Source organism: Ruegeria sp. SATB027, assembly GCF_059613825.1.
This window is the reverse complement of the sequence record NZ_JBXWTH010000041.1, coordinates 1-53948: the sequence shown is the minus strand read 5'-3', so window position 1 is coordinate 53948 and position 53948 is coordinate 1. Positions and strand designations below refer to the sequence as shown.

The following is a 53948-nucleotide window of genomic DNA, read 5'->3' as shown; positions in this document are numbered from 1 at the left end:
TCACAGAGCCCGTAGGATAAGTCCGTCCGGGGAAAGGGGAACTGCGCTCAAAATCCGATTTGTGCAACAGAGCCGTTCTGCACCAAAAGAGGAAGACATCTTGATAGTGGAAAGGTGTTTAATTCAACTGCAGATAGAATGGGAAAACTTTGTCAGGAACTTCATTCTGGATAGTGCCACCGGGAAGTACCATGACACCAGTGGTCCGATAGTTAGTAATCTGTCGAATGCACCAAAGTCTCGAGAACAAGCCGGTCACCTCTTAGTTAGCCTGTACCCAAGACGACAGTTTGAGCCCGACTGGTACCTCCCAGCCCAAGCGATTGATGCAGCTCAGCGGCTTAGAGTTTCAAATGCCCCGAATATCGCCTTGCAATTGGGGGTTACGCCATGGAATTTAGAGGATTTGAGACTTCTGCGAAACTTCCTTTCCCACAAGTCAAAGAGATCGGCTTTGAGTTTGAAGAATTGTAGTAGCTGGCTTGTTACCAGTCGAAGAATCTCGAGTCTTGATTTCGCTTTTCAAAGCAGTCGCGCCGGCAATGCTAATTTTGAGATGTGGGTAATGTCTATGAAGTATATTTCAAGACAATTGGCGGCTTGAACTTTGGCCGATGAGTTTTGACGACGCCCAAACCTCACTCTGAAAAATTCTCTATCCCCACCTAACTAGGCTGGCAGTTCTAGCCACTAGATATACTCGAAAAAGCTCCACTCAACCTTGCGTTACCCTTTTTAACGTGCATTGGCGCCCGGGTGTGCAACAGGTTATTAATATTGGGAAAAACAACTAATTTATAAGGCTAAATTGCACGTTAAAATTCAAAGTTGCAGCTTTCACCGTGCAAGATTGGCACAAAACTGACACAAACGTAGCGCCTTTCATCGTAACTACCTGTTATATATAAATAAAATAGGATGGCCAATTCCCCTGCTAAGGGAGTAGGCCCGGAAGGGTCTCGAGGGTTCGAATCCCTTCGTCTCCGCCACTTGCCCTCGCGAAAGCGTTCTCCCGATCCGGCTGCGGCCGGATTTTTCCGTTGTTTTCGAGGGTTATGCAGGTGGGGCTGAGCACCAGCCTCTGCCTCGGGCGCGCCGGAAGCGGTCTCTCAGGGCCGATATTCTCCGGACCTGTTGACTGCACCGTTTTGGTGTTCGGGTTGTAAGTTCCTGATATGGATACTCTTTTACCAAAGGGCACTAGGCACTTCGACTTGGGTCTCTATCGCCATTTACGCGACCCGGTTCGAAATCCGCCTGTTGTGGCGATGTCACAAAAATGGCAGAATTTCACGCGGTGGCTAAGTCGCTCAAGGTCCGCAAACGAGGGAGGACAACAGCGTCCGACCTGCCGTTTTGTTCAGTTTCTCCAGCCGCCGCCTGCATTCAGACTTGGGGACAACATACTGCACTCTGGGAAACTCTAACCATAAGCTGGACCAAAGCAAATTTAGGATGCCAACGGCATGTCTTGAGGCGGTCAACTTCTTGGTTAATGTAGGATGCGACGCTTGACCTTCCCAATCTCGAGGCCGACGATATTCTCGTAGAAATGCAGGAATCTGCGTACGGTTTCTTGCCTCCGGTGTGCAATAAGAACGGCGCGCCGAACTCCGACGCTTATTGGGAGATAGGACGAATTGGATGAACTAGTCGAATTCAACAATTCATTGGTTAAGGAAGTCGCCGCAGAAGCATCAGCAAGTGGTATTTCGCAGGCTGACGCATTTTTTGAACGGATGGCTGCCCTCCTGGAAGCAGAAGGTGAAATTGCGACCGCTGACCGGGTTACGTTTCTCGCCAGCAGTCAGGGCAAGACCGTAAGGCTCGACGGGATTGGCGGAGATCCGCGTGAGTCCGAGGGTATACTTAGCGTCATCGTCAGCGATTTTCATGATGGAGACGCGGCGGTTAAGATCAATGCAAGCGATGCCAAGAAGGCCTTCGGCCACCTAATCAACTTTGTCGCTGCCGCGCGTCGGGCTGCCTTCCGGGCGGACCTGATCGAGGGGAGTGCTGAAGCAGGTGCCGCCTCAACTATTACATCGGCGTGGTCATCCATAACGAAGATCAAACTCATTCTCATGACCAACGCGACCTATAGTGCCAGGACAGACGCGGTTCTTGCGGGCAAGATTGATGGCATTCCAGTCACCTACAACATCTGGGATCTTACACGCTTCCATCGTTATGAGACGTCGGGACACGCTCGGGAAAAGATCATCGTCAATTTCAGGGAAGATTTCGGCGCAAGCATTCCGGCACTGGCTGCGTCGAGCAGCGGCGAACACCTCGACAGTTATCTTGTTGTGATCAGCGGTCATCAATTGGCTGAAATCTATGAAAAATGGGGGGCGCGGCTTTTGGAGTCGAACGTTCGGAGCTTCCTTCAGGCGCGCGGCGCGGTGAACCGGGGTATTCGGGACACCATCAAGGATGAACCGGCAATGTTCTTTAGCTATAACAACGGGCTGTCGGCAACGGCCGACAGTGTCGAGGTAGAGAAGACATCGGACGGTCTCAGGATCGTGTCCGCGACAAACCTGCAGGTCGTAAATGGTGGTCAAACCACAGCTTCTCTCCACGCAGCTCGGAAAATCTCGCCCGAAACGCTCGAACAAGTTCATGTGCAGATGAAGTTGACAGTTGTTCCGTCGGATGCTTCTGAAGAGGTTGTCCCGTTCATCTCAAAATACGCCAATAGTCAGAACAAGGTCAGTGCCGCGGATTTCTTCTCGAACCACCCTTTCCATATGAGGATGGAAGAATACTCGAGACGAGTTTTGGCTCCGGCCGCCGAAGGTACAAACCGCGAGACAAAATGGTTCTACGAGCGCGCAAGGGGCCAGTACCTTGTCGAACGCGCCAAGAAATCCCAAGCTGAACGTCGGCGTTTTGATCTCGAAAACCCGAAACCGCAATACTTCGTCAAAACCGACCTTGCGAAGGTCGAGATGAGTTTCCGCATGCGGCCTGATACGGTCAGCAAGGGCGCGCAGAAAAACTTCGGCGAGTTTGCTCAGATGATCGGGGCGGAATGGAACCGGAGTGACAAGAAGTTCGATGAGACATGGTATCGGCGCCTGGTCTCAAAGCTGATAATCTTCCGGTATCTCGAAAAGACAATTCCGAAACAGCCGTGGTATCCCGGCGGATATCGCGCGAACATTGTTACTTATTCTATCTCCAAATTGGTCTCGGACGCAGATGAAAGGGATCATGTTATTGATCTTGATGCCGTATGGCGGCGCCAATCGGTATCTCGGGATCTAGGTGACGCATTATTGATCGCGGCCGAAGCGGCAGTGGAAGTAATCACCCACCCCGAAGCGGGCGTGAACAATATAACGGAATGGGGAAAGAAACAGGCGTGTTGGGCGACCTTGCAGCGGGCTGAAATCGACTATGGGCCTGAGTTTATGAATTGCCTCGTTGAGCCAGAGCAGGCGCGCGCCGTTCAGAGAGATGGCCGTCGCGAAGAAGCTGTAATTTCTGGCATCGAGGCCCAGACTTCGGTGATTGAGGCCGGAGGTGAATTCTGGACCCGGCTCAGGGAATGGGGCGGAGGCAAGAGGATATTCAGTCCAAAGGAGGATGGCATTCTGAAGGCTTGCGGCCTGTTCCCGTCCAAGCTGCCGTCGGAAAAACAATCGGTCATCGCACTCGACCTTCTGGAGCGGGCTCGAGAGGAAGGCTACGTGGATGAGGATGAATCTCCGAGGATCCGGATATCCTCCTTGTCACGACAGCATTAGGGGCGGCCAATCAACCTTAATGGACCCGCCGCCAGCCCGTCAAACGGATGCGGATGCCTTGATCAGTGTCAACCTCTTCAGCGTCTTTCGGTCTGATCCCGATCGCATATTGGTTGCCGACGCCAGCACGTGAGATTTCGAACTCGTCACCTTCCCGAGCGCCGACGTCGCGAAACCAGCTTGTCATGTGAGTAATCCGGTATTCATTCCTTGTGCCGCCCGGATCGTGAAGGCGGTTATTGTAGTAGACGAAACGGAATTTCAACCTGTGTCCAGTGTCATCGACGCACTCGATCCATGCGTCAGGATTCTTCACATCCGGGTCAAGAGATGGCAGCATCGCAAGAAGTTCGCTCTCGCCTTTGGGGATCAAGACACCGCCTTGGTGTCCACCTGTTGTGCCGACATCATTGGCACTCAGTCGCTTTCGGTATTTCTCAATGTTCATGACTTCACCGGCATTAATTCAAGGGCACGTTTGAGATCATCGGCGTCACGGGTCGAGACTGGCACGGTTTCGTTCGCAAGGTCGTTTTTCCAAGCGGATCGATCAATCATTACTTCCTCCACAGTGTCCAAATAGAAAAGCCGATAGACAGTGACCGGTTCGGTCTGCCCTCTTCGGTGCGCTCGTGCACTTGCTTGGGCTTCAAGCGCAGGATTCCATACTGGGGTGAAATGGATCACAACAGTTGCCGCGGTAATGTTCAAACCCGCACCCGCCGCTTTCGGGTTGAGGACCAAGCAGGCCGGCCCTTCATGGGCGGCGAATACATCAATGATGGTTTGCCTGTCCTCCTGAGGGGTTGAGCCGTTAATAGCTCCCCAATGCGTATCAGGCATGTGGGAACACGCTTGCTTGAGCAGGTCACCGATCCGATTGAAAAGAGCGAAAACAATAACCTTTCGCCCATTGGCAAAGGCCTCTCGCAGAAGGGTGACTACTCGCTCCATCTTGGGTGTTACAAGCGGCATGTCTGCGGCTGTGACAATGGCCGCATCTTCTTCGTTCTCCCCCGCGTTGCGCAACCACGGATGAGCACAAACGAGTTGCAATTGGAGGGTGGCAACGAGGGCGCCCGCGACAGGGTATTTTTCCATAGTGGCGTCACGTACCTCGCGATAGTGGTCGATCAGCCGGTCGTCGAGTTCGAGCGGGACATCCACGTCAATCCTTTCTGGCAGATCGCTCGCCACATCCGCCACCCGGCGTTTCAGGATGATTGGATCGGTGAGACGCTTCAACTGTTGGCCTGAGTCGAGACTATCAGGGAAACTGCCCTCGAACTCCGAGAGACTGCCCAACAGTCCGGGAATGGCGAAGTCCGTCAAGGACCAAAGGTCGACCAAGCTATTCTCGACGGGTGTCCCGGTCATAGGAATGGCCCGTTTTCGGGGGATGGTTGCGATTGCCTGGCGGCGGTTCGAGTGCGGGTTCTTGATTGCCTGTGCCTCATCACAAATCACCCAAGACCATTCGAGGCTCGAAAAAATGGCGATATCATTTACCATGGTATCATAGGTTGTGATCAGCACTTGGGACGTTTGCAGCCCTGAAACCACCCCAGTCCTGTGCGCGCCTCTATGAACCGCTACCCCCAAGGTCGGTGCGAACCGAGCGATCTCGCGGACCCAGTTAGCAATGAGGCTGGTAGGGCAGACAATCAGTGCCGGTGCCCGAGAGTTGGGCGGATCGATCATGAGCAGCGCGATGATTTGGAGCGTCTTGCCGAGGCCCATCTCGTCGGCGAGTATTAGTCCGCCGGTTCGGGAGACCGTGTCCCACATCCATTGGACGCCTCTCGCCTGGTAGGGAAAAAGCTCCGCTTCCAAGCCTGCGATACGGATCGTATCGCTTTTCAGTTCCGCAGCTTCCTTGCCCGGCTTCATGATAGTTTCCGATGGCGTGGCAGCGATGCCATCACCATCGGATCTCATGAGACGGATTGCTGTGCTGAATGGAATATCGGTTGGGTCAGCATCGCCAATTTTTTGCAGGAGCACCTGCACTGCATCACGCGGGAGCGGCCGAAATATCGTGCCGTCAACCACCCAGCAATGACGGTTGGTTGGAGCCAAGAACTCATGCCGCTCTCCTCGTACCATCCTGATGCCACCCAGACGCGCGACGATGCGGTTCTCCTCACGCTCGAGGCGGGCGATTGGTTCGAGAAGTCTCTCTGAGATAGAATGGCCGGCAGGCGGAGCTTCTTTCAGCTCGGCGAACGACTCGGGAAGTTTCGTGTAGTCAACCACCGTGTTCCTCCAACATGCGCCTGATGTCTTCGACTTCCCAAGGTACAGGTCGGCGGGTATGGGCCGCCCGATGACAAGATGGACATAGAGGCAGGAGATCGGTTGCCGGGTCGTAGGGTCTGGGGTTGGCGATACTGGCCAATGGCTCCAGATGGTGCACTTCAATGATACCGCCAGCATTGTCGCCGTAGCGTCGACGTGGTTCGAGACCACAAGCTGCGCAAGTCTCACCGTGCAAGCGGATGCAGAGGAGCCGGTTGCGAGGGTTGCGCTCACGGCGATTGACGAGAGAAGGCTTTATCGCGCCTTCGAACGCCGGCTCATCGCAGATCGCGTCATCTTCGACCACGTCGTACCCGATGAGTTCGGCCATCGCCGCCATCATGGGCACGATCACTTCGCGGCAGGTATGGGAAACTGCTTCATCCGAGTCGGGTCGAACGTCGTGCCGTATCGTTGCAGCCATACGGAAGGAACCATCGTTGACGGTCCAATCATCGAGCGCCTGGGCCGCGATGGAAAGACCCGCGGCTTGGTCAATGGATGCGACAAGTGCCATGGCCAGCTGCCGATCCTCGGCCGATGCCTGACGAATCTGGCGAATAACGGCGCCGGAGAAATTTCCGAATGCCAGATTGACGCGATGTGCTTTGAGTCCGTGGGGTCTAATTTCCGCAACGGGACCGTGCTGCTGGTCAAGGTCATCGAACCATATTTTCATGCCAGACCGCAGCCCGCCATTGTCTATGGCGACCGCAATGACAGCACCCGTGCCTTCCTCCAGTTCACGAACGATGAGTTCCTGCTTCGCTGCCAGCATCAGTCGTCATCATCTTCTGCCAGTTCGCCTGGTTCAGGATCCGGTAGGTTCCGTAGAAGTTTACGGAGGTTGTTTGATATCTCGGTGCGGATATCTTCGAAAATGGGTTCTAGTTCGTCATTTGTATTGTTCTGTTCGGCCGCTGCGAATGCCCACAGCAAAAGGTCCATTCCTTCTACCGCATATCCGTTTGCGGCGGCACGCTGATAAATTTTCTGGTAAAAGTCGTGGTGTTTATTCAAAAGAACGGAGGGCACATGCCCGTCGTTTCCGGTGCTCCGGAAAGCTGGCTGCCAGAGTTCCCCGCTATTGATCGACTCAACTGCTTCAACATGCACGTAATCGGGGCTGACATTGTTCTGGATCGGTGACTTGATCCGGATCTTCGGTCCCATGTTGTTGGATATCTCGGCAGACTGGCCTTCTGGATCCACCGACGTCACCTGTGCCTTCGCGGCATTCGTCGTCGCCGCGATGTTCTTATTGGAACTACCGTGATCCACCTTGTTTTTCGCATTGGCCTGCGCTCGGCTCTGCCGCCGATAGCGGTTCCCTGCCTCGCGGTATATCGGCTGGAGAAGCGTTCGGAGCCCGTCCTCGAGATCAGGGTGGAAAAGAATGCGGGATTTCTTCACATCGATTCTGAAAGCGTCGTCCAGCTCATGCCCGAAATCGAACTCGATCCTCAAAAGGGAAGTGTGAGGTTCGGGCGCGCCGAAGACATCCATCCAGCCGCCATCTTGGATTAACCGCCCCTCGCGGAATACGTAGAAGCCTTGAGCCCGGTTCGAGATGCGCGCGTATTCACGTTCCTCATCCTTCGTCATGTCGCGACGGTGTGGAAGGATCCAAGCGCGGATCGTGGCACGTTCTTCCGATCCATCCGGCATCTCAACCAATAGCGTCTGCTTTTTTTCTGGAAGAACCTGTTCGGACCTTTTCGGGTAGAAAGGATTCCACGGTACGACCGGACTGCTGTTAATGAAAATTTCTATATCCCGCTCGCGCTTATCGGATTTGTCGGTAAAGCGGTGATAGACTAGAGAGAGGTGTTTGCTGAGGGTGTCAGCCAGCCGCTTGATTGCAGCCTGTTCCTTGGTCCCCCCAGCTTCGTATTCCTTGGACAGGATCCGGTCACACTTTTCCCAGATTACGAGGGTTCCCGTTTCTCCGCAGAGCTCTTCGAACATTTCTTCTTCGTCGGTCGATACCGGCTCGCGCAGCATTTCCCACCTGCCGCGCTCCTTCACATGGTCGAGATCCCACGCAAGTTTTGCCAGGGGCTGCTCCGTGGCAGCCCGCGAAACGATGGTGAATTTCAGGCAGACTGAACTTGAAGCCGTCTTGAGCCCGAGCCCGAATTTCCCCAGGCTTTCAGGGTTTTCGCGTACAGGCGCGCCATAACGCATAGCGCGATGGATGGTTTCTTCATCCATCCCGATACCGTTGTCGCCAAAATAGACCAGTTTTCTACCGTCTTCGTGAAGGACAATCTCGACATTGATATGGTCGGCTTTCGCAGCAATCGAATTGTCAATAATGTCGGCAGCGGCGGTCTTTACATTGTAACCAGTGTCGCGCAGCCCGAATATCAGGCGCGGGGCATCCGGTTCATTTATCAGATCATCCATCCCGCTCTTCCTCTCTCTAGCGTCGTTCCGGCAATCCGGATTTATCAATCAAACAATTTCTCGCCTATTTGGTATCTCGCCAGAAATCTCTTGTCCGCGCAACCATCCGGCGATCTCGCTTAAGAGATCTTCCAGGGAAAAGCGCTTTGTCGCACATTCCCAAACTGTCAGTACTCGCCACCCTGATGCGATGAGCGCCTGTGCAGTCTTCTGATCGCGTTCGACGTTTTTTGCCAACTTCTCCCGCCAGAATTCAGTCCGAGTTTTTGGCAACCTGAAATAGGAACAACCTTTGTGGGCGTGCCAGAAGCAACCGTTAACGAAAATTGCTGCCCGGTATTTCGGCAACACGAGATCGGGCTTGCCTACAAGATGGCCGCTGTGGAGACGGAACCTGAACCCGAGACTATGCAATCCCTTGCGGACAATCATCTCGGGTTTTGTATCTTTTGGTCCAATCCCAGACATCATTTCCGATCGGGACATCGGTGATCGTTTCTCAGGCACTCTGGTTTCTCCGCGGCCTCAGTGCGACAGTATTCTCAATCCACGGGGCCATGGCTTCGGCGATCGCTATCGCGACCGGCGCCGCAACCGCATTGCCGAATTGACGGTAAGCCTGTGCGTCGGAAACCGGGATGATCCATGGACGGTTGGAGCCGGGACGGTCGAAACCCATGAGGCGGGCGCATTCGCGTGGCGTCAGTCGCCGAGGGTTCTTTCCTGGTTGCGCGATCAGAATTTCTGACCCGTCCTTGTAATACCTTGCGCTGAGTGTCCGGGCGACGCTCTCGGGAGTGCATAGGCCGAAGCCGAAACCGTTACCGGCTGCTTTATGTTTCGCGGCGTAATTCTGGAGGTAGGCCCAAAGCTTGTCAGACAGTGTGTACTTGTCGGCAACCCGCGCTAGCTGACCTTCTGTATAGGGAGGCTCGGCGATCTCGGACCCGTCCTCGGGATGAAGGATGTCCGAAAGCCGCGGGTTCGGTCCTGAAGGGATTACCACATCGTCGAGGCAGAAACGCGTGGGAACATCGCGCCGGAAACCCGAGATGAAGATGCGCTCACGGTGTTGTGGCACCCAAGAGCGTGCGTCGATCACCTTGTGATCGACATCGTAACCGAGTTCGTCAAGCGCATGCAGGATGACCCTCATGGTGTTGCCCTTGTCGTGGGACAGGAGGTTCTTGACGTTTTCGAGGAGGAAGGCGCGCGGGCGATGGTGGGCGATGATTCTCACCACATCAAAAAACAGCGTGCCTTGGGTCTCATCCAGAAAGCCGTGTGCACGGCCCAGTGAGTTCTTCTTGCTCACCCCAGCGATGCTGAAAGGCTGACATGGGAAGCCAGCAAGCAGGACATCGTGAGCTGGGATATTTGCTTCCCGAATCTCCGTGATGTCGCCAGTGAGTGGATGGTGGTCGCCGAAATTCGCGGAGTAGGTTTCTTGCGAGAAGCGGTTCCACTCGCTGGTGAACACACAGGTTCCACCAGCCGCTTCAAAACCAACGCGTAAACCTCCGATACCGGCGAAAAGATCGATGAAGCTGAAACTTCTTGGTGTTTTATGCATGTGTGAACCCCTTATTATGGCACCATATCTAGCTTTCGATCTAGATGGAATAACAAGAATCGCGGAATAAATCATGAACATCTGAGGTGAGCCAAGAGTCCGGTGCGCCACCGATAGGTTAGAAGGTCGGGCTGTCATGGCAACTGCCTTGCGGAAGACGGTGAACGGGCGGGTTGTGTTGGAGTCGTGCTGAAATGCAGCTGCACTTGCGCTTGAAATAAATCAGCGCGGCACGAACTCAACCGTGGCCGTCAGATTGGGCTGCTAGCCCAAGTGTTCCGACTGTTGTTGCCAGTCCACTGGAAATGGCTCGAGCAGCCGACTCAACGCCAATTCGGGCACCTGCGCCCCATCCAGAATCGCCTCGACGACGTCCGGAGCCAGCAGCGTCAGGCGCAGAACTCGGGTCATGTAGGATGGCGCGATCCCCTCGCGCTCGGCCAGTTCAGCGATGGTTGTGAACTCGCCCGACTCGAGCAGCTGCTTCCATCGGAACGCGCGGGCCAGAGCCTTCACCAGCGTATTGTCCGTTCGACGCGGTTGCTTGACGCCCTCTGGCAGCTGCATCTCCTTTCGCCCACCGCGCTTCACGACGCGGAATGGCACGTGCAGCGTCACTGTGTCGGGGATCGGCGTCCTGCTGATCATGCCGCCGCCTCGATGCCGCCTGCAAGCATCTCGCGCGCAAGGCCATTGAGGCCGTCGACGCGCAGCCGGACGTCGAGGCCTTCCGTCCCGATGTCCACGCGCTCGACCAGCAGCGCCGCGATGCGGGCCTGCTCGGCGGGGAAGATTTCCTCCCACAGCGGGTCGAACTGCTGCAAGGCGGCGCGGGCGTCGGCTTCGGTGATGTCGTCGGCATTGGCGCGTGCCGCCTTCCATGTCCCGGCCACGATCTCGGGCTGACGGAACACAGCGCGGAGCTGGTCGATGACTGCCGCTTCTATTTCGCCAGCGGGGACCCGTCCGACTGGACACGATCCGGCACCGTGCTTCAAAATCGTCTGGCTGACATAGTACCGATAGAGCTTGCCGCCTTTGCGCGTGTGCGTCGGCGAAAACGCAGCACCATCCGGGCCGTAGAGCAACCCTTTGAGAAGCGCAGGGGTGTCGGCGCGGGTGCGGGCAGCGCGCTTGCGGGGGCTTTCGGTCAGGATGGCGTGCACGCGGTCCCATGTCTCGCGGTCGATGATCGCGTCATGTTCGCCGGGATAGCTGTCGCCCTTGTGGACCGCCTCGCCGATATAGGCGCGGTTATTCAGCATTCGGTACAGGTATTTCTTGTCGATCCGGTTGCCGCGCGGGGTGCGGATGCCGCGTTTAGCGACTTCTCGGGCCAGTTCCGTTCCCGACCCGATCTCGAGAAACCGGGCGAAGATCCAGCGGACATTCTCGGTATGTGCGTCGTCGACGACCAGTTTTCGGTTCTCGACGCGGTAGCCGTAGGGCGGTACTCCGCCCATCCACATCCCCTTCTTCCGACTGGCGGCGACCTTGTCGCGGATGCGCTCGGCGGTCACCTCGCGTTCGAACTGGGCGAAGCTGAGCAGGATGTTCAGCGTCAGCCGCCCCATCGACGTGGTCGTGTTGAACGACTGCGTCACCGAGACGAAGGTCACACCGTTCCGGTCGAACACCTCGACCAACTTGGCGAAGTCGGCCAGCGAGCGGCTGAGACGGTCGATCTTGTAGACCACCACCACATCGACCAGCCCGTCCTCGATATCCTCCAGCAGGCGCTTCAATCCAGGGCGTTCCAGCGTGCCGCCCGAGATGCCGCCGTCGTCATACTGATCGCGGACCAGCACCCAGCCCTCGGAGCGCTGGCTGGCGATGTATGCCTCGCAGGCTTCGCGTTGGGCATGAAGGCTGTTGAACTCCTGCTCCAGCCCTTCTTCGGAGGATTTCCGGGTGTAGGCGGCGCAGCGCAGCTTGCGGACAATCGGTTTGGTCATGCGCGCCTCCGGTGGTTTTTCAGGCCGAAAAACACCCAGCCGTTCCAACGTGTGCCGGTGATGGCGCGGGCAATGGCCGACAGCGATTTGTAGGGCCGCCCTTGCCAGTCGAAACCGTCGGCGGTGACCGTGACAATGTGTTCGACACCCTGCCATTCGCGGATCAACCGCGTGCCCACGATCGGCAATTGGTCGGCGCGGACGCGGCTCTTCTTGCGATCGCCGCCATCAAGTTGCTCGCCGAGAGTTTCCAGCCGTTTCACGGTTTCCGGCTTCAAGCCGCCATAGGCCAGTTCCTGGATGCGGTACGCCAGTCGGCTCTCAAGGTAGCGGCGGTTGAACGGCGGCGGTTCGCTGTCGAACAGATCGCGCCACTGAGCCTTCAGGTCAGGCGTCGAGGTCGTTTTGAGTGCGGCTAGGCGGGCGGGAATGGGATCTTGTTTGGTCATGCATTTCTCCGTTGAGTTGGAGTTGCATGACGCCATTCGTCGGCCGGATAGTGTAGGCTACTTTCTCCAATTTCGTCAGATACTTCCGCCCGATCACGCATCCGCAATCGAACCAACCCGAGAGCCAGCAGGCCGCATAGCTCGGCGCGGCGCTCGATGGGCGTCATCTGGTCGGGCGGAAACGGGTTAGGTCGCTTCATGTTTCGGGCTGCCGTGATTGGTGGTGTCGTTACCAATCAAAAGCCACCGCGAAGGCCTGGGCGGGACATGCGCTCTCGCTAAGCGCTGATGAGAAAGCGAACAGGTAGCGAACATCTGCTCTTGTGGACCTGACTTTCGTCAACGATTATCGGAGGTTGAATCAAGTTGAGAGACAACATGCATTGAGGTGAGTTCATGGCGCGAAAAGCAAATCCGATTGGCCCGAATATCCTTGCGTTGATTGAGGACGCGCGGATCGACCTTGCACGAGCGGTGCTTGCTATTCGGGAAGGCGAGAACGAGCCAGAGTTCAATTTGCCCGAGGATACTCCAAATCCTTCAGATGAAGAGTCGGTCAGCGAATTTCGGCAGGAAATCATTGGAATTTTGTCAGATTTTGATCTGGACGAATTGCGGCCAGCCGAGCAGCGCTGTCGCAGGATCCGTGCACTTGCAGACAGCAAGGGCATTTCATCCCTCAGTACAATTGTCGACAAGCAGTTCACGGAAGAGCAGGCGCAGGAAATCGAGTCACAGCCCGATCCGCTCTGCAGGAGCATCTGGGCGTTTCTCAACACACGCCAGACTTTCGAGGATGCAGAGAGTTTTCATTTCGCACGCCAATTCCGCGACCACGGGAAGATGTACGACGCGTTCGAGGTCGAATTGGAAAAGGCGATCAACCTTGACGCAAACGCAATCGATGAAACCGCGCTGGCGTCGAAGATCACGGAGGTCCTCGAACTCAAGACAATCTGTACGGTGAAGGCGCTCGACCTGCCTTCTACGGAAGCGCATCCGACATCGATCATGTTGATTGTCCGTCACGGCGGCCCATTGTCGAGCGTTCACGACCATCGCGACGACGGGCGGCGAGGAACGATCTATTTCCGACCGCCAAACGAAGCGACCTTGATCTACACCCCGTCAAAAAGGCAGATCGAAATTTGCGCCGACAGTCCGGTCGTTCGGCAGAAGGTGGGCGATGCCTTCGCCGAGGTTACGCTGGAACACGACATTTCTCAAAAGCCGCTGACCTGGAAGCGCTACAACCTCAGCCGTTTCCGCACATCTCTGGCACTTTCAATCCCGAAGATCGAAGGTGTGGAAATCCAGGTGGCGCGGGTGCTGGAAGTGGAAATCCGTCTGGGCCATTGGAGCCGGAAACTGGCTCTCAAGGTCGCCATTGATGATGACATTCAGGAAATCGCGACGAGATATCTCGGTCGGGGCAACATTTTCCGGCGGGCGGCCAGCTTCAGCCGCATTGGCATTGCAGTGAAGTACAATCGTGCAGGCGACGCCAAGGAACGCTCCCTCAATATCACCGTGTCAGGTGCCAAGAGCTGCAATCTGCAGAGCAACAAGGACCCCGACGAACGCAGCCTCGGATTTGCGTTGCTGCACGAATGGGGGATCCTGAGCGCCTTCCGTCAAATCGACAACGGCGATTTGCGTGCCATGTTCACGCAACTGGTAGACCTCTACGATCTCGAGGAAGACGAGGTCACAGGAGGATACTTGCGTGAGATCGGGCTCGATCCTGATCGGCTGATTGAAGGCGGGCTGCTCGAGCGGCGCGATCGCCAGGATGTGGTGCTGATCGACGAGGACGACATCAACGGTGAGGTCGAGATCAAGCCCTCATCGACGCCAGGAATGGTCTCGGCGACAGGTCCGTTCGGAGAAGACGCGGGCGAACATCCTGCGGCCGATCTGGAACGCTATCAACTCAATCGCGAATGGCTTCAAGAAACTGTGCTGAAGCTCATCCGTCCACTGCTGACAAGCAAGGGAGCGCAGGTCCTCGATCAAGATCTGGTCCTGATGGGTGACATGGGGACGGATGGAGATCGAAAACCGGTCTATTTCGCGCGGCGATTGGGTGATCCCTTGGTCATCAACAAGCTGGATCAGCTCCTGAGGGCCCGGAATGCGTCCGGGATCGGGATCGTCCTGACATCCAGTACCGATACGCTCACCTGCCTCGGGCCGAATGTCGTCATTCCGGTGCTCACGCATCTGTCTGATGAGGGCAAAGATCTGGTGCTGTCGCGCGATGCGCTTGCGCAAACCTTCAGCTCCGGGCGGAATATAGCCACCGGGGGCAGTTCAGTCGCGGTGCTCAAGTCCGGTACCCAATCCGCTTCATTGTGCATTCCTGGAAAAGCACCGCTTGCCATTCTTGGTGCAAATCAGATCCGGATCTTCGAAAAGCTGGTAGCGGCGCATCTTGCCGGCAGTCCAGATGTCAAAACCGCTGACCTCATCGAGGATACTGGCGTCAAGAGCCCACAGCAGGCGTTCAAGAAACCGATGTGGGAGAGCATTCTTGACGTCTATATCGCCAAGGGTTCGACCCGTGGATATTGGCGACTTGTCGTCTGAGCTGGCCGATCTCGGCGGGCCGGTCTGACGACGGTCTAAAATATTGCGGGCGACGGTCTAAAAAACCGCTGTCTATTGGAAAGGCTCACTCATCAGAGGAGCACTTCCATGCCGACTCCCGATACTTCCCGCCAACCAGCCCAGATGAGCTGGACCGGTGGCACAAAATCAAAACCCAACCCTTTGAGCCCGGAATGGCGCTGTACGCGCTGTGACAAGCTGCTCGGCGTCTGCCGGGACGGCCGCATGCACCTGCGTTTCGCGCGGGGCCACGAGTATTTCGTGGGCTTTCCGGTTCAGGCCACGTGCCGCGGCTGCGGCACGCTGAACCAGGCGCAATTACCCGCGCGCTGAGGCGGGCATCTCACCCAATTCCCTGAAATCGCAGAGACGCACGACGTCCTGACCTGGCCACAAAAAGGCGCTGGACGCCTGGCCGCAAGGCAGGCGTCCAATGTCTATCGCGTGGCACGAGATCCGTGATCACCTCATGTTTTCTTCATCAACTCTCGGTTTTCAACGCAACTTCGATGCAATTCGGCGCAACAGCGAATCGCTCGGGGGCTTCGGTGATCCGGCCGCATTGCTGGACACGTTGCACGTCGGTGGCCGTGCGCCGGACGAGAGAAACCGGTTGTTGGTCGCACTGGTCGGGGTTGCGCAGTCTGGAGGCGAGACCGCCGATTGTGCCCTGACGCTGATGCTGCTGGCGCTCTGGCCAGGGCTGGATGCCGTTCGGCGCAGATCGATCTGGCGCAGGATCGGCACCGGTGACGAGGTTGCATCCGAAATCCTTGCACGAGCTTCCGAGGCCATTCGTTGTCTGGATCTACAGCGCGTCAATTGGATCGCGGCAACCATCCTGCGGAACATAGAGCGCGACCTGATCAGAACGCGTCAACGCGAAGACAGGCACCAGAGCCTCCGCAGTGATGCCGATCCCGACGAAATCCCCACCGACGGTGAAGTGCTGTCGGCTGACGCCAGTCCCGGACTGCTCCACGGCGATCTCGTCCGCATCGTCGGCACGGATGCTGATCTGGTGATCCGTGTGGCCATCGACGGTTTCTCCCAGGCCGAGGTCGCATCCGAGATGGGGCTGTCCGAGGCGGCGACGCGCAAACGCTATCAGCGAGCGACCCGGCGTTTGCGCGACGTCCTGCAAGAATTTCGCTGATCGGATGTCCCGATCCCTGCGGCGCGGTGGCTTTTCCCATTCAGACGCCACCGCGCGCCCCACTCAAACCGAAAGTCGACCAGCATGATCCGCAAAGCCGACCTCCTGTCCGCAGACCTCAAGCGCATCCCCGGCCTCTACCGCCGCTGGGAGCTGCCGGAAATCCTGAAGAACCAGCGTGCATACCGCATCGAAAATGCCGGTGCCCACCAGGATGGGACGCCTCTCGTGGCGGTCTACGCCGACGCCGACACGGGTCAGCCGGACGAGCAGCACAACGCCTCAAACCAAGACACCGAAGCGGTCTCGGTCCCCGCTGGGACGATGTCGCGGCGGCCTGAGTAGAGGCGAAAGGAGGAGATCATGTTCATGGGAACCACACCCTTTATTACGGTTCGCGCCAGCCGACCGCTTTCCGAGATCGAGTTCTGCGCCTGGGTGGCGCAAGCCGTTCCCGGCGACCGGCTGGAATACCATCGCGGCTTTCTGGTGCTCGACATCTTCCCTGTGTTTTCAGGGCTGTCGGATGCGGCGCGGGCCGAATTGAGCAGGCTTGGATCGCGGGCCTTCTGGGCCGCTGAACTTGGTCTCGTGCATCTCGTGCAGGAGCGCGTTGGGCCCGACCAGTTCGCCTACATCGCCGTGGCCCGGCCCAAACCGAAAGCCGCTGCCGTCTCACTGTCCGAGCTGCTGCTCGCCGAACAGGAAGCCGCGTGATGCCCGCATTTCAATCCCTTTTCATCGATCACGGAGACCCTTTCATGCCATTCCCCGAGAACACCCCCACGCCTGACGATCTGCCATCTCTCAGCGCCGCCGAGGTTGCGGCGCTGCCGGTCGAGTTGCTGGCGATCCTCCAGCGCGAAATCGACGAGCGTCTGAAGCGCGATAAAGCCGCCAAGACCCGCTTCGATGCCGGACTGGCCGTCCGCTATGCTACCCGGGCCGCCGAGGAACGCCAAGCCGCAGGCAAAGACACCGGCACCGTCCGGTTCGACGACGGCGATTTCACCGTGGTCACTGATCTGCCGAAGCGGGTGGATTGGGATCAGGACCGACTGGCCGACATGGTCGCAAGGATCCGCGATGCAGGCGACGACCCCGCCGAATATGTCGATCTCTCCTTCAAGGTGCCCGAGCGTAAATACGCCGCCTGGCCCGAAGCAATCCGGCAGGGCTTCGAGCCCGCACGCACCGTCCGGCCCGGCACGCTGAAGGTCGAGATCCTCGCGCAGGGGGCTGACCAGTGAGCCTCCCCATCATAAGCGCCGACCAGCGGTTGGCCGAGCCGCGCGGCATCAAGGGCTGCATCTTCGGGAAATCCGGCATTGGGAAAACGTCGCTGCTCTGGACCCTCGATCCCGACCGCACCTTGTTCATGGATCTCGAAGCGGGCGATCTGGCTATCGAGGGTTGGTCCGGTGACAGCATCCGGCCGCGCACATGGACGGAATGCCGGGATTTCGCGGTGTTCATCGGTGGGCCCAACCCGGCTTTGCGGGATGAGCAGCCCTATAGCCCGGCCCATTACAAGGCGGTCTGCGAACGCTTCGGCGATCCGGCAGAACTCGAATGCTACGACACCATCTTCGTCGACTCGATCACGGTAGCGGGTCGGCTGTGCTTCGGGTGGTGCAAGGGCCAGCCCGAAGCGCTGTCTGAAAAGACCGGCAAGCCGGATGTGCGTGGCGCCTACGGGCTGCATGGCCGCGAAATGATCGGCTGGCTCACCCATCTGCAGCACACACGGGCGAAGAACGTCTGGTTCGTTGGGATTCTCGACGAGAAGCTCGACGACTTCAATCGCAAGATATTCCAGCCGCAGATCGATGGCTCCAAGACCGGCCTGGAGCTGCCGGGGATCGTCGATGAGGTGATCACCATGGCTGAGCTGAAGGCCGACGGCGGCGATCCGTATCGCGCCTTCGTCTGCCAGACGATCAACCCCTGGGGCTTTCCGGCCAAGGACCGCTCCGGCCGCCTGGCCCAAGTCGAAGAACCCCACCTCGGCCGCCTGATGGCAAAGATCCGGACGCCCGCGATACCGACACCCGACCGGCTGACCTACGCGCCACCACCCGCCGATCCGGCGACCGATGAACAATCCCAACCACAATCTTGATCAGAAAAGGAGGTTCCCCATGGGTTCCTGGAACGATTTCAACGACGCGCAGAGCAACACCAACCTGATCCCGAAGGGCACGTTGGCCAAGGTGCGCCTGACCATCCGTCCCGGCGGGTTCGACGATGCCTCACAAGGCTGGACCGGCAGCTATGCCACGCGCGGCTCGACAGGTGCTATCTATCTCAACGGCGAGTTTACCGTGACCGAGGGCCAATATGCTCGCCGCAAGATCTTCACGCTGATCGGGCTCTACAGCCCCAAGGGGCCGGACTGGACCAACATGGGCCGCAGCCTGCTGCGCGGGATTCTGAACTCGGCGCGCGGGATTTCCGACAAGGACATGTCGGCCGAGGCGCAGGCGGCGCGGCGGATCAGTGGGTTTGCCGATCTCGACGGGATCGAGTTCGTCGCCCGCATCGATATCGGCACCGATGCCAGCGGCGACGACAAAAACGAGATCCGCAGCGCGGTGACGCCCGATCACCGTGACTATGCGCAAATCATGGGCACCACACCCATGCAGTTCAGCGGCCATGCCCCGCAGCAGGGTGCGCCCGCATCCCCTTCATCCAATCCGCCAGCAGCCAACCCCGGTGCCCCCGGGCGGCCGAGCTGGGCGCAGTAAGGGGGATCGGTCATGCGCCTGCGTCCCCGCCAAAAAACCTTTGTCGAGCGCAGTGTTGCTGCGCTCGGCCAACACGGCAATACGCTCGGCGTGGCCCCCACCGGCGCGGGCAAGACCATCATGCTCTCAGCGGTCACCGGCGAGATGATCGGCGACGGCGCAAAGGCCTGCGTGTTGGCGCATCGAGACGAGCTGACCGAGCAGAACCGCGCCAAGTTCCACCGCGTCGTGCCTGAGGCGTCCACCTCGGTGGTCGACGCCACCGCAAAATCCTGGGGCGGCGACGTCACCTTTGCGATGGTGCCGACCCTGGCACGGGCCTCAAACCTAGCCGACATGCCGCGCCTCGATCTGCTCGTGATCGACGAGGCACATCACGCGGTGGCGGACAGCTACCGGCGCATCATCAACCGTGTGCGCGACGCCAATCCCGACGCCCGCGTTTTCGGGGTGACGGCAACACCGACCCGGGGCGACAAGAAAGGACTGCGCGAGGTCTTCGACAATGTCGCCGATCAGGTGCGTCTGGGCGAGCTGATCGCTTCGGGCCACCTCGTGCCGCCGCGCACCTTTGTCATCGATGTGGGCGTGCAGGAGGAATTGAGATCCGTCCGCAAGACCAACGCGGATTTCGACATGACCGAGGTGGCGGACATCATGGACCGCGCGCCGGTCACCGACGAGGTGATCCGCCACTGGCGCGAGAAGGCTGGTGACCGGCAGACCGTCGTCTTCTGTTCCACCGTCGCCCATGCCGAACACGTCACTGAGGCATTTCGCGCCGCGGGGATCACGGCCGCGCTGATCCACGGCGATCTGGTGGCCGACACCCGCAAGTCCATCCTGACCGACTATGCGGCAGGCGAGATCCGCGTGATCGTCAATGTCGCCGTGCTCACGGAAGGCTGGGATCACCCGCCCACCTCCTGCGTCGTGCTGCTGCGGCCTAGTTCCTACAAATCCACCATGATCCAGATGGTCGGTCGCGGGTTGCGCACGGTCGATCCCGAAGAACACCCCGGCATCGTCAAGACCGACTGCGTGGTGCTGGATTTTGGGACATCGAGCCTGATCCACGGCACGCTGGAACAGGATGTCGATCTGGACGGCAAGATCGGCACCGGTGAGGCCCCCACAAAATCCTGCCCGGCCTGTGCGGCGGAAATCCCGCTCGCCGCCACGGAATGCCAGCTCTGCGGCGAGGTGTTGCTGCAGGACGAAGGCGAGACCGGCGCGGACTCAGTGCCGCTCTCGGGCTTTGTCATGACCGAGATCGACCTGCTGAAGCGGTCGAGTTTCGCATGGGTCGATCTCTTCGGGACGGACGACGCGCTGATGGCCACGGGCTTCACCGCTTGGGGCGGAATCTTCTGGATGGACGGCGTCTGGTACGCCATCGGCGGGGCCAAGGGCGAGCGGCCACGCTTGTTGGGCGTCGGCGAACGCACCGTCTGCCTCGCCCAGGCCGATGACTGGCTCAACACCCACGAGAGTGATGAAAGCGCTTTCAAGACAAGGGGATGGCTGCGCCAGCCACCCACCGACAAGCAGCTGAAATACCTGCCGCCCGAGTGTCGCCACGACTTCGGCCTGACGCGCTATCGCGCCTCGGCGCTGATGACCTTCGGCTTCAACAAGCTCGCCATCCATGCAGCCGTAAATGGGGTGGCTGGTCCCGAACGGAGGGCGGCATGACCCATGAAATCTTCAGTCCGCATCACGACCGAGGAGCGGCGTCGTCTCTGGCATCCGCGTGGAACGCTCTGTGCTGTCTGCCGGCAACCCACGCGTGGTTTTGGCTGGCGCGATCCGGTCCGGTCGAGACGGCCCCGGCCATCGGTCTGGTTCTGCTCGATGCTCTGCCAAGGCTTGTGGACGCGTTTGGCACGGGAGCGTTTTGCCATGGTTGACCTGACAGAAGAAGAACGCGCCGCCGTCACCGTCACCATGAAACGCATCGCCATGCTGATGGACGAGATCGGCTGGCAGACCGCATTTGCCGATCTAACCGAGGCTCAGGTGCGCGCCCTGATCGAAGAGGCCGTCGAGGGCTTCCGCGAGGCCATGTCCGACATCGCCCGGGCCCAGACGCCGGAGGTGCCGTTCTGATGCTGGACTTCAACCCACGCCCCTCCATGGCCGAGCGGATCAACGCGCTGGTCGACGCCGCTCTCATTGCCGAGCGCGAGGCCACACCGCGCCGGACCTATCTCGGCGCCTCCCGGCTGGGACATGCCTGTGAACGCGCGCTGCAGTTCGAGTTTGCCGGTGCGCCAAAGGATGAGGGGGCTGATTTCGGCGGCCAGACGCTGCGGATCTTCGCAATTGGTCATCAACTCGAGGATCTGGCGATCCGCTGGCTGCGCGCGGCCGGGATCGATCTGGTCACCCAAAAACGCGATGGCGGCCAGTTCGGCTTTTCTGTCGCCGGTGGGCGCATCCGGGGCCATGTCGACGGGATCATTGCTGACGCTCCGGCCGCGCTCGGCATGCGCGTGCCCGCGCTGTGGGAATGCAAGACGATGAACGCGAAAAACTGGCGCGCCTGCGTCAAGGACGGGGTCACGGTTTCCAAGCCCGTCTATGCCGCCCACATCGCGATCTATCAAGCCTATATGGAGCCCTCGGTGCCGGGGATTTCGGCCGCACCTGCGCTGTTCACGGCGATCAACAAGGACACGGCCGAGCTGCATCATGAGCTCGTTCCCTTCGATGCCGATCTCGCGCAGCGCATGTCTGACCGCGCCGTGCGGATCCTGCAGGCCACCGACGCGGGCGATTTGCTGCCCCGCATCGCCGCCAATCGGGATTTCTTCGAGTGCAGGTTCTGCGCCCATTCCGAGCGGTGTTGGGGGCTGGCCAGATGACCGACGAGCCCACCGATCCCGACGAGGACACATCTATGCGCGACGACACGACGACCGATACGCCCGCGGAAAACATCGTCCATTTCAATCCGTGGCGCGACTTCAACGATGCTGCTCCGCAGATTGACGTTTTCGGCGATGAGCCGGACCCTGAGCAGATCGCCCAGTTCATGCAGGTCGTCTTCGGCTATTGTGACGGGCTGATCCCGGTCCGCAGTTTCATTGACAAGGGCCAGGGCATTGATGGCCGCCCGCACAATATCTGGCTTGAGGCGGATCAGGCCGCCCCAGAGAAGATGGCGACCTTCGCCACATGGGCGTCACGCGAGGGGGCGGCCGTCTACGTGATCCCCGGCACCGTGGCCGCGCCCGGGCAGGCCAAGGCCGCCGAGATCCTGCGGATGCAGACCGTCGTGGTTGATCTCGACACCGGAGATATCGCTGCCAAACGCGCGCATCTGGAGCGCCACCTCGGCGCGCCCAGCATGGTGGTGGAAAGCGGTGGCGTGACGCCCGAGGGCCAGCGGAAAGCGCATGTCTGGTGGACACTGACTGAGCCCGCCGAGGGAGATGACATTGCCCGGGTCTGCCGTCTGCGCGGCGACATTGCCGCCAAGGTCGGTGGCGACATGCATTTCCGCTCGGCGCACCAGCCGATCCGGGTGGCAGGCTCGGTCTATTACAAGAACAGCCTCAAAACGCAGGTGCGCATCGTCGAGTTGAATGGCGACCGCGAACGCGATCTGGCCGAGTTTATAGAGGCCGTGACCGACATGTCGCCCGCGCCGGGTGTATCCCTGCAGCCCGAGTTTACGCATCCCGACAAACCGGCGATGGACGATGTGCTGGTGACCCCTGTGCGCGAGGGCGCGCAGGATGATTGGTCCCGCTTCGAGGGTGCGTCCGCCGCGATCGGGCATTTCATCCGCATGGTCCACGAGGGCCGGATGACCAAGGATGAGGGCTGGGAAGGCATCTGCGGCTACAACGCCGCGATGCTTCGGCCCCAGTGGCCCGTTGAACGGCTCAAGCGCGAGTCCGAGCGACTCTGGGAACGGCATGTCGAGAAATACGGGCCGCCGCTGATCCGGCTGAATTCCGGCGCACCAGGACCGGTTGAAATGCCCGCATTCACGTTGGGCGCGCTGCTGGACGACCAGAGCCCCATGCCAGAAGACATCATCGCGCCGCGCGTGCTGACACCAGGCGGGCTGCTGGTGCTGGGCGGCGCACCCAAGGTCGGCAAGAGTGATCTGCTAATTTCGTGGCTCGTGCACATGGCCGCTGGTGTGCCGTTCCTCGGCTTCATCCCGCCGCGGCCGCTGCGGATCTTCTACCTGCAGGCCGAAATCCAGTATCACTACCTGCGGGAACGCCTGAAGCAGATTGCGCTGCCGCCGGAGGTGTTGGCCGCCGCGCGCGATACCTTTGTCGCCACGCCAAAGCTCAAGATGCTGCTCGACAACGAAGGCAGCGTGCGGGTCGCACGCGCCGTGCAAACCGCGTTCCCGGAGGCACCGCCTGACATCCTCTGCGTCGACCCGATCCGGAACCTGTTCGACGGCGGGCCCGATGGCGGCGGCGAGAACGACAACACCGCCATGATGTTCTTCCTGAAGGAACGGGTGGAGGTGCTGCGCGACCATATCGACCCCGACTGCGGGGTGATCCTGATCCACCACACCAAGAAGCTCAGCAAACAGCAGGTCAAGGACGATCCTTTTCTCGCGCTCTCCGGTGCCAGCGCGCTGCGAGGGTTCTACACCTCCGGCCTGATCCTGCACCGTCCAGACGAGGAGGCCCCGGAACGCAAGCTGGAGATCGAGCTTCGGAACGGACCCGCGCTGGCCGCCAAGCTGATCGACAAAGTCGCCGGTCAATGGGTCGAGATCAACCCGATGAACGAGCGGCTGGTGCGCAAAGAGGTCGGGGCCAAACATGACGCCGAGCGCAACCGCAAGCGCGATGTGATCCTCGACCTGCTTTTCGAGGAGGCCACCAGCGGGCAACTCTACACGACCATGCAGTTCGCCGAGACTTTCGAGAACCAGAGCGGGCTTGGCAGCAAATACACGATCCGCGAACGGTTGAGCGTGTTGGCCACCAAAGGCCATGTAAAATTCCTGCGCGATGGCAGCGCCTTTGGCTATCCGAAAGTCAGATCCCGCTTCGGATATCTCTGCGTCGATGGGATGCGGTTTCGCCCGGAGGAGCGCGTCGATCCGGAGACCGGCGAGGTCTTCGAAAACGCCGATCCCGTCCTTCCCAGCCACTACAAATGCCCCAATTCCGGGGTCTGCATGGACGTCGAAAACCCGGCCGTTTGGGTCTATCCGGAGACGGCTGCGGACGACGATTTGGGCTCACTAACTCCTAAGAGTGAGGCCTAACTCCTATGTCCTCCCTAACTCCTGTATCAATGAAATCAATGGCTTACTCCACAAGAGGAGTTAGTGGGCTAACTCCTCCCCAACTCCTCCGAACTCCTAGTTTCTCGTTCTTTATCAGCACGTTACCCACAAAAGAGGAGTTAGTGTGGAAAGCCCCCATACTACGTATGGGGGGCCAACGAGCAGGTTTGGCCCTATCCCATACGTCGTGGGGTATCCGCGCACGGGCCGATCTGCCCCGCACCTTTCACCTTTCGAGCAGCAATGGAGATGACAATGTCGAACAGGCAAATTGAAACCGTGTGTCAACACCAGACGATAGCTTTGTCGGCGACCATCCTGGCCCTGGATCTTGGGACCACAACGGGCTGGGCGCTACGGTCCGCGGACGGCATTATCACCAGCGGGACGGCTTCGTTCAAACCCGGGCGCTATGACGGTGGTGGGATGCGATACCTGCGCTTCACCAATTGGTTGGGCGAGTTGCAGCGGTTGTCTGGTCCCATTGCCGCTATCTGGTTCGAGGAAGTTCGCCGCCACGCCGGGACCGATGCGGCGCATGTCTATGGGGGGCTGATGGCCACGCTGACCGCATGGGCCGAGATGCGCGGCGTGCCTTACCAAGGCGTGCCCGTCGGAACCATCAAGCGCCACGCCACTGGCAAGGGCAACGCCAACAAGGCGGCCATGATCGCAGCCGCTGAGGCGCGTGGCTTCAGCCCGGCCGATGACAACGAGGCCGACGCCATCGCGATCCTGCACTGGGCGATCGAGACCGAAGGAGGCATGGCATGAACCGCATGAGCTTCGCCCCTCGCGGCTTCGGGGGCACTCGCCGCAGCCCCGATCAAGTCAAAAAGGACGGCTGGAAGGAACAGGGCGTTCTGGCAGTCTCCGTGGATGACAATCGCCTCACCTGGCCAGAGCGCGAGTTGGTCCGCCAGCTGGGCGAACGCCTTTATGGCAAGCGGGAACCGGAGGTAGGCCATGACTGAGTGGACCACAGCGCGCGTGGAGGACCGGCTGGAGAGCGCGGCCGATGTCTTCCGTACCTTGCCCGGCGTCATGCCGCAGGGCTTCTTCAATGCTTGGCCCGAGTATTTTCACAGCTTCGCGGACAAGGTCGGTCAGGAACCGCAAATGCGCAGGCCCCGGCCGGGACCGCGCCAGATCTCCGAGGCCGAGGGGGCATTGCTCTGGCTGCGCTGGCTGGAACGAGACGATGCCCGGATCGTCTGGTTGCGGGCCGAGCGCACGCCGTGGAAGCCGATCTGCTGGGAGATGGGGCTGAGCCGGACGGCCGCGACCAAGCGCTGGCAATTCGGCCTCGCGGTGATCACCTGGCGGCTGCATGGGCGCGTGCCTCCGGCCCGGCGCTCGAAGCAATTCGTCATTGAAAACGCCAATCACCTGTCAAGAAAAATCGTCCTGTGAGGAAATTTTCCGGTGTACATCGCAGGGCCTTACACATTCCGAGAATGACGCTAGAAATTGGATATACTCGGGAGAGGCGCGTGCGGGACGACCTGCGGCGCTGGCTCCCGGGGTCCACCAAGGGGCCCAGCTGGGGTCCAAGCCGCTAACCCACTGACTTTACGGGTCCTTCCTGGCCCCAAATGTATACGGGCGGGCGAAGCGCGCAATATCGCCAGCGACAGGGCCGGTTTTTTGGGAAGCCACCCCAGCGGGCATCCACCCGCGACCTGCTGAAAACCACAACAAAACAAACTCTTGGAACCGGACACGTCCGGTGGCCGCTGGACCCTTTGCGGAGTCCAGGCTGGCTGCTGGTGTCCGGAGTCCAGGGAATCCACCCCAATGAGGCGAACCGCTGGTCCATGCGTCGAACAAGGCCGCTGCGGCCGGTCATCTCGTAAAAGCGAAGACGCGGGCGATGCGTGTTCGCACCTGTCCAACCTGCGGAAAGCAGGAAGACGTCAGAGCCGACAATCCAGCGCCGCGATGTCGTGGATGCGCTGGCCGGTCAGCTTTGGACCAAGGACGCAAGCAGCGCACCGCCACTCGGAACCATGAAACCTGCCGCCATTGCGGTAGACGATTTGGAACCCCGCCAAGCAGCCAACAGAAATACTGCAGCCGCAAATGCCTGAGTGCCGCCAAGTCGACCATGCGGACTTGCGCGACCTGCCACACTGAGTTTCGGGTGCCTCGGTCAGTTCTGTCTGATCGCACCAATTCCAGTGCGCGCTTCTGTTCGCGGCCTTGCTATGAACGGCATCTGTGTCGGACGCCGCGTATCCGTGGGCGCGGCTCGCGCTGGAAGACAATCCGCCGGGATTCCCTTGGTCGAACCCCGTTCTGCGCCATGTGCGGCACCGGACAGCACCTCCAGGTGCACCACATCATTCCGTTCCGCCTAACGCGGGACAATTCGCAAACCAATCTGATCCCGCTTTGCCGCGCCTGCCACAAGCGGGTGGAGGCGGTGTTCCACGATGTCGAGGCGGTCGACCCGCCGTTGCCCGTCACCAAGCTCGTCCTGTTCTGCAGCATTCATGCGCGCCGGACGGTGACCCTGCACCTGCTCAAGAGATCCACTCATGTCGGTCAACGCACTGCAGCTTGAACAATGGCCCATCGGCCGCCTCGTCGAATACGAGCGCAACCCGCGCAAGAACGACGACGTGGTCGACCGGATGGCACAGGCCATCATGGAGTTCGGTTTCCGCATTCCGATCGTCGCGCGCAGCGACGGGCTGGTGGTCGACGGGCATCTGCGGCTGAAGGCGGCGCGTGTGCTCGGCCTCGACACCGTGCCCGTGGTCCTCGCGGACGAGTTGTCGGAGACGCAGATCAAAGCGTTTCGCCTGCTGGCAAACCAGTCGGCAAACTGGGCGGAGTGGGATGAACTGCTGCTGTCGGCCGAACTGAACGACCTGCTGGCCGAAGACTACGACCTGTCGCTCATCGGTTTCGATGACGCGGAACTGGAGGCACTGTTGGCCGGTGAAGTCGACCCCGAGACCGTCTCCCGAGAGGGCGAGGACGATGTTCCGGAGGCCCCCGAAAATCCGACCAGTCGCCCCGGCGATCTCTGGGTGCTGGGCAAGCATCGGCTGCTCTGCGGGGACGCGACGGTGGCAACAGACGTCGAGCGTCTGCTCGGCGATGTGACACCGCTGCTGATGGTGACCGATCCACCCTACGGCGTCGAATACGATCCCGGCTGGCGCAACAAAGCTGGCGCCGCCGCGACCAAGCGGACCGGCAAGGTGCTGAATGACGACCGCGCTGACTGGCGCGAGGCCTGGGCGCTGTTTCCGGGCGATGTGGCCTATGTCTGGCACGGCGCACTGCATGCGACGACGGTCGCGGACAGCCTCGAAGCCTCCGGCTTCAACATCCGGTCCCAGATCATCTGGGCAAAGGATCGTCTGGTGCTGAGCCGCGGCGACTATCACTGGCAGCACGAGCCCTGCCTCTATGCCGTGAAGAAGACCGGCAAAGGCCACTGGGCCGGTGACCGCAAGCAGACGACTCTCTGGCAGATCGCCAACAAGGATCAGGACGCGGACACCGTGCACGGCACGCAGAAACCGGTCGAATGCATGCGCCGGCCCATCCTGAACAATTCCAGTCCGGGCCAAGCGATCTACGAGCCGTTCATGGGATCTGGCACCACGCTGATCGCGGCCGAAACCACGGGGCGCGTTTGCCTAGGGATCGAGCTGAACCCGGCCTATGTCGATGTCGCCGTGCAGCGCTGGCAGGCATTCACCGGTCACCAGGCCGTGCTGGACGGGACCGGCGAGAGCTTCGCCGATCTGACGGCCAAACCACGCTGAGGCGATGCATGACTTGGCTTTACATCCCTCCGGACGCGCTTCCGGAGCCGGAAACCTGTTCGGCCTCTCGCTCTGCTCCGGCGCAGGCGGGCTCGACCTCGGCCTCACCATCGCCATGCCCGGATATCGAACTGTGGGCCATGTCGAACGGGAAACCTACGCCGCGGCCATTCTCGTGGCACGGATGGAAGAGGCGACCCTGGATCCGGCGCCTGTCTGGGACGACGTTGCCAGCTTCGACGGCCGACCGTGGCGCGGCGCGGTGGACATCATCACTGCGGGATATCCGTGCCAGCCGTTCTCTGTCGCGGGCAAACGCCGGGGCGCGGACGACCCACGCCACCTCTGGCCGCATGTCGCGCGGATTATTGGCGAGGTTGAGCCGCCCTTCGTCTTCCTCGAGAATGTCGCCCATCATCTCCGCCTCGGATTCCCCGAAGTCGCCAGCGGACTGGTCGGCATGGGCTACAAGCTTGCGGCAGGCCTCTTTATGGCGGCGGAAGTCGGTGCGCCGCACAAGCGCGAGCGGCTGTTCATCCTCGCGCTCCGCGAGCACGACCAACTGGCCGACCCCGCGCGCCTGCTCCGGGACCCGCTCGAGCGGTGGAAACCGGACGGAGATGCTCCGGCTCTGGCCAACGCCACGGGCGAGCGCGAACGAGAACAGGCAGACGAAACCAACACCGTCGCAGGAAGCAGGCAAGCATGGGATGAACCTGGCAACGAGCGCCGCGATGTGGCCAACGCCCCAGACCGACAGTTTCCGCAGCCGCGGCGGTGCCCGAAAGCACGAGAAGGGGCTGGACGGGATGGCCCGGGACTGGCCGACGCCGATGGCGACGGACGGGAACAAGCCGAGCGCGGGCAATCGCAAGTCCGCCGACCTGACCAGCGCCAGCCAGATGTGGATGACGCCGACGGCGCGGGATCACAAGGACGGGGCCACGACACTGGCGAACACGCCTGTGAACGGCCTGCTTGGCCGCCAGGTCCTGGTGACGCCGATGGCTGGGAGCGATACCTCCGAGCCGCGCCGGACGCTGAACCCAGCATTCGTCGAGGCTCTGATGGGCTGGCCCACCGGGTGGACCGGCTTCGGCTCTGCGGCAACGGCGTGGTCCCCTTGGTTGCGGCGCATGCGCTGCGAACTCTCGCGGCTGAACTGCTGGCCGATGGATGAAGGCGAGCCAGCATGAAGCAATCGCGCCTCATGTCGTTCGTCGAGGCCGTCGCCAACGTGGTCATCGGCTACGGCGTCGCGGTCGTTACGCAGATCCTGATCTTCCCGATCTTCGGGCTACACACGACGCTGGCGCAGAACATGAAAATGGGCGCGGTGTTTACTGTGGTGAGCATCGCCCGATCATTTGCCCTGCGGCGTGTGTTCGAGGTTATTCGCGTCCGAATGTTAAACTGAAAAGTCGCTATTTAGGCGCTTGATCCATAACATTTCGAGAATTTTCCAGATGGGCTATAATTGGGGTTCCGACCGAGCATTCTCCGTTGTTTGCGAGGTAGCTTTCAAAAGGAAACCAGCATGCAGATCGAAGTCAGTACGGACAACAGCATCGACGGGAGTGAAGGCCTGACCAACCTGATCAAGGGTTTGGTTCAGCACGATTTGGCCAACCTTGATGATCATATCACTAGGATTGAGGTTCACCTCAGCGACGCGCGCACCGGCCCGACGGGCCAGGAGAACAAGCATTGCATGATCGAAGCACGACTCAAAGGGCGCCAGCCCGTCGTTACGAAGGATTCGGCTGCGACAGTCGAGAAGGCAGCGAAAGGGGCAGCGGGCAAATTAAAGAACATGCTGGAGAGTACTCTGGGAAAATTGTCGGATAGCCGGTGAATTTCCTCGCAGTAGTTTCCTCAACCGCAATCTGTTGCCGCCTTGAAAAAACGTCAAACGGAATCAAATGGAAGGGCATCAATCATGGCTGATGAAGACGATCTTTGGGCCTTGGAGGAACGGTTCTGGACCGAAGGTGCTGACAGTGCGCGACATATGACGGCAAAAGACGCGGTCTTTGTTTTCCCATATCCTGCCGGAATTCTACAGGGCGACTCGCTTTGGCGGGAGAGCAGCGTCGCGCAACGATGGCGATCCGTGGTAATGACAGAGCGTTATTTCAAGCGAGAGAAAGACGTCGCCGTTCTGGCATATCGCGTCTCCGCAGAGCGCGGCGACATACCGATCTACGAGGCCCTGTGCACATCGTCCTATCTGCAGGATGACGGTAAGTGGCTGCGAATAGCACACCAGCAAACTCCCGTTTCCTGACGTGTCGACGTCGGCTCGTGGCCTTTCGCGACGGCTTTGGGATGCAGAACCAAGTCCTAATAAGGGCAAAAAGAATTCGTGAGATTTAAGGCGGTGCCGACTGAGAAACCGCCGTCCCAAAGGGACGACGGCACAGCTTCGATGTCGCAGGCTTTTCAGGCGGCGGGGAGTTTGTAGACACGCCCCCGATCCTCAACCTTTTCTGAGGTGACCTCTAGTCCGAGCTTCTTTTTCAGCGCTCCGGCCATCGCGCCTCGCACCGTATGCGACTGCCAGTTCGTCGCGGCCATGATCTCCTCGATGGTCGCGCCGTCCGCCGCGCGCAGCATGGCAATCAGGGTGGCCTGCTTGGTGCCCTCGCGCGGTGTCCGCACCTTGGGCGCGGGGACTGTTTTGGTTGCGGTGTTCGCGTCCTCGCGCTCGATGCCGATGGCGGCGAGGCCTGCGTCGGTGGCGATCAGTGTGACGCCGTGGCCGTCGCCGGTCTCGCGCCAGACGGGTTCGCCCTTGCGCATGTCGGCTTCGACCTCTTCGAGGAAGCCCTTGGCAAGCATTGCGCTGACCACCTTTGAAGCTGCCCCGCCGCGCAGGCTCACGGGCAACGGCAGCGCAATGCGGTCCTCGATCTGGGCCGCGCGGGACAGGATGATTGTCTGGGTGTCGGAAAGCTTGGTCATGGGGTCGTCTCCGTGTTCGGACCGCGACCGTCGCGGTCTTCTACGACCCCAAGCCGCGCAGGGCGCGCAGCCGGAGTTCGGGAGGAGGTCCGAGGTCAGATCAGCCCGAGATCCCGCAGGAGCACTGCGGCGTCCGTAAGCCGGTCGGTGGCGACGTCGATTGCGATTGTCATGCTGTCGGCGGTGAGGCGCGCGGGAACGTTTGCTTCCTCGCGGAGTGATGCTGCGATCTCGTCAAGGACCGCCGGTATACGGCTCGTATCCCAAGGCTCGTTGAGGCCCCGAATGGCGATGCGGATAGTGCTGGTTTCCATGGCGTTTGTTCCGTTCATTCCGCGTGCTCGCCCTCGCTGAAGGCGCTGTCAGTGATGCGCTTCAGGAGGCTTGCGTAATGCTCAAGGGTGCCGACATGGCCCCAGTTGATCTCGTCGGGATGGGCGTTGAAATGCTCGTCGCTGAGGCTTGCCAAGCGGGCGAGCATCTCGTCGATTTCGGCCTTCTTGCCGATGAAGGCGTTCAATGCGGCCTCCTTGTTCCGCGCAGCCTTCTCGGCGCGCAGTTGGTGGCGGGGTGTGGTGATCGGGTTCAGGCGGGTCATCGCGGTCGCTCCGTGGTGAGTTGCATCGTTTTCGTAGGATCACGTTCGCTCTGGTGCGGAGGCTTATCAACTACATAAGCACATGATTTTGAGTGATAATCGGAGCGCGTCATGGAGGGTCTGAGCGAGCGCCAGTATGCCGCCCGCGTCGGCCTTTCACGCGGCGCGATCCAGAAGGCCAAGGCCACCGGACGCGTGGTTTTACATGGCGATGGCAGCATCGACGCAGAGGCCAGCGATGCCCTGCGCGCGCAAGCCACCGATCCGTCGAAAACCCGTAAAGCTCCACAACCAAAACTGAAGCCCGTCCCGGAGGCGGCGGTCTCCGCCGTGGGAGAAACCCTACGCGAACAGGGAATGCCTGCCCCGCAGGTGGGCAGCAGCACCACGTTCCTGCAGGCCAAGACGGCCAACGAAGTGCTGAAGGCGCAGGAACGCCGCCTCCGGCTCCAGAAGCTCAAGGGCGAGTTGATCGACCGGGTCCGCGCGTTGTCGCTGGTCTTTCGGCTGGCACGGCAGGAGCGCGATGTCTGGGGCAACTGGCCCGCGCGGGCTGCGGCGCTGATGGCGGCCGATCTGTCGGCCTCATGCAGCGAAGCGTTAGGCCATGAAATCACTGTGGAGCCCGCGGCGATGCAGAAGGTTCTGGAGAAACATGTCCGTGCCCAGCTCGACGATCTTGCCGAGGTCAAACCCGATCTCAGGTGAGGATGACTTCGATGGCGCGGTGGAAATCCTGCGCGCCTGGGGAGCGGGCCTCACGCCGGATGCGGACCTGACCGTGTCTGAATGGGCGGATCGGCACCGAATGCTGTCGGGCCGCGCTTCGGCGGAACCGGGCCGGTATCGCACCGCCCGCACGCCTTATATGGGCGAGATCATGGACCGGCTGTCGCCCGTCGATCCAACGCAGCGGATCGTGTTCATGAAGGCGGCGCAGGTCGGAGCGACGGAAGCGGGCAACAACTGGATCGGCTTTGCCATCCACCAGGCGCCGGGCCCGATGCTTGCCGTCCAGCCGACGGTGGAATTGGCGAAGCGAAACTCACGCCAGCGGATCGATCCGCTGATCGACGAAAGCCCGGAGCTGCGCGAGCGTGTCAAACCGGCGCGATCGCGCGACGCGGGCAATACGATGCTGTCGAAGGAATTCGCGGGCGGCATCCTGATTATGACCGGGGCGAACTCGGCGGTCGGACTGCGCTCGACTCCGGCACGCTACATCTTCCTCGATGAGGTCGATGCCTATCCGGCCTCCGCTGACGATGAAGGCGATCCGGTCACTTTGGCGGAAGCGCGCTCGCTGACCTTCGCCCATCGGCGCAAGGTGTTTTTGGTCTCGACGCCGACGATCCGGGGGCTGAGCCGGATCGAGCGAGAGTTCGAGGCGAGCGACCAGCGGCGGTTTTTCGTGCCATGCCCACATTGCGGTCAGGAACAGTGGCTCAAGTTCGAGCGACTGCGCTGGCAGAAGGGCCGTCCGGAGACGGCAGAGTATCACTGTGAGGGCTGTGAGACACCCATCGCCGAACACAACAAGACGGCGATGCTGGAGGCCGGCGAATGGCGCGCGACTGCGACGGCCGCCGATCCTGGCACTGTCGGCTATCACCTGTCGGCTCTCTATTCTCCGATCGGCTGGCTGAGCTGGGAGCGCGTCGTGCGGGCCTGGGACGCGGCGCAAGGGTCGGACGAGGCGATCAAGGCATTCCGCAACACGATCCTCGGCGAGACATGGGTCGAGACCGGCGAAGCGCCGGACTGGCAGCGGCTTTACGACCGGCGTGAGCGCTGGACATCCGGTATGGTGCCTGCGGGCGGGTTGTTCCTCACCGCTGGGGCCGATGTCCAGAAGGACCGGATCGAGGTCGATGTCTGGGCCTGGGGTCGCGGTCTCGAAAGCTGGCTGGTCGATCACGTTGTCATCGAGGGCGGCCCGGATCGGCATGACGCGTGGTCGGAACTGACGGCGCTGCTGGACCGGTCGTGGCCGCATGAGCGCTGCGCGCATCTGCGCATCGCGCGGCTCGCCATCGACACCGGCTACGAGGCCCCGGCGGTCTATTCCTGGTCGCGGGCGCAAGGCTTCGCGCAGGTCTCGCCGGTGAAGGGTGTCGAGGGGTTCAACCGCTCGAGCCCGGTCTCGGGCCCGACCTTCGTCGATGCGACCGAGGGCGGCAAACGTCTGCGGCGCGGGGCGCGGCTGTGGACGGTGGCGGTGTCGACCTTCAAGGCCGAAACCTACCGCTTCCTGCGACTGGCGCGCCCGACCGAGGAGGACATGGCCGACGGGGCGGCGTTTCCGCCCGGCTCGGTGCATCTGCCGCACTGGGTCGAGAACGAATGGCTGAAGCAGTTCGTCGGCGAGCAGTTGGTCACGGTGCGCACGAAGCGCGGCTTCGCCCGGATGGAATGGCAGAAACTTCGGGAACGCAACGAAGCGCTGGACTGCCGGGTCTACGCCCGGGCCGCTGCCTGGATCGTGGGCGCGGATCGGTGGACCGATGAGAAATGGCGCGACCTCGAGGATCAGCTCGGCGTCACCGACGCCTCTGCGGATCCCGCAGGGCAGATCAACAGGCAAGCACAGATGCCGCAGGGCAAACGCAGATCCGACTGGCTCGGGCGGCGTGGAGGATGGTTTTGATGACCGACTGGACGGAAACCGAACTTTCTGCGCTGCGCCGCGCCTATGCCAGCGGCACGACGCGGGTCAGCTATGACGGCAAATCCGTCGACTATGGATCGGCCGAGGATCTACTGGCGCGAATCCGAACCATCGAGCGGGCCATCGCCGGAACGACACGGCCATTACCGATCGCCGGGCTCGCGAGTTTCTCGCGTGGAGATCGGTGATGTCCGCGAACTGGTTCGACCATGCGATTGCCACGGTGGCACCGCGTGCCGCGGCCCGGCGCGTGATGGCTCGCCAAGCGTTTGAAACCTTGACGCGGGGCTATGATGGTGCGGCAAAAGGGCGGCGCACTGACGGTTGGCGCGCGCCGGGCACCTCTGCTGACACCGAGGTTGGCGTGGCCGGGGCGCTCCTTCGCGACCGGATGCGTGATCTGGTGCGGAACAACCCGCATGCGGCGAAGGCCGTCGGGGTGCTGGTGAACAACATCGTCGGTGCGGGCATCATGCCCCGGGCGGCCAGTGGCACCGACAAGCTGGACCGGAAGGTCGATGCGCTCTTCGCCCGGTGGTCGGACGCGGCTGACGCCGACAGCCAGCTCGACTTCTATGGTCTGCAAACGCTGATCTGCCGAGAAATGGTCGAGGCAGGCGAGGTCCTGGTGCGCCGACGTCTGCGCCGCGCAGCGGATGGCTTGCCAGTCCCGTTGCAATTGCAGGTGCTTGAGGCCGACTTCCTTGACGCCACCAAAACCGGCGCGCTCGGTGCAGGACGCCTGGTGCAGGGGATAGAGTTTGACCCGCTCGGAAAACGTCGGGCTTATTGGTTGCACGCCGAACATCCGGGCGATGCCTATGGCGCGATGCAGAACGGTCTGCAGAGCCGCCCGGTGCCGGCCAGCGAGATCGCCCATGTGTATGAGAAGCAGCGCACACAGGCGCGCGGCGTGCCCTGGGGCGCGCCGGTGATCCGCAGCTTGCGCGATCTTGACGACTATGAGGTTGCCGAACTGGTCCGAAAGAAAACTGAGGCCTGTGTGACCGCCATCGTCTTCGGCGATGACGAGGCCCAGCAGGGCATCGCGCCCTCTGTGGTCGATGCCGACGGCAACCGGGTTGAACAGTTCGAACCGGGCCTCATCGCCTATGCGCGCGGGGGCAAGGACATCCGCTTCAACCAGCCCTCTGCCACCGGCGGTTATGGCGAATACAAGCGGGCCAGCCTGCATACGATCTCGGCAGGCTTCCGGGTGCCCTATGAATTGCTGACCGGGGATTTGTCCCAGGTGAACTATTCCTCGATCCGGGCGGGGCTCGTGGAGTTCCGCCGCCAGATCGACGCCGTGCAATGGCAGCTGTTCATTCCGATGTTCTGCGCCCCGGTTTGGCGCTGGTTCACCGAGGCCGCGTGGGCCGCAGGGCAGATCCCATCGCCGGACGTACCGGTCGAATGGTCGCCGCCCAAGTTCGAAGCGGTCGATCCGCAGAAGGACGCGATGGCGAACCTGCTGTCGATCCGCTCCGGCACCATGACGCTGGCCGAGGTAATCGCCCGGCAGGGGCGCAACCCTGACGCCGTGCTAGCGGAAATCGCCGCCACAAACGCTAAGCTCGATGCACTCGGTCTGGTGCTCGACAGCGATCCGCGCCGCGTCACCAAGACCGGCAGCGCGCAGACCAGTGACCCGGCCAGCGATCCCGCCGACGACGACCCGGTCAATGACCCGGCGAGCGATCCGGCCGACGACTCCGATACGGACCCGACGCGGCCCGACACCGACCAACAGGACTGACCAACATGGACACGATGATCGAATTACCGGCCCTGCGCCGGTCGGCGGAGCTTGCGCCAAACTCAGCTGATACTGACGCCCGCACCGTTGAGGTGATCTGGTCGGCGGGCGCGCGTGTTCGCCGGTCGACCTTATTCGGCGAGCCCTATGACGAAGAGCTGAGCCTCGACCCGACCCATGTGCGGCTTGATCGTCTGAACGCGGGCGCGCCCTTCCTGAAGGTGCATGAGATCGACACGCTTGACGCCGTGATCGGCTCGGTCGTGCGGGGTTCGGCGCGTATCGAAAACGGTCGCGGCATTGCGCAGGTCAGGATTAGTGAGCGCGCGGACGTCGAACCGATCTGGCGGGACATCCAGGCCGGGCACATCCGCGCGGTCTCCATCGGCTACCAGGTCCATCGCTTCGAAGTGTCCAAACCTGAAGTGGCCCGAGAACTCTGGCGGGCGGTCGACTGGACGCCCTTCGAGGTGTCCGCCGTGCCCGTTGGGGCAGATCCCGCCGCAGGGTTTCGCGCTCAATCCCCACTTCACGACTGCGTCCTCCATCGCCGGGACGTCTCACCCACTCAAACAGGAGCCATCCCGATGACGGAAAAACTCAACGCCCCGGCCGCAGAGGCCAAAGACCAGCCTAGCGACACTCTCGCGACCGAGGACACCACCATGACTGAACCGAAGACTTCCGCGACTGAGCCGAAGGCCGCCGCAAGTGAAACCCGCACCCAACCGAAGGCGCAGAAGCCCGATGCCCCCGTTGTGCCTGACACTGAAGCCGTCGCAACCCGCGCCCGTGAAACGGAACGCGACCGCGTGTCCACGATCTACGATCTGGCGGGACGCCTGAACCTCGAGCGCGGCTTTGCCGAGGATCTGGTCAAGCGCGGCACCGACGTCGGTGAGGCCCGGCGTCTGATCCTCGATCAGGTTGCCGCAAAATCCGAGGAAACCCGCACGTTCAGCCAGGTGTCGGTCCCGCTGGGTGGCCGCAATGAGGCGATCACCCGACGCGATGCCGTGGCGAACGCGCTGCTGCACCGCTACAGCCCGACGCTGTTCACTCTGGAAGACGCCGCCCGCCAGTATCGTGGCATGACGCTCATGGAACTGGCCCGCGAGAGCCTCGGCAATGCGGGCGTGAACACGCGCGGCCTTTCGCGTGATGAGGTGGCCACGCGCGCTCTGCATTCGACGTCCGATTTCCCCGAGATCCTGTCGGCGGTGACCAACAAGACGCTGCGACAAGCCTATGATGCCTATCCGCGCACCTTCATGCTGTTCTGCCGCCAGGTGCTCGCCACCGATTTCAAGGCGATGCACCGGGTCCAGCTCGGCGAGGCACCGCAGCTGCTGGAAGTAGGCGAGAGCGGCGAGTTTAAGCGTGGCACGCTCGGAGAGAGCAAGGAGAGCTACAAGGTCAAGACCTATGGCCGGGTGGTCGCGATCACCCGCCAAACGCTGATCAACGACGATCTCGACGCCTTCACCCGGATCCCGGCGATGTACGGCAACTCCATCGCGCAGCTGGAGTCGGACGTGGTCTGGGGCATAATCACCGCCAACCCGGCGATGGCCGACGGCAATGCGCTGTTCCACACCAGCCACAAGAACCTCGCAGCCACCGGCGCGGCGCTGGCTGTCGATGCTGTCGGTGCAGCCCGTGCGGCGATGGCCAAGCAGACGGGTCTCGACAAGAAAACGGTCCTGAACGTGCGGCCTACCTTCCTGATCGTGCCCGCCTCGCTGGAGCTGAAGGCGGAGCAGATGGTCGCCCAGAACCTAGTGCCCGCAGCGACGTCCAACGTCGTGCCGCAATCGATCCGCACGCTCGCGCCGATCAGCGAGCCCCGGCTCGATGCCACAAGCGAGACAGCCTGGTATCTGGCGGCCAGCCCGAACCAGATCGACACCATCGAGTACGCTTATCTCGAGGGACAGCAGGGCGCGTACATCGAGACGCGCAACGGCTTCGATGTCGACGGGGTCGAGATCAAGTGCCGCCTCGACTTCGGCGCCAAGGCTATCGACTGGCGCGGCCTCTACAAGAACCCGGGTGCGTGAGACGGATTCAAGGACCAACCTTCAAAACATGGCCATGAGCTCATATGTTACTCCCATCGTTGGATGATTTGGAGTGACGCCATGCAAGCGGCATTGGTTTTTTCAGGGCTGCTCGCACTGGTTTGGGGCATTTGGAAGCTGGGCGAGCCATGGCGGAAGTATCATGCGGAGCATATTGAGCCACTCGAGAAGGAACTCGCGTCAGCCGAATCAAGACGCGCTGAAAAAAAGCGAGCCCAAGGGCAAGCCATTGCCGACGCAGAACTATTCACCAGAGATTTCCGAACAGAGGTTCGTCGGCACCAAAAGGCAAAGAGCGAAGCCTACGATGTTCTGAACCCGCTGCGCGAACGCAAGTCGGACCTTCACGATGAGATGAAAGATGTGCGCTCGAGCCTCGATAGCTGGCATCGAAGTTCGAAGAGCTTTTTCGGGAATAAAGGTCGAAAGATCAAGGATGACAGTGTCCTCGGTTGGTTCGGGCTTGAGCAAACGGTCGCTCAGAAGGAGAGCCTGGAGCGCCGCCGCGAGGCCGTCTCTACGGAGATTGGTGACCTGAAGGATGAAATGTCAGACATCTATGAGCGGCGGATAAAGCCCGCCAAAGAAGGCATAAAGGCCGCTTTTGATGACGAAAAACGCCTAAAGCGATTTCGACAAGACGGATTGGACGAGCGCCATTTTCGCACCAAGGCAAAGGAACTAAACTCAGAGATTGCTGCGATCAATGTCGAGATTGAGCGTCTAAAGGCAGCTATCACCGATGCGACCGAAACTTACAAGAAACCTCGTGCAGCCTGACCTGTAGGACCAATATCTGATTACCCGAAGGGGCGGCCAAATGGCCGCCTTTTTCGTTTCCTGAAGGAGCAAACGATGAAAAACTACGTCCAGCCCGGCAATACCATCACCCTGACCGCACCCTATGCCGTGACCTCCGGCGACGGCCTGCTTGTCGGCTCCATCTTCGGCATCGCGTCTGCGGACGCCGCGTTGAACGATCCCGTCGAGGCCGCGCTCGTCGGCATCTTCGACCTGAAGAAGGTCGCAAGTCAGGCCTGGTCCGCAGGTGACAAGGTCTATTGGGACAACACCAACAAGGAAGCTACCAAGACCGCCACGGCGAATACGCTGATCGGTGTGGCAACCGAAGCTGTTGCTGGCGGCGCGAGCGACGTGATCGGCCGGGTGCGCCTGAACGCGAGCTTCTGATGACGGCGTTTGCCGTCGTTCTTGATGCGCTGTTCGCGGATCCCAACATCGGGCGCGAGGCAATCTACACCTCCGACGGCGGCGCGCCTGTGCTGGTGCGCATCGTCTCGCGGCAGGCTGACGCAATCAGTGACTTCGGCGACGCCCGGCTCTGGTCGGAAACGACCCGGATCGACCTGCGCGTCGCGGAGGTTCCGGCCCCGCGTCCTGGCGACCGCTTGGAAATGGACGGCGATGCCTTCCTAATTCAGGGCGAGCCTGTCCGCGACCGGGAACGGTTGGTCTGGACTGTGGAACTGAGGCCCGCGTGAAACTGAAGCTCGACATCGATCCGGACATTGTCGCGATGATGGCAGCCGAGGTCGCGGCCGGGGAACGCGCGGTGACGGCCGCCATGCGCGAGGCTGGGACCGGGCTGAAGACCGCGTGGCGGCTACAGATCACCGGCGCGGGGCTCGGCACACGGCTCGCCAACTCGATCCGCAGCCAGAACTTCCCGAGATCGGGTGAAAGCCTGGATGCGGCGGCGTTGGTTTGGTCCAAAGCACCGGTGATCGTCAGCGCACATGACACGGGGCCGTTGATCCGCTCGAAGGATGGGTTCTGGCTTGCAATCCCGCTGCCCGCAGCTGGCAAATCCACGCGCGGTGGTCGGATTACCCCCGGTGAATGGGAACGGCGGCGCGGTCTGCGCCTGCGGTTCGTTTATCGTCGCATAGGCCCAAGCCTGCTGGTGGCGGAGGGACGGCTGAACACCAAGGGCCAGGCAGTGGTGTCGTGCTCCAAGACCGGGCGCGGAAAGGTCACCGCGCCGATCTTCCTGCTGGTGCCGCAGGTCAAGCTGCCGAAACGGCTAAACCTGGCGCGGGATGCTGACAGGGCGTTGGACAGCGTGCCGGGGCTGATCGTGGCGAATTGGGTGGATCAGCGGTTCTAACAGAACCCCTGCATCACAGATTCGCATTCCGCCCGAATGTTTTTTGCACCAGCAGCTGACGACCAATCAGCCCAGCTAATGTGAGCCAACCCGGATGACTGCCTCTTCTTCTCGTAGAGTCCCTGAGCGACAAGCTTGGGCAGCATGACCGCGTCGTAGAGGGCATAATTGCGGTCCCATCGTATAGCCGCGAACCACTGCGCCTTGTCGAGATTGTGCTGCTTCAGCGAAACGCGGGGATAAGGGCCATCTGTGCCGAGGATCCGCGATTTCACCTCAATTAGACCAAATTGCGGAGAGCGAACATCTGATCCGCGGTTGTTGCCACCAATAACCTCGCCGCCCGTTGCGATCGCGACCAGGATTTCAGCTAAGATTTCGTGGCTGATCTTGTCATAGCGGGCCATGCATTTCGCCGTCTGAAGAATGTTCCAGATTTCTCGCGCGTCTTCTGCCGCATGATTTTGTTTTTCTGACAAAAGAAGATCTCCAATACTCTCAGTTGAAAATGCTGAATAAGCAGAGCGCGAAGAGCTCGCAACGCATCTCTAAGGGTTTTCCGCATGCCCACCCCTCGCGAAACCATCCTCGCCGCGCTACACGCGCTGCTTTCGGCGCTGCCCGCCACCGCCCTGCGCGGCGAGGTGCTGCCTGAGCGCGTGCCCGCTGAGGGGCTGCTGATCCTGCGCGATGGCGAGCCGGGGGAGCCGGAGGTCACGCTGTCGCCGCTGCGCTACCATTATCGGCACCGGGCAGAGATCGAAGCGGTCGTTCAAGGCGCGGACCGTGACGCCACTTTCGACACACTGACCGCCAGCATCGGCACGGCCATCGCCGCCGACCGCACGTTGGGCGGCCTCTGCGACTGGGTCGAGGCGGAAGCACCGCGACCGGTCGATCTGCCTGTCGAGGGCGCGGCCAGCCTGAAGGCAGCCGTCATTCCGGTGTTGCTGCACTATTCAACGGCCGACCCGCTCGGCTGATCTCGACAATCCGAGGAGAACACCATGGCACGAGCCCAAGGGGCGCGGGCGCAGATGGCGCTTGCGTTCGAAACGACCTATGGAACGCCGCCGGTGGGTGGCTTCACAAAAATGCCCTTTGCCAGCACCTCGCTCGGTGCAGAGCAGCCGCTGCTCAATTCGGAACTGCTGGGTTACGGCCGTGATCCGCTAGCACCAATCAAGGACGCGGTGACGGCCGATGGCGATGTCGTCGTACCGCTTGACGCCGAGGCCTTCGGGTTCTGGCTAAAGGCGGCTTTTGGCGATCCAACCACGTCCGGCACCGGCCCGTGGACCCATGAATTCCAGTCGGGTGCGTGGACGCTGCCCAGCATGTCCATCGAGACGGGCATGCCCGAGGTGCCGCGCTACGCGATGTATTCCGGATGTGTGCTTGACCAGATCACTTGGCAGTTGCAGCGGTCGGGACTGTTGACCGCGACCGCGCGGCTGGTGGCGCAGGGCGAGACGGTTGGAACGACGACCAGTGCAGGCACGCCTGCCGCTCTCGAATTGCAGCGCTTCGGCCATTTCAACGGGTCGATCACTCGGAACGGCTCCGCCCTCGGCAACGTCGTCTCGGCCGATATCACCTATGCCAACAACCTCGACCGGATCGAGACCATCCGGTCGGACGGCCGCATCGACGGGGCCGACCCGTCCATCGCCGCGCTGACTGGCCGGATCGAGGTGCGCTTCGCCGACCAGACGCTGGTGACGCAGGCGATCAACGGCGAAGCCTGCGAGATGGTATTCGCCTACGTCCTGCCCTCCGGCGAGAGCTTCACCTTCACCGTGCATGCAGTCTACCTGCCGCGCCCGCGCATCGAGATTTCCGGGCCGCAGGGCGTGCAGGCGACCTTCGACTGGCAGGCCGCCCGCGACAGCGTGGTCGGCAGGATGTGCACCGCCACCCTCGTGAACGATGTGGAGACGTATTGATGCTCGCGCTCGATTTGACCAACGCCCCGCGCTGGCATGACCTCGCGCCCGGCGTTCGCGTGCAGCTGCGGCCGCTGACCACCGCGCTGATGGTGGCGACGCGCAGCGACCCGGTCGTGGAAGCTGTGCCTGACGAGGCCACTGACGAGGAGCGCGCCGTCGCCTTCGCCAAAGCGCTGGCGCGACGGGCTGTGCTTGCCTGGGACGGCATCGGCGATGCCGACGGCAAGCCCATCGACCCGAGCCCCGAGGCCATCGACGCGCTGCTCAATGTCTGGCCGATCTTCGAAGCCTTCCAGCTGACCTACGTCTCGAAGGGCCTGCTGCTGGAGCAGGAAAAAAACGTCTCCGCGCTCTCGCCGAGTGGTCCTTCGGCGGGGGCGAGCGATACTGCGAGGGTTGCGAACCCTGCGAAGGCAGCCCGCAAGCCTGCCCGGACTGCCCGGCGCGGCTGAACCGGCCGGAAACTCCGGAGGGTTGGCAGGTCTGGGACCTCGTCGGCCGCCTCGGAGGCCAGCTCCGCGTTCTGCCGGGCGCGGTGATCGGCTGGGACATGTCGGCCGCGCTGGCGCTCGGCGACGCGCTCGGCGTGCCACCGCTCGCCATGGCCGAACTGCTGCCCGTCATCGAAGCGGTGATGGTCACCAAGCTCAACGAACAGATGGATCACTCCCATGGCGGAAAAACGGGTTAGCGTCCGCCTCGCCGCGGTCGGCGGGCGACAGGTGCGCGCCGAACTGGAAGGTGTCGGCGAGGCCGGGTCGCACGGCTTCGGACGGCTGAGCCGCGAGATGGAGGCGGCCAACGCCCGGCTGGTGGCCTTCTCGCGCCGGGTCCGGGTCGCGGCCGCCGCCGCCGTGGCCGCCGCTGCAGCCGCGGGCGTGGCAATGGTCCGGTCCGGGCTGCAGACGGTCGATGCGCAGGCCAAGCTCGCACAGTCGCTCGGCACCACCGTTGCCTCGATCCAGACGCTGGAGCGCGCGGGCGAGCTTGCGGGCGTGTCGATGTCCGGAATCGAGCAGGCGACGAAAGACATGACACGACGGCTGAGCCAGGCTGCCGCCGGGACCGGTCCCGCCGCCGACGCGCTCGACCGGCTGGGGCTCTCGGCCGGCGAGCTGATCGCCCTGCCGCTGGACCAGCGCGTCGGTGCGATCAACGCCGCCATCGAGGACTTCGTGCCTGCCGCTGAACGCGCAGCAGTCGCGGGCCAGCTGTTCGGCGAGGAAGGTTCGATCGCCATGTCGCGGATCGACACGGCGACGCTGCGCCAGGCGACCGAGGACGTGCGCGCCTTCGGGGTCGTGGTCTCCGAGCAGGACGCCGACCAGATCGAGCGGACCAACGATGCGATCTCCCGGCTCGGTCTGATCTGGCGCGGGCTGTCCAACCAGCTCGCGGTCGCCGCGGCACCCGCGCTGGAGGCCGTCGCCAACGCCATGGCGGCCGTGGCAAGCCGCACGGGTCCGCTGGGCACCTCGATCCGCGGGCTCTTCGACAACATCGGCCGCCTGACCACCTACGCCGCCACCTTCGCGGCCTTTCTCGCGAGCCGCTGGGTGGCGGGAATGGCCGCTGCGGCGCTTTCGGTCCGTGGCCTTGCAACCGCGCTCGTCGTTTTGCGCGGCGCGCTGATCCGGACCGGTATCGGGGCGCTGATCGTCGGCGCTGGCGAACTCGTCTACCAGTTCACCCGGCTTGTGTCGGGAGCCGGCGGCTTTGGCGAGGCAATGTCGCTCCTAAAGGACCTTGCCGTCGAAGTTTGGGATCGGATCAAGATGGGGGCTGCGGCGGCGGGCGCTGCGACCACGGCGATGTTCTTCGATCTGAAGGCCGATGCCGCCTCCGGCATGCAGAGCGCCATCGAGAGCGTGGTGGCTTTTGGCAACACGGCCGCGAACACTTTTGAGGGTGCCTATGAGGCGATCAAGGCGATCTGGGGAATGCTGCCCGCCGCCATCGGCGATCTCGCGTTTCAGGCGGCGAACAGCCTGATCGACGGTGTCGAAGCGATGCTGAACGGCGTTGTTTCTCGCATCAACACATTCATCGGCGGGATCAATCAGGGGCTGGAAGCGCTCGGGTCGGAGCGACGCATCTCGATCATCCCCGATCTCGACCTCGGCGAGATCGAGAACCGCTTCGAGGGCGCGGCGACCGCCGCAACCACCGCAGCGCAGGCGGCCTTCGACCGAGCCTTCGAGGACAGCCCGCTCACTGCGCCAGACCTTGGTCTGACCGAGGCGGCGAACAGGGCGCTCGAGTCCGCGAACGTCTATCGCGGCGCCGCGCGCGATCTGGCCGAAGGGGCCCGCGCGCCGCTCGAAAGCTGGCAGGCGCTGCGCGACGCAGTCCGAGGCACAGACGAGGACGGCGCCGGCGCTTTGGCCGAGACGACCGCTGCGGCGGAGCGGCTGGAGACGGCGCTCGGCGATGCCGGTCGCGCCGCCACTGGTGCGGGTGCGGCGGCCGGAGCTGCTGGCGCTGCGGCAGAGCCCGCGACCGAGGCCGCCGTCACTGGGTGGCAGGCCGTTACCGCCGCTCTGTCGGACTACGCCAGCAAGGCACGCGCGATCGGCGGCGATATCGGCCAGAGCCTCGTCGGCGCCTTCCAGTCTGCCGAGAACGCGGTGGGCCAGTTCGTGCGGACCGGCAAGCTGAACTTTCGCGATCTCGTCACCTCGCTGCTGGCCGATCTCGCCCAGCTGGCGGCACGGCGGTTCATCCTCGGGCCGATCGCAAACGCGCTCTCCGGCGTCTTCTCCGGAGCTGGCGGGATTTTCGCCAACATTCTGCATGCGGGCGGGATGGTCGGATCGGCCGTACCTTCGCGAATGGTGCCCGCCATGGCCTTCGCCGCCGCGCCACGGATGCATGCTGGCGGCATGGCAGGACTTCGCCACGACGAGGTGCCAGCGATCCTCCAGCGCGGCGAGCGGGTTCTGTCACGGCGGGAGGCGCAGGCCTACGGCGCGGGCGGCGGCGTCAACGTCACAATCATGGCCCGTGACGCGGAGAGCTTCCGGCAGTCGCGGACGCAGGTCGCGGCCGACATCGCCCGTGCGGTCTCGCTCGGGCGGAGGGGCATGTGATGGCGTTTCACGAGGTGCGGTTCCCCGACAACATCAGCCGCCGCGCGCGGGGCGGGCCCGAGCGGCGCACCCAGATCGTCGAACTTGCCTCGGGTGACGAGGAACGCAACGCCAGCTGGGCCAATTCGCGCCGCCGCTATGACATCGCCTATGGCATCCGCCGCGCGGACGATCTCGCCGCCGTGGTCGCCTTCTTCGAGGCACGCAACGGACGGCTCCACGGCTTCCGCTTCAAGGACTGGGGCGACCACAAGTCCTGCCTGCCCTCGGGCGCGCCGTCGCCGACCGACCAGGCGATCGGCACCGGCGATGGCACGACGACCTCCTTCCAGTTGGTGAAGCACTACGCCTCCGGCGCGCAATCCTGGATGCGCGCCATCGCCAAGCCGGTGAACGGAACCGTGCGCATCGCGCTGTCAGGCGTCGAGCAGCCCTCCGGCTGGTCGGTCGACACCACGACCGGCCTCGTCACCTTCGGCGACGCGCCGGGCGCTGGCGTCGCGATCACCGCGGGCTTCGAGTTCGACGTGCCGGTCCGCTTCGACGCCGACGCGCTCGACGTGACGCTCGATCTCGAGCGGCTCGGTTCGATCACCTCCATCCCGCTTTTGGAACTACGCCGATGAAATCCCTCTCGCCCGCGCTGCAGGCCCATCTCGACGAGGGCACGACAACGCTCGCCTGGTGTTGGCGGATCATCCGCGCCGACGGCGTCACCTTCGGCTTCACGGATCACGACCGGACGCTGAGTTTCGACGGGACCGACTTCGAGCCGGAAAGCGGCCTGACGGCGTCCGAGGTCCGCTCGGGCTCGGACCTCTCGGTCGATGCGCAGGACGCGGAAGGCGTGCTGACCTCGGACCGCATCACCGAGACCGAAATACTCGACGGTCGCTGGGATAACGCGGCGGTCGAGGTCTGGCGCGTAAACTGGGCCGACACGAGCCAGCGCGTCCTCATGCGGCGCGGGGCCATTGGCCAGATCCGGCGTGGGCGGCTGGCCTTCGTGGCTGAGGTCCGCTCGCTGGCGCATGTGCTGGGCCAGACGGTGGGGCGGACCTTCCAGGCGACCTGCGACGCCGCGCTCGGCGATACGCGCTGCGGCGTCGATCTCGAGGATCCGGCCTACAAGGGCGCGGGCGCCGTGATCGATCTCCTGCGCGACCGGGCCTTCACAGCCTCGGGTCTCGGCGGGTTTGAGGTCGGCTGGTTCACCTTCGGCACCGTCGAATGGACGAGCGGCGCGAACGCGGGGCGGCGCACCGAGGTGCTTGGCCACGACGTGACGGACGGCGTGGCGATCCTCACCCTGCTGGAAGCGCCGGTGCGCGCGATCGCCGAGGGCAACGCTTTCATCATCCGCGCCGGCTGCGACAAGCGGATCGAGACCTGCGGGGCGAAGTTCGCCAACACCGACAACTTCCGCGGCTTCCCGCATATCCCCGGCCAAGATGCGGTGCTGCGGTACGCCACGAAGGATGGCGGCCACGAGGGGGCCGTACTGTGAGCGCCGATTCCGAGCGCGTCATCGCCATCGCGCGCTCCTGGCTCGGCACGCCGTATCACGATCAGGCCAGCCTTCGGGGCGTGGGTTGTGACTGCCTCGGCCTCGCCCGGGGCGTCTGGCGCGAGGTGGTGGGGCCAGAGCCGTTCCCGATCCCGCCCTATAGCCGCGACTGGGGCGAAACCGGGCTACGCGAGGTTCTGGCGGAAGGCGCGCGCTCCATGATGATCGAGGTGTCGCCCGCCGAGGCCGGTCCCGGCGCGCTGCTCCTGTTCCGGATGACGCCCCGCGCCATCGCCAAGCATGTCGGGATCCTGACCGGGCCCGCCACCTTCCTTCACGCCTACGAGCGGCTCGGCGTGATCGAGGAACCGCTCACCCGATCCTGGCGGCGACGTATCGCCTTCGCTTTCTTGTTCCCGCAACGCTGAGACCCCGACATGGCCACCCTCGTTCTCGGTGCCGCTGGCGCCGCCATTGGCGGTTCGATCGGCGGTGCAATCCTTGGCGTCAGCGCCGCCACAATCGGTGGCTTCATCGGCTCCACCATTGGCTCGGTTGTCGACAGTTGGATCATCTCGTCTCTGGCGCCGACCCAGCGGATCGAAGGTGCGCGGATGGACAATCTGCGCATCACCTTTGCCACCGAAGGGGCGGTGATTCCGCGGCTCTATGGCCGGATGCGGATCGGAGGTAACATCATCTGGGCGACGGACTTTCGCGAGGAGACAAAGACCACCACACAGGGCGGCGGCAAGGGTGGTGGGGGTGGCGGCAAGGTCAAGACCACCGAATACTTCTACTATGCCTCGTTCGCCGTTGCGCTCTGCGAGGGGCCGATCACGGGCATTGGCCGCATCTGGGCCGACGGCAAGCTGCTGGACACCGCCGGGATCACCTGGCGCTGGTATCCGGGCGACGAAGGCCAGATGGCCGATCCGCTTATTTCGGCGAAGATGGGCGTGGCCAATACGCCAGCATATCGCGGCACGGCCTATGTCGTTTTCGAGGACTTGCCGCTCGGCAATTACGGCAACCGCATCCCGCAGCTGAGTTTCGAAGTTTTCCGTCCGCTGGCCGATCCGGACACGGCCGAGGGGCTTACGCAGGCCGTCACCATGATCCCGGCATCCGGCGAGTTCACCTACGCCACGACCGGCATCCGAAAGGGTGGCAGCGGGTCCCAAACTCCCGAAAACCTCAACGCGCTGACCGATACCGCCGACATGGTGGTGGCGCTGGACCGGCTACAGGCCATGGCTCCGAAGGTCGAAAGCGTGTCGCTGGTGGTGGCCTGGTTCGGCAACGATCTGCGTGCTGGGAACTGCAAGGTGCGGCCCGGCGTCGAGGTCACCGCGAAAGCGACCACGCCATCGACCTGGTCGGTGAATGGCGTCAGCCGGGCCAATGCCTTTCTGGTCAGCCGCGATGATCAGGATCGCCCCGTCTATGGCGGCACGCCCGCCGACTTCGCTGTCGTGCAGGCGATCCAGGAGATGAAGGCGCGTGGCCTGCGCGTGACCTTCTATCCCTTCATTCTGATGGACGTGCCGCCGGACAACACCCTGCCGAACCCATATTCGGACAACGCCGCCCTTACGGGTCAGCCCGCGTTCCCCTGGCGGGGGCGGATCACTTGCTCTCCGGCGACCGGCTACGCGGGGACCGTGGACAAGACCGCGACAGCCGCAAGCCAGGTCGCGGCGCTGTTCGGCGCAGCCACGCCCGCGAGCTTCAATGTCTCGGGTCAGTCGGTTTCTTGGACTGGCGCTGCGAACGACTGGGGTCTGCGGCGCATGGTGCTGCACTACGCCCATCTTTGCGCGGCGGCGGGCGGCGTGGACGCCTTCCTGATCGGGACCGAGATGCCCGGGCTGACGACCATCCGCTCGGGCACGTCCATCTATCCAGCCGTGCAGGCCTATCGGGATCTGCTCGCCGACGTGCGCTCGATCCTCGGGGCCGGGACGAAGATCGGCTACGCTGCCGACTGGTCGGAATACTTCGGGCACCAGCCGGGCGACGGCAGCGGCGACGTGTTCTTCCATCTCGATCCGCTCTGGGCCGATCCCGAGATCGATTTCGTCGGCATCGACAACTACATGCCGCTGTCGGACTGGCGCGACGGCTTCGAGCATCTCGATGCGCAGGAGGGCTGGCCCGCCATCTATGACCGGGCTTACCTGCAGGGGAACATCTCGGGCGGCGAGGGCTACGACTGGTTTTACGCCAGCGCGGCAGATCGGTCGGCGCAGGCCCGGACGCCGATCACCGATGGTGCGGCGGCCAAACCATGGGTCTTCCGCTACAAGGATCTCCGCGCCTGGTGGTCGAACGCGCATTACAACCGCCCGGGCGGCGTGGAGAGCGGGACGCCGACGGCATGGGTGCCGCAATCCAAGCCGATCTGGTTCACCGAGCTCGGATGCCCGGCCATCGACCGCGGCACGAACCAACCCAACGTCTTCTTCGACCCGAAATCGTCGGAGAGCTTCGTGCCGTACTTCTCTCGCGGCTGGCGGGACGACGCGATCCAGCGCGCCTATCTCGAGGCGACCTACCTGTTCTGGGGCGAGGCCGCGAACAATCCTATCTCGTCCGTCTACGGCGGCCGCATGGTGCACGTCCCCGAATGCGCCGCCTGGACGTGGGACGCGCGGCCCTATCCGTTCTTCCCGGCGCTGACCGTTGTTTGGACCGACGGCGCGAATTGGCGGCTTGGACACTGGCTGACCGGGCGGCTGGGCGCGGTGTCGCTGGCGGCGCTGGTCCGGCACCTCTGCTTGCGGACGGGCATGCCCGAGTCCCGGATCGACGTCTCGGGGCTTTGGGGCGCGGTCGAGGGCTACGCCATTGGCGCGCTGGAAAGCCCGCGCGCCTCGATCACCACGTTGTCGCGGCACTTTGGCTTCGACGCTGTCGAGACCGAGGGCATGATCCGTTTTGTCATGCGTGGGCGGGCGTCCATCACCAGCCTGACGCACGACGATCTTGTCGCAGCCCGCGAGGGCGACCTACTGGAACTTACGCGTGCGCAGGAAACCGAACTGCCGCAGGCGCTCAAATGGCAGGTGGCGCGTGCGGACGAAGATTACGACGCTGCTCTTGTTGAGGCGCAACGGATCACGGTGGATACGACGCGGATTGCCTCGGAGAGCTTTCCGATGGCGGTCCCGCCCGAGGAAGCCGAACGGCGCTGCCGCCGCGCGCTGATGGAAGCCTGGACCGGGCGCGAGACAACTGCATTCCGCCTGCCGCCCTCGCGGCTGGCATTGGATCCAGCAGACGTCGTGACGCTGGCACATGACGGGAGGCACATTCCGCTGCGGCTGGTCTCCATCGCCGACGCAGAGGCACGCGGGATCGAAGCGGTCCGCCAGGATCGCGAGGCCCACGACCTGCCGCCAGGATCGCCACGGCCCTCATCGCTTTCGCAAACCGTGGTGTTCGGCGCACCCGAGGTGGCGCTGCTGGACCTGCCGCAACTGACAGAGGACGAGCCCGCGCATCGGCCCTTCGCCGCAGCGCACGCCGTTCCCTGGCCGGGCGAAATGGCGGTGTTCCGCAGTCCCTCTACCGATGGCTTCGAGCTGCTGACGACATTTGGCGGCCGTGCCCGGATCGGAACGCTGGTCTCGGATTGCTTCGCGGGCCCGACCTCGCGCTTCGATCTTGGCAATGCGCTGGTGATCGATGTGCTCTCTGGCACACTGGAAAGCGTCACCGACCTGACGCTGTTCGGCGGGGCCAATGCGCTGGCCATCGAGAGCGCACCCGGCACGTGGGAAATCGTGCAGGCCGGCGTGGCCGAGCTGCTGGCGCCCGGCCGTTATAGACTGACGCGGCTCCTGCGTGGTCAGCGCGGCACCGAGGGCGCAATGGGTAATCCGGCGCCTGCGGGGGCGCGGGTCGTGGTGCTGGACACCGCGCTGGCATCCCTGCCGATCGCCGAGGCCGATCTCGGTATCCCGTGGAACTGGCGCATCGGCCCCGCAAGCCGGTCTGTCAGCGACGAGACATATGTCGCGGCCTCCTTCAACCCGGTTGGCGTGGGTCTGCGGCCGTTTTCAGTCGCCCATGTCGAGCAGCCATGGCGCAAACCACGTGCGACGTGCGATCTGACCATCCGCTGGACTCGCCGGTCCCGCGCACTCGCGGCCGACAACTGGGGCGCGGTCGACGTGCCGCTTGTCGAGGAGACTGAAGCCTTCGAGGTCGAGATCCTCGACGGCGCGACGGTCAAGCGGGTGCTGAACGTGACCACCACCAGCGCCGTCTACACGGCCGCCCAGCAGACCGCCGACTGGGGTGCGATGCTCGGGCCCGGCGACACGCTCGACGTCCGCATCTCCCAGCTCTCCGCCCTCGTGGGGCGGGGCGCGCCGAAAACCGTCACGCTCACATTCTGAGGGCCTCATGTCCGACACCACTACGCATCTGCTGCTCCCGTACATCCTCGCGGCGCAGGCCCAGAAACATGTCACCCACAACGAGGCGCTGCGGCTGCTCGACGGGCTTGTCCAGCTTTCCGTCCTCGACCGGAATCTGACAGCGCCGCCAGGCAGCCCCGCCGATGGAGACCGCTACATCGTGGCGTCTGGCGCGACCGGCGACTGGGCGGGCTGGGACCTGAACGTGGCGCTGTTCACGGATGGCGCTTGGCTGCGCCTTCCACCGCGCACCGGCTGGCGGGCATGGGTCGAGGACGAGGGCCTGCTGCTCATCTACGATGGCGCGGGCTGGATCGGGACCACACCGGCGGCGTTGCAGAACCTCGCGCTGCTCGGTGTTGGCACCACGGGGGATGCGTCGAACCCGTTCTCCGCCAAGCTGAACGCCGCGCTCTGGACGGCGAAGACCGTGGCCGAGGGCGGTACCGGCGATCTGTTCTACACCATGAACAAGGAGGCGGCAGGCGACGACCTCGGGCTGACGCTCCAGACCGGCTTCGTGACCAAGGCGCTGATGGGGCTCTTTGGCTCCGACCGCTTCCGGCTCGCGGTCTCCGCCGATGGCAGCACCTTTTTCGACGGGCTGAGCGTCGACAACGCGAGCGGCATCGTCGACCAGCCCCAGCTGCCCCGCTTCAAGGCGTACACGAACTACGACAACTATGTCGGCGTCGGAACCTGGACGAAGATCGGCCTCAACGACACCGACTACAACGACCAGGGCGCGTTCGACGCCGCGAACAACCACTTCGTCGCCCCCGTGGACGGCATCTACCTCTTCGGCGCGACGCTGCTCTACAAGATCAACGCCAGCGCGACGGCCCGCATGCGCGGACGGCTCGTCCTGAATGGCACGACGGAAATTCGCGGCTCCCTCGGCGAAATCTCCGCCACCCATGTCTCGCTCGCCACCGCGATCTGGCTGCAGACGATGGTGCCGCTCACCGCGGGCGATACCGTCGAGCTGCAGGGGTATTTCCGGGTCGCGGACGGCTATTTCGCCGCCGACCACACGTCCTTCTGGGGCTGCAAGATTGGCTGAGCGGCGGAAGGAGGAACCAATGAACCCACCCCGATCCGAGGGCTACGTCCGCATGCCCGACGCCGAGTTCGAGGCGATCCTGACGCGCGCGGCCGAGGAAGGCGCGAAACGCGCGCTCGCCGATGTCGGCCTCGACGGCGACGAGGCCGCGCTCGACATCCGCGATCTGCGCTCCCTCGTGGACTGCATCCGGCTGGTGCGCCGCACCGCCATGCAGACCGCCGTTCGCATGATCACCACCGGCGTCATGCTGGCGTTGCTCGCAGGCATCGCCATCAAGCTCAAGATCTTCGGCGGCGGTCCGTAGCCGCGCCCATTCAATTCATCGACCCAACCGCACCCGCCCTCGAGGCGGGTTTTTTCTTTTTGGAGGACCCTCATGACCACGACCTTCCACCGCCATTGGCGCGATGTGCCTGCGGGCACCTGGCGCTGGCCGAATTTCAGCCCGGCTGAGATCGCCTGCCGGGGCACCGGCAAGTTGCTGGTCAACGAGCCCGCGCTCGACAAGCTGCAGGCCCTCCGCGACCGGCTGGGCAAGCCGCTGATCGTCCGCTCTGCCTATCGCAGCCCTGAGCACAACCGAGCCGTTGGTGGTGCGACCCGGTCGAAGCATCTCGATGGCGCCGCCTTCGACATTGCAATGGCGAACCACGACCCGGTGGCGTTCGAGGCGGCGGCGCGCGACGTCGGGTTCCTCGGCTTCGGGTTCTACCCCCGCTCGGGCTTCATCCATGTCGACCTTGGGCCCGCACGGCAGTGGGGCGTGCGCTTCCCGGTCCGGGTGACAGCCTTCGCCGAGGAAACGCCACTTGCGCGCGAAGTGCTGACTGACAGCCGCACGATGAAAGGCGGCGGAGCGGCCGGTGTCGCCACGCTAGGGGCGGCCGGGGTCGAGGTGGCGCAGAGCGTCCTCGCCGAGACCCAGACCGCCATCCTGCCGCTGGTCCCGTATCTTGATACGCTCCGCTGGGTGTTAATCGCGGTGGCACTCGGTGGCATCGCGGTCACCATCTATGCCCGCCTCGACGACTGGCGCCGGGGGCGGCGGTGATCGGCACCTTGCTCGGCGGGTTCGCCGCCAGCCCGTGGACGCGGGCGGCGCTGCGCTACGGCGCCATCGTCCTCGCCGTGCTCCTGTTCCTGCTGTCGCTTCGGCGGTCCGGCGAGCGCGCTGGCCGGTTAGCCGAGCAGCTCGAGACCATGGAGAAAGCCAATGCAGTCCAACGCCGAATGCTGGAGGCGGCGGCTCACCGTCCTCGTGATCGCAACCAGCTGGCTGACCGGCTGCGAGACGGCGGGTTTTGAGCAGGGCGGTTTGGCGGCATGTCCGCCGGTCGTGGAATACAGCAGTGAGTTTCAGACACGGGCGGCCGAGGAATTGGCGATGTTGCCGGACGGATCGGCAGTCGTCGAAATGATGGGCGATTACTCCGTGATGCGGGAGCAGGCTCGCGCGTGCCTCTGATAAAATTCAGAACCATAAACCTTGGGCGAAAGTGCTCTTTCCCTGCTCTGAGAGCTGAACCGGACGTTCGAACACACTGCGGCGAGCGGCCGTTCCGAGCCCATTCTCCCAAATGCTGCGAGTCATATGAATGGCAACTTTTCGCGATGATTAACTAGGGCCTGTGGACAATCAGCGTGACGCAATGAGAGTTGCTGCCAGGTTCCAGCAAGCCGCATAGCTGCAATCT

Annotated in this window: 60 protein-coding genes and 1 pseudogene; 48 read left to right on the top strand and 13 right to left on the bottom strand. The window is 62.5% G+C overall.

The annotated features are described in order from the left end of the window. The coding region (locus tag AC2FPW_RS12020; protein ID WP_496813890.1) for a hypothetical protein at positions 1-604 on the top strand (604 nt) is incomplete at its 5' end. A 1036-nt stretch (positions 605-1640) separates the two neighbouring features. Beyond that, positions 1641-3755, top strand: coding sequence for an AIPR family protein (locus AC2FPW_RS12015; protein ID WP_496813889.1), 2115 nt, complete (start codon positions 1641-1643; stop codon positions 3753-3755). 16 nt (positions 3756-3771) lie between these two features. Here the strand turns inward: AC2FPW_RS12015 and AC2FPW_RS12010 are convergent, their stop codons facing one another. The 9 genes from AC2FPW_RS12010 to AC2FPW_RS11970 form a co-directional block, all read right to left on the bottom strand. Beyond that, positions 3772-4203, bottom strand: a complete 432-nt coding sequence (locus tag AC2FPW_RS12010) for an EcoRII N-terminal effector-binding domain-containing protein (RefSeq protein ID WP_496813888.1) — start codon at positions 4201-4203, stop codon at positions 3772-3774. After that, the gene (locus tag AC2FPW_RS12005) at positions 4200-6011 is read right to left on the bottom strand and encodes a DEAD/DEAH box helicase (RefSeq protein WP_496813886.1); all 1812 of its coding nucleotides are present in this window, start codon (positions 6009-6011) and stop codon (positions 4200-4202) included. Before AC2FPW_RS12005 ends, AC2FPW_RS12010 begins: the two co-directional genes overlap by 4 nt. Next, on the bottom strand, positions 6004-6831 hold the full coding sequence (locus AC2FPW_RS12000) for an HNH endonuclease (RefSeq protein ID WP_222263816.1): 828 nt from the start codon (positions 6829-6831) through the stop codon (positions 6004-6006). Before AC2FPW_RS12000 ends, AC2FPW_RS12005 begins: the two co-directional genes overlap by 8 nt. Next, positions 6831-8462, bottom strand: coding sequence for an ATP-binding protein (locus AC2FPW_RS11995; protein WP_496813884.1), 1632 nt, complete (start codon positions 8460-8462; stop codon positions 6831-6833). The genes AC2FPW_RS12000 and AC2FPW_RS11995 overlap by 1 nt, the downstream gene beginning before the upstream one ends. Positions 8463-8510: 48 nt before the next feature. Further along, positions 8511-8969 carry a very short patch repair endonuclease gene (locus tag AC2FPW_RS11990; RefSeq protein ID WP_496813883.1) on the bottom strand — a complete coding sequence of 153 codons (459 nt, stop codon included), beginning with the start codon at positions 8967-8969 and terminating at the stop codon, positions 8511-8513. Further along, positions 8962-10035, bottom strand: coding sequence for a DNA (cytosine-5-)-methyltransferase (dcm, locus tag AC2FPW_RS11985; protein ID WP_496813881.1), 1074 nt, complete (start codon positions 10033-10035; stop codon positions 8962-8964). Before dcm ends, AC2FPW_RS11990 begins: the two co-directional genes overlap by 8 nt. A gap of 264 nt (positions 10036-10299) precedes the next feature. Further along, on the bottom strand, positions 10300-10683 hold the full coding sequence (locus AC2FPW_RS11980; protein WP_496813880.1) for a hypothetical protein: 384 nt from the start codon (positions 10681-10683) through the stop codon (positions 10300-10302). After that, positions 10680-11990, bottom strand: coding sequence for a recombinase family protein (locus tag AC2FPW_RS11975; protein ID WP_496813879.1), 1311 nt, complete (start codon positions 11988-11990; stop codon positions 10680-10682). Before AC2FPW_RS11975 ends, AC2FPW_RS11980 begins: the two co-directional genes overlap by 4 nt. Beyond that, positions 11987-12439, bottom strand: coding sequence for a DUF2924 domain-containing protein (locus tag AC2FPW_RS11970; RefSeq protein WP_460260764.1), 453 nt, complete (start codon positions 12437-12439; stop codon positions 11987-11989). Before AC2FPW_RS11970 ends, AC2FPW_RS11975 begins: the two co-directional genes overlap by 4 nt. 438 nt (positions 12440-12877) lie before the next feature. Between AC2FPW_RS11970 and AC2FPW_RS11965 the strand changes: the two genes are divergently transcribed. The 24 genes and pseudogenes from AC2FPW_RS11965 (at position 12878) to AC2FPW_RS11850 (ending at position 30305) form a co-directional block, all read left to right on the top strand. Continuing rightward, the gene (locus AC2FPW_RS11965) at positions 12878-15028 is read left to right on the top strand and encodes a hypothetical protein (RefSeq protein ID WP_496813878.1); all 2151 of its coding nucleotides are present in this window, start codon (positions 12878-12880) and stop codon (positions 15026-15028) included. A 108-nt stretch (positions 15029-15136) separates the two neighbouring features. After that, entirely contained in the window at positions 15137-15382 is a 246-nt protein-coding gene (locus tag AC2FPW_RS11960; RefSeq protein ID WP_496813877.1) for a hypothetical protein, read from the top strand. 100 nt (positions 15383-15482) lie between these two features. Next, positions 15483-16205, top strand: coding sequence for an RNA polymerase sigma factor (locus AC2FPW_RS11955; protein WP_496813875.1), 723 nt, complete (start codon positions 15483-15485; stop codon positions 16203-16205). An 84-nt stretch (positions 16206-16289) separates the two neighbouring features. Then, positions 16290-16550, top strand: a complete 261-nt coding sequence (locus AC2FPW_RS11950) for a hypothetical protein (protein ID WP_496813874.1) — start codon at positions 16290-16292, stop codon at positions 16548-16550. 24 nt (positions 16551-16574) lie between these two features. Further along, complete coding sequence (locus AC2FPW_RS11945; RefSeq protein ID WP_496813872.1) at positions 16575-16922, top strand: hypothetical protein; 348 nt, start codon at positions 16575-16577, stop codon at positions 16920-16922. Between the two features lie 44 nt (positions 16923-16966). Further along, entirely contained in the window at positions 16967-17455 is a 489-nt protein-coding gene (locus tag AC2FPW_RS11940; protein ID WP_496813870.1) for a hypothetical protein, read from the top strand. Next, positions 17452-18327, top strand: coding sequence for an ATP-binding protein (locus AC2FPW_RS11935; protein ID WP_496813869.1), 876 nt, complete (start codon positions 17452-17454; stop codon positions 18325-18327). Before AC2FPW_RS11940 ends, AC2FPW_RS11935 begins: the two co-directional genes overlap by 4 nt. A gap of 19 nt (positions 18328-18346) precedes the next feature. After that, positions 18347-18955, top strand: coding sequence for a hypothetical protein (locus tag AC2FPW_RS11930; protein WP_496813867.1), 609 nt, complete (start codon positions 18347-18349; stop codon positions 18953-18955). A gap of 12 nt (positions 18956-18967) precedes the next feature. Then, the gene (locus tag AC2FPW_RS11925; RefSeq protein ID WP_496813866.1) at positions 18968-20650 is read left to right on the top strand and encodes a DEAD/DEAH box helicase; all 1683 of its coding nucleotides are present in this window, start codon (positions 18968-18970) and stop codon (positions 20648-20650) included. Continuing rightward, positions 20647-20865 carry a hypothetical protein gene (locus AC2FPW_RS11920; protein ID WP_496813865.1) on the top strand — a complete coding sequence of 73 codons (219 nt, stop codon included), beginning with the start codon at positions 20647-20649 and terminating at the stop codon, positions 20863-20865. The genes AC2FPW_RS11925 and AC2FPW_RS11920 overlap by 4 nt, the downstream gene beginning before the upstream one ends. Beyond that, the gene (locus AC2FPW_RS11915) at positions 20858-21064 is read left to right on the top strand and encodes a DUF6511 domain-containing protein (RefSeq protein ID WP_496813864.1); all 207 of its coding nucleotides are present in this window, start codon (positions 20858-20860) and stop codon (positions 21062-21064) included. The genes AC2FPW_RS11920 and AC2FPW_RS11915 overlap by 8 nt, the downstream gene beginning before the upstream one ends. Next, positions 21064-21822 (top strand): hypothetical protein, encoded by a 759-nt coding sequence (locus AC2FPW_RS11910; RefSeq protein WP_496813863.1) that lies wholly within the window; start codon positions 21064-21066, stop codon positions 21820-21822. The genes AC2FPW_RS11915 and AC2FPW_RS11910 overlap by 1 nt, the downstream gene beginning before the upstream one ends. Further along, the gene (locus AC2FPW_RS11905; RefSeq protein WP_496813862.1) at positions 21819-24212 is read left to right on the top strand and encodes an AAA family ATPase; all 2394 of its coding nucleotides are present in this window, start codon (positions 21819-21821) and stop codon (positions 24210-24212) included. Before AC2FPW_RS11910 ends, AC2FPW_RS11905 begins: the two co-directional genes overlap by 4 nt. Positions 24213-24488: 276 nt before the next feature. Beyond that, entirely contained in the window at positions 24489-25007 is a 519-nt protein-coding gene (locus AC2FPW_RS11900) for a hypothetical protein (RefSeq protein ID WP_119398864.1), read from the top strand. Then, positions 25004-25207 carry a hypothetical protein gene (locus AC2FPW_RS11895; protein WP_496813861.1) on the top strand — a complete coding sequence of 68 codons (204 nt, stop codon included), beginning with the start codon at positions 25004-25006 and terminating at the stop codon, positions 25205-25207. Before AC2FPW_RS11900 ends, AC2FPW_RS11895 begins: the two co-directional genes overlap by 4 nt. Beyond that, the gene (locus AC2FPW_RS11890) at positions 25200-25646 is read left to right on the top strand and encodes a DUF6362 family protein (protein ID WP_496813859.1); all 447 of its coding nucleotides are present in this window, start codon (positions 25200-25202) and stop codon (positions 25644-25646) included. The genes AC2FPW_RS11895 and AC2FPW_RS11890 overlap by 8 nt, the downstream gene beginning before the upstream one ends. Positions 25647-26110: 464 nt before the next feature. Then, complete coding sequence (locus AC2FPW_RS11885) at positions 26111-26323, top strand: hypothetical protein (RefSeq protein WP_496813858.1); 213 nt, start codon at positions 26111-26113, stop codon at positions 26321-26323. 17 nt (positions 26324-26340) lie between these two features. Then, positions 26341-26799, top strand: coding sequence for an HNH endonuclease (locus AC2FPW_RS11880; protein ID WP_496813857.1), 459 nt, complete (start codon positions 26341-26343; stop codon positions 26797-26799). Further along, positions 26774-28018, top strand: coding sequence for a DNA modification methylase (locus tag AC2FPW_RS11875; RefSeq protein WP_496813856.1), 1245 nt, complete (start codon positions 26774-26776; stop codon positions 28016-28018). Before AC2FPW_RS11880 ends, AC2FPW_RS11875 begins: the two co-directional genes overlap by 26 nt. Before the next feature lie 4 nt (positions 28019-28022). After that, positions 28023-28541, top strand: a pseudogene (locus AC2FPW_RS11870) (DNA cytosine methyltransferase); the annotation flags it as partial. A gap of 187 nt (positions 28542-28728) precedes the next feature. Further along, positions 28729-29214 carry a hypothetical protein gene (locus AC2FPW_RS11865; protein WP_496813891.1) on the top strand — a complete coding sequence of 162 codons (486 nt, stop codon included), beginning with the start codon at positions 28729-28731 and terminating at the stop codon, positions 29212-29214. Next, positions 29211-29435 (top strand): DUF7220 family protein, encoded by a 225-nt coding sequence (locus AC2FPW_RS11860; protein WP_496813854.1) that lies wholly within the window; start codon positions 29211-29213, stop codon positions 29433-29435. Before AC2FPW_RS11865 ends, AC2FPW_RS11860 begins: the two co-directional genes overlap by 4 nt. A 120-nt stretch (positions 29436-29555) precedes the next feature. Beyond that, positions 29556-29873 (top strand): HPF/RaiA family ribosome-associated protein, encoded by a 318-nt coding sequence (locus tag AC2FPW_RS11855; RefSeq protein WP_137703272.1) that lies wholly within the window; start codon positions 29556-29558, stop codon positions 29871-29873. Positions 29874-29957: 84 nt separating this feature from the next. Beyond that, positions 29958-30305 carry a hypothetical protein gene (locus AC2FPW_RS11850; RefSeq protein ID WP_496813853.1) on the top strand — a complete coding sequence of 116 codons (348 nt, stop codon included), beginning with the start codon at positions 29958-29960 and terminating at the stop codon, positions 30303-30305. A 155-nt stretch (positions 30306-30460) separates the two neighbouring features. Here the strand turns inward: AC2FPW_RS11850 and AC2FPW_RS11845 are convergent, their stop codons facing one another. The 3 genes from AC2FPW_RS11845 to AC2FPW_RS11835 all read right to left on the bottom strand — a co-directional run bounded on the left by AC2FPW_RS11845 (position 30461) and on the right by AC2FPW_RS11835 (position 31580). Beyond that, positions 30461-30982: a DUF3489 domain-containing protein gene (locus AC2FPW_RS11845; protein ID WP_496813851.1), complete on the bottom strand. Its 522-nt coding sequence runs from the start codon at positions 30980-30982 to the stop codon at positions 30461-30463. Between the two features lie 95 nt (positions 30983-31077). Continuing rightward, complete coding sequence (locus tag AC2FPW_RS11840) at positions 31078-31296, bottom strand: hypothetical protein (protein ID WP_496813849.1); 219 nt, start codon at positions 31294-31296, stop codon at positions 31078-31080. Positions 31297-31310: 14 nt separating this feature from the next. After that, positions 31311-31580, bottom strand: coding sequence for a hypothetical protein (locus tag AC2FPW_RS11835; RefSeq protein ID WP_496813848.1), 270 nt, complete (start codon positions 31578-31580; stop codon positions 31311-31313). A 111-nt stretch (positions 31581-31691) separates the two neighbouring features. Between AC2FPW_RS11835 and AC2FPW_RS11830 the strand changes: the two genes are divergently transcribed. The 9 genes from AC2FPW_RS11830 to AC2FPW_RS11790 all read left to right on the top strand — a co-directional run bounded on the left by AC2FPW_RS11830 (position 31692) and on the right by AC2FPW_RS11790 (position 40216). Then, a complete protein-coding gene (locus tag AC2FPW_RS11830) occupies positions 31692-32288 on the top strand; it encodes a hypothetical protein (RefSeq protein ID WP_496813846.1) in 597 nt (198 codons plus the stop codon). Beyond that, on the top strand, positions 32236-34227 hold the full coding sequence (locus tag AC2FPW_RS11825; RefSeq protein ID WP_496813844.1) for a phage terminase large subunit family protein: 1992 nt from the start codon (positions 32236-32238) through the stop codon (positions 34225-34227). The genes AC2FPW_RS11830 and AC2FPW_RS11825 overlap by 53 nt, the downstream gene beginning before the upstream one ends. Further along, complete coding sequence (locus AC2FPW_RS11820) at positions 34227-34436, top strand: phage head-tail joining protein (RefSeq protein WP_496813843.1); 210 nt, start codon at positions 34227-34229, stop codon at positions 34434-34436. The genes AC2FPW_RS11825 and AC2FPW_RS11820 overlap by 1 nt, the downstream gene beginning before the upstream one ends. Continuing rightward, on the top strand, positions 34436-36007 hold the full coding sequence (locus AC2FPW_RS11815; protein ID WP_496813841.1) for a phage portal protein: 1572 nt from the start codon (positions 34436-34438) through the stop codon (positions 36005-36007). Before AC2FPW_RS11820 ends, AC2FPW_RS11815 begins: the two co-directional genes overlap by 1 nt. Positions 36008-36012: 5 nt before the next feature. Beyond that, positions 36013-38067 (top strand): prohead protease/major capsid protein fusion protein, encoded by a 2055-nt coding sequence (locus AC2FPW_RS11810; protein WP_496813840.1) that lies wholly within the window; start codon positions 36013-36015, stop codon positions 38065-38067. 81 nt (positions 38068-38148) lie between these two features. After that, positions 38149-38868 (top strand): hypothetical protein, encoded by a 720-nt coding sequence (locus tag AC2FPW_RS11805; protein WP_496813838.1) that lies wholly within the window; start codon positions 38149-38151, stop codon positions 38866-38868. A 75-nt stretch (positions 38869-38943) separates the two neighbouring features. Further along, on the top strand, positions 38944-39279 hold the full coding sequence (locus tag AC2FPW_RS11800; RefSeq protein WP_496813837.1) for a DUF2190 family protein: 336 nt from the start codon (positions 38944-38946) through the stop codon (positions 39277-39279). Further along, complete coding sequence (locus AC2FPW_RS11795; protein WP_496813835.1) at positions 39279-39590, top strand: head-tail joining protein; 312 nt, start codon at positions 39279-39281, stop codon at positions 39588-39590. The genes AC2FPW_RS11800 and AC2FPW_RS11795 overlap by 1 nt, the downstream gene beginning before the upstream one ends. Next, on the top strand, positions 39587-40216 hold the full coding sequence (locus AC2FPW_RS11790; protein ID WP_496813833.1) for a DUF6441 family protein: 630 nt from the start codon (positions 39587-39589) through the stop codon (positions 40214-40216). The genes AC2FPW_RS11795 and AC2FPW_RS11790 overlap by 4 nt, the downstream gene beginning before the upstream one ends. Here AC2FPW_RS11790 and AC2FPW_RS11785 read toward each other — a convergent pair. Next, a complete protein-coding gene (locus tag AC2FPW_RS11785; RefSeq protein WP_496813832.1) occupies positions 40213-40695 on the bottom strand; it encodes a hypothetical protein in 483 nt (160 codons plus the stop codon). The two genes, AC2FPW_RS11790 and AC2FPW_RS11785, sit on opposite strands and share 4 nt — an antisense overlap. Positions 40696-40779: 84 nt before the next feature. Between AC2FPW_RS11785 and AC2FPW_RS11780 the strand changes: the two genes are divergently transcribed. The 13 genes from AC2FPW_RS11780 (at position 40780) to AC2FPW_RS11720 (ending at position 53719) form a co-directional block, all read left to right on the top strand. After that, entirely contained in the window at positions 40780-41199 is a 420-nt protein-coding gene (locus tag AC2FPW_RS11780; protein WP_496813830.1) for an acyl-CoA transferase, read from the top strand. A gap of 24 nt (positions 41200-41223) precedes the next feature. Beyond that, positions 41224-42162 (top strand): phage tail tube protein, encoded by a 939-nt coding sequence (locus AC2FPW_RS11775; protein WP_496813829.1) that lies wholly within the window; start codon positions 41224-41226, stop codon positions 42160-42162. Beyond that, positions 42162-42617 (top strand): phage-derived protein YdaY family protein, encoded by a 456-nt coding sequence (locus AC2FPW_RS11770; protein WP_496813827.1) that lies wholly within the window; start codon positions 42162-42164, stop codon positions 42615-42617. Before AC2FPW_RS11775 ends, AC2FPW_RS11770 begins: the two co-directional genes overlap by 1 nt. 98 nt (positions 42618-42715) lie before the next feature. After that, entirely contained in the window at positions 42716-42856 is a 141-nt protein-coding gene (locus AC2FPW_RS11765) for a DUF7697 family protein (RefSeq protein ID WP_169728718.1), read from the top strand. Then, positions 42837-45254 (top strand): phage tail tape measure C-terminal domain-containing protein, encoded by a 2418-nt coding sequence (locus AC2FPW_RS11760; protein ID WP_496813825.1) that lies wholly within the window; start codon positions 42837-42839, stop codon positions 45252-45254. The genes AC2FPW_RS11765 and AC2FPW_RS11760 overlap by 20 nt, the downstream gene beginning before the upstream one ends. Then, the gene (locus AC2FPW_RS11755; protein ID WP_496813823.1) at positions 45254-45880 is read left to right on the top strand and encodes a phage distal tail protein, Rcc01695 family; all 627 of its coding nucleotides are present in this window, start codon (positions 45254-45256) and stop codon (positions 45878-45880) included. The genes AC2FPW_RS11760 and AC2FPW_RS11755 overlap by 1 nt, the downstream gene beginning before the upstream one ends. Further along, a complete protein-coding gene (locus AC2FPW_RS11750; protein WP_496813822.1) occupies positions 45877-46761 on the top strand; it encodes a phage/gene transfer agent baseplate hub protein in 885 nt (294 codons plus the stop codon). Before AC2FPW_RS11755 ends, AC2FPW_RS11750 begins: the two co-directional genes overlap by 4 nt. Beyond that, a complete protein-coding gene (locus tag AC2FPW_RS11745) occupies positions 46758-47189 on the top strand; it encodes an NlpC/P60 family protein (RefSeq protein ID WP_274216414.1) in 432 nt (143 codons plus the stop codon). The genes AC2FPW_RS11750 and AC2FPW_RS11745 overlap by 4 nt, the downstream gene beginning before the upstream one ends. Before the next feature lie 9 nt (positions 47190-47198). Continuing rightward, positions 47199-51167 carry a baseplate multidomain protein megatron gene (locus AC2FPW_RS11740; protein ID WP_496813821.1) on the top strand — a complete coding sequence of 1323 codons (3969 nt, stop codon included), beginning with the start codon at positions 47199-47201 and terminating at the stop codon, positions 51165-51167. Between the two features lie 7 nt (positions 51168-51174). Beyond that, positions 51175-52251 (top strand): DUF2793 domain-containing protein, encoded by a 1077-nt coding sequence (locus tag AC2FPW_RS11735; protein WP_496813819.1) that lies wholly within the window; start codon positions 51175-51177, stop codon positions 52249-52251. Between the two features lie 19 nt (positions 52252-52270). Then, a complete protein-coding gene (locus AC2FPW_RS11730) occupies positions 52271-52558 on the top strand; it encodes a DUF6127 family protein (protein ID WP_055664086.1) in 288 nt (95 codons plus the stop codon). Positions 52559-52630: 72 nt separating this feature from the next. Beyond that, the gene (locus tag AC2FPW_RS11725; protein WP_496813818.1) at positions 52631-53305 is read left to right on the top strand and encodes a YcbK family protein; all 675 of its coding nucleotides are present in this window, start codon (positions 52631-52633) and stop codon (positions 53303-53305) included. A gap of 162 nt (positions 53306-53467) precedes the next feature. Next, complete coding sequence (locus tag AC2FPW_RS11720) at positions 53468-53719, top strand: hypothetical protein (RefSeq protein WP_496813817.1); 252 nt, start codon at positions 53468-53470, stop codon at positions 53717-53719. The last annotated feature ends 229 nt before the right edge of the window (positions 53720-53948 follow it).

Coding starts and splice junctions, on each gene's coding strand:
- AC2FPW_RS11765 (WP_169728718.1), top strand. CDS start 42,716: ATGTCGGCCGCGCTGGCGCTCGGCGACGCGCTCGGCGTGCCACCGCTC.
- AC2FPW_RS11920 (WP_496813865.1), top strand. CDS start 20,647: ATGACCCATGAAATCTTCAGTCCGCATCACGACCGAGGAGCGGCGTCG.
- AC2FPW_RS11755 (WP_496813823.1), top strand. CDS start 45,254: ATGGCGTTTCACGAGGTGCGGTTCCCCGACAACATCAGCCGCCGCGCG.
- AC2FPW_RS11875 (WP_496813856.1), top strand. CDS start 26,774: ATGTCGGTCAACGCACTGCAGCTTGAACAATGGCCCATCGGCCGCCTC.
- AC2FPW_RS11860 (WP_496813854.1), top strand. CDS start 29,211: ATGAAGCAATCGCGCCTCATGTCGTTCGTCGAGGCCGTCGCCAACGTG.
- AC2FPW_RS11750 (WP_496813822.1), top strand. CDS start 45,877: ATGAAATCCCTCTCGCCCGCGCTGCAGGCCCATCTCGACGAGGGCACG.
- AC2FPW_RS11740 (WP_496813821.1), top strand. CDS start 47,199: ATGGCCACCCTCGTTCTCGGTGCCGCTGGCGCCGCCATTGGCGGTTCG.
- AC2FPW_RS11865 (WP_496813891.1), top strand. CDS start 28,729: ATGAACCTGGCAACGAGCGCCGCGATGTGGCCAACGCCCCAGACCGAC.
- AC2FPW_RS11955 (WP_496813875.1), top strand. CDS start 15,483: ATGTCTATCGCGTGGCACGAGATCCGTGATCACCTCATGTTTTCTTCA.
- AC2FPW_RS11905 (WP_496813862.1), top strand. CDS start 21,819: ATGACCGACGAGCCCACCGATCCCGACGAGGACACATCTATGCGCGAC.
- AC2FPW_RS11925 (WP_496813866.1), top strand. CDS start 18,968: ATGCGCCTGCGTCCCCGCCAAAAAACCTTTGTCGAGCGCAGTGTTGCT.
- AC2FPW_RS11850 (WP_496813853.1), top strand. CDS start 29,958: ATGGCTGATGAAGACGATCTTTGGGCCTTGGAGGAACGGTTCTGGACC.
- AC2FPW_RS11820 (WP_496813843.1), top strand. CDS start 34,227: ATGACCGACTGGACGGAAACCGAACTTTCTGCGCTGCGCCGCGCCTAT.
- AC2FPW_RS11735 (WP_496813819.1), top strand. CDS start 51,175: ATGTCCGACACCACTACGCATCTGCTGCTCCCGTACATCCTCGCGGCG.
- AC2FPW_RS11780 (WP_496813830.1), top strand. CDS start 40,780: ATGCCCACCCCTCGCGAAACCATCCTCGCCGCGCTACACGCGCTGCTT.
- AC2FPW_RS11720 (WP_496813817.1), top strand. CDS start 53,468: ATGCAGTCCAACGCCGAATGCTGGAGGCGGCGGCTCACCGTCCTCGTG.
- AC2FPW_RS11900 (WP_119398864.1), top strand. CDS start 24,489: ATGTCGAACAGGCAAATTGAAACCGTGTGTCAACACCAGACGATAGCT.
- AC2FPW_RS11855 (WP_137703272.1), top strand. CDS start 29,556: ATGCAGATCGAAGTCAGTACGGACAACAGCATCGACGGGAGTGAAGGC.
- AC2FPW_RS11895 (WP_496813861.1), top strand. CDS start 25,004: ATGAACCGCATGAGCTTCGCCCCTCGCGGCTTCGGGGGCACTCGCCGC.
- AC2FPW_RS11915 (WP_496813864.1), top strand. CDS start 20,858: ATGGTTGACCTGACAGAAGAAGAACGCGCCGCCGTCACCGTCACCATG.
- AC2FPW_RS11890 (WP_496813859.1), top strand. CDS start 25,200: ATGACTGAGTGGACCACAGCGCGCGTGGAGGACCGGCTGGAGAGCGCG.
- dcm (WP_496813881.1), bottom strand. CDS start 10,035: ATGCATAAAACACCAAGAAGTTTCAGCTTCATCGATCTTTTCGCCGGT.
- AC2FPW_RS11800 (WP_496813837.1), top strand. CDS start 38,944: ATGAAAAACTACGTCCAGCCCGGCAATACCATCACCCTGACCGCACCC.
- AC2FPW_RS11795 (WP_496813835.1), top strand. CDS start 39,279: ATGACGGCGTTTGCCGTCGTTCTTGATGCGCTGTTCGCGGATCCCAAC.
- AC2FPW_RS12010 (WP_496813888.1), bottom strand. CDS start 4,203: ATGAACATTGAGAAATACCGAAAGCGACTGAGTGCCAATGATGTCGGC.
- AC2FPW_RS11845 (WP_496813851.1), bottom strand. CDS start 30,982: ATGACCAAGCTTTCCGACACCCAGACAATCATCCTGTCCCGCGCGGCC.
- AC2FPW_RS11835 (WP_496813848.1), bottom strand. CDS start 31,580: ATGACCCGCCTGAACCCGATCACCACACCCCGCCACCAACTGCGCGCC.
- AC2FPW_RS11770 (WP_496813827.1), top strand. CDS start 42,162: ATGCTCGCGCTCGATTTGACCAACGCCCCGCGCTGGCATGACCTCGCG.
- AC2FPW_RS11730 (WP_055664086.1), top strand. CDS start 52,271: ATGAACCCACCCCGATCCGAGGGCTACGTCCGCATGCCCGACGCCGAG.
- AC2FPW_RS11910 (WP_496813863.1), top strand. CDS start 21,064: ATGCTGGACTTCAACCCACGCCCCTCCATGGCCGAGCGGATCAACGCG.
- AC2FPW_RS11815 (WP_496813841.1), top strand. CDS start 34,436: ATGTCCGCGAACTGGTTCGACCATGCGATTGCCACGGTGGCACCGCGT.
- AC2FPW_RS11880 (WP_496813857.1), top strand. CDS start 26,341: ATGCGGACTTGCGCGACCTGCCACACTGAGTTTCGGGTGCCTCGGTCA.
- AC2FPW_RS11970 (WP_460260764.1), bottom strand. CDS start 12,439: ATGACCAAACAAGATCCCATTCCCGCCCGCCTAGCCGCACTCAAAACG.
- AC2FPW_RS11960 (WP_496813877.1), top strand. CDS start 15,137: ATGCCGACTCCCGATACTTCCCGCCAACCAGCCCAGATGAGCTGGACC.
- AC2FPW_RS11930 (WP_496813867.1), top strand. CDS start 18,347: ATGGGTTCCTGGAACGATTTCAACGACGCGCAGAGCAACACCAACCTG.
- AC2FPW_RS11980 (WP_496813880.1), bottom strand. CDS start 10,683: ATGATCAGCAGGACGCCGATCCCCGACACAGTGACGCTGCACGTGCCA.
- AC2FPW_RS11810 (WP_496813840.1), top strand. CDS start 36,013: ATGGACACGATGATCGAATTACCGGCCCTGCGCCGGTCGGCGGAGCTT.
- AC2FPW_RS11725 (WP_496813818.1), top strand. CDS start 52,631: ATGACCACGACCTTCCACCGCCATTGGCGCGATGTGCCTGCGGGCACC.
- AC2FPW_RS11975 (WP_496813879.1), bottom strand. CDS start 11,990: ATGACCAAACCGATTGTCCGCAAGCTGCGCTGCGCCGCCTACACCCGG.
- AC2FPW_RS11805 (WP_496813838.1), top strand. CDS start 38,149: ATGCAAGCGGCATTGGTTTTTTCAGGGCTGCTCGCACTGGTTTGGGGC.
- AC2FPW_RS11760 (WP_496813825.1), top strand. CDS start 42,837: ATGGCGGAAAAACGGGTTAGCGTCCGCCTCGCCGCGGTCGGCGGGCGA.
- AC2FPW_RS11995 (WP_496813884.1), bottom strand. CDS start 8,462: ATGGATGATCTGATAAATGAACCGGATGCCCCGCGCCTGATATTCGGG.
- AC2FPW_RS12000 (WP_222263816.1), bottom strand. CDS start 6,831: ATGCTGGCAGCGAAGCAGGAACTCATCGTTCGTGAACTGGAGGAAGGC.
- AC2FPW_RS11840 (WP_496813849.1), bottom strand. CDS start 31,296: ATGGAAACCAGCACTATCCGCATCGCCATTCGGGGCCTCAACGAGCCT.
- AC2FPW_RS11775 (WP_496813829.1), top strand. CDS start 41,224: ATGGCACGAGCCCAAGGGGCGCGGGCGCAGATGGCGCTTGCGTTCGAA.
- AC2FPW_RS11950 (WP_496813874.1), top strand. CDS start 16,290: ATGATCCGCAAAGCCGACCTCCTGTCCGCAGACCTCAAGCGCATCCCC.
- AC2FPW_RS11830 (WP_496813846.1), top strand. CDS start 31,692: ATGGAGGGTCTGAGCGAGCGCCAGTATGCCGCCCGCGTCGGCCTTTCA.
- AC2FPW_RS11945 (WP_496813872.1), top strand. CDS start 16,575: ATGGGAACCACACCCTTTATTACGGTTCGCGCCAGCCGACCGCTTTCC.
- AC2FPW_RS11825 (WP_496813844.1), top strand. CDS start 32,236: ATGTCCGTGCCCAGCTCGACGATCTTGCCGAGGTCAAACCCGATCTCA.
- AC2FPW_RS11940 (WP_496813870.1), top strand. CDS start 16,967: ATGCCATTCCCCGAGAACACCCCCACGCCTGACGATCTGCCATCTCTC.